This window comes from Pantoea sp. Ft-CA_14 (genome assembly GCF_024520875.1).
In the GTDB taxonomy this organism is placed as follows: Bacteria; Pseudomonadota; Gammaproteobacteria; order Enterobacterales; family Enterobacteriaceae; genus Pantoea; species Pantoea agglomerans.
Genome location: NZ_JALNPM010000002.1, coordinates 272,115 through 329,785 on the forward strand (window position 1 = coordinate 272,115; position 57,671 = coordinate 329,785).

Here is a 57,671-nt window from a genome sequence, read left to right on the forward strand (position 1 = left end):
GCCAGGCGATAAAAAGCGATTTATCAGGATATTGGCCGGGTTTTCGTTATCAATTCCGTTACGATTTTTGTGGCATAACGGGGTGGGTATACGTGCAATTTTTAATTTCGTTAAATTAAATAGCGAACAATTTAGTTAAACGTAACTCTCCAGAAGTTCTCTCTCCTGCCGATACCGGTTTACCCAATGAACTCTTTCGGAACGAGAGATGAAAATTTCAACGCGCCTTAGCGCAGGTTTTGGCTTGCTTATTCTTCTGTTTATTATCTGTACCGGCACCGCGATTCACGCGCTGGATAGCGCTCGCGATGGTATGGACGAGGTGGTTAATGTCCGTTTGAAAAAGTACCAGACGGTGCTGGATATGCGCGGTGGCGTGCGGGATATGGCAATCGCGGTGCGTAACCTTGCTCTGCTGACCGATCCTGTTGCTATGAAGCCAGAATGGGAACGTTTGCAAAAACAACGGGCGCTTTATATCAGCAACCGCGAAGCACTCTCAGGCATGATGCAGACCGACCCCGGACAGGCAGGACGGGAGGCAATGAGCAGAATCGAGTCCACTGAAGAGGCCGCCCTCTCCACGCTGATGACCGCCGGAAAACTGGGGATGGAAAATCGTCAGCAGGAGGTCACCGACTATCTGTTAAAGGTGGCGCGTCCGGCTCAGCAGAGCCTGCTGAAGGCGATAAACGATCTGACCGAGCTTGAGATGCGCAGCAGCCGGGATGCGGTAGTGGATAACGGCATCGCTATCGCCCGCACCACCTGGATACTGATCATCCTGGCGGTGCTCTCCGTGCTGGCTGCCGTCGTCACCTGCGCGTTTATTGTGCGGATACTGATGCGCCAGCTGGGCGGCGAACCGGTGCAGGCTCAGACGCTGGCTGCTGCGATTGCCGCCGGTGATCTCACCTCGCCGGTCACGCTGCGCCGTGGCGACAGCACCAGCCTGCTTGCCTCGCTCAGCGGCATGCAGACCAACCTGCGTGAACTGGTTACGCAGATCAAAGGGGCATCCGCCTCGGTGGCGCTGGCGGCCGATGAGATTTCGCAGGGCAATACCGAGCTTTCATCCCGTACCGAGCAGCAGGCTGCTGCGCTGCAGGAAACGGCCGCCAGCATGGAGCAACTCACCGCCACGGTAAAAAGCAACGCCGCGGGCGCGCAGCAGACTGCCGGTTCAGCACGCGAGGCCGCCACCCTGGCCCAGGCGGGCGAAGCAGATGTCCAGCGCCTGTCCGAAACCATGCATGACATTTCGCTGAGTGCCGTTCGGGTACGCGATATTACCTCGGTGATTGAAGGCATCGCTTTCCAGACCAATATTCTGGCGCTCAACGCCGCCGTCGAAGCCGCGCGCGCCGGTGAAGAGGGCCGCGGATTTGCCGTGGTCGCGGGTGAAGTCCGCTCACTGGCCCAGCGCAGCGCCACCGCAGCACGCGACATTAAGCAGCTGATTGAGCAGGCCGTGACGCAGGTCGAGGATGGCGTGACCGTAGCGGCCGGAACGGGTGAGCGCATCCTGAAGATTGTCAGCCGCGTCGGTGAACTGGCCGATGCTATGGACAACCTCTCCCTCTCCTCCGGTGAACAGATGCAGGGCATCTCCCAGGTCAGTATTGCGGTGAGTCAGATGGATGGCGTCACGCAGAATAACGCCGCGCTGGTGGAAGAGTCCTCTTCTGCATCGCAGTCACTGCTGGCCCAGGCGCGCGACCTGCGCGGTATGGTAGAGACCTTCACCGTATAAGCCGTATCGGCGGGCGGCTTCAGCCTGGGTTAAATGCTGAAATTGTCCTGCCGATCTTAGCTGCGTTGCACCCGGCGCACGTTGTGCGCAAGGGTTGCGACCGGTTATGTTGACTTCAATTTAATTTGACTCAATACTGTGCCGACTTTCAATCGGCGGCGCAGCTAAAGGCTTTTTCTCCCGCTGCGATAGCGCTTAAAAGTCTGGTGTCTTACACCAGAAAGAGATGCTGCCGAAATCAACATCTCCCCGAGATACTATTCGCGAGACTTCACGGCTGACCAACAGCCTGGGGTCTGGCTGTCCCACCCCGGACTCAGAATGAGTAAAGATATGAATGACGAACCCGCGGGGATTTCCGATACGCCTCCCGCCAGTGCAGCGCCTGAAACCATCGACCAGTTTCTCTGCTTTGCGCTCTATTCCGCCTCACTTGCCATGACAAAGCTCTATCAGTCGCGGTTAAAACCGCTGGGAGTGACCTATCCGCAATATCTGGTGCTGCTGGTGCTGTGGGAGAAAGATCGCCTGACCGTCTCTGATATTGGTGCACGCGTCCGGCTTGATTCCGGCACGCTCAGCCAGCTTCTGAAGCGGCTTGAAAGCGCGGGCATTATCTGCCGCCAGCGTGACACGGGAAATGATGAGCGCCGGGTGCTGATCTCCCTGACAGAACAGGGCCACCAGCTTAAAGTCGCGGCGGCTGGCGTCCCGGCTGATATGATCTCGGTGATGGATACCGCCTGTAGTGAACTCGGTGAGCTGACAACCCAGGTGGCAACGCTGCGTGAAAAGCTGCTTAAGGCCCTGCCATGATGCTGGCTTATAAAAAACCTGTGACCAGGCTGATAAAGCTGAATCGCCTGAGTGTTACCTCTTCAGGTGCTATTCAACAGAACGGTTGCGCTGGAGTTTCAATTGAGTACCGATAAACCGGCAGATATGGCTGACGTCCATGCCGTTGTAGGGCAGGCCGTGTCGAGCCTGCTGAAGTCAGGCAAGACGGCAGGCTTACAGGACATAATTGCATTCCTGCAGCATCAGCAGGCACGGTCGGTAAACGGTCAGCGAGAGGTCTACGCCAGAGCGGTGCGTATTGTGATGAGCATGGTTAACTGATAACCGGGCCGCTGTGCTAAACGGCGGCGCTGCCCGCGCCTTCTTAATATCAATACCCTGCCCGCTGCGCAGCGTCGTTCCTGCTTTCACCCAGTGGTTCCCGCTCTCATTTCAGGATCAATAGTGATGTCACTCTGCCGCGCCTTCGTCATCCCGACAACTTATCTCTGCCAGTAACCGCTGTCGGGCCTGCAGACGTTAACAACGCCGTCTGCACACCACCGCCGCTATTAACTCCCCCCTATCCTTTCTGTGCAGTAAAGCATTCCTGCTAAAGTGTGGTGCCACCGGGTGCCATCAAATCATAACGATCGTTCTGCGGGGCCTCGTCCATGGTCATCGGTGGCTGAATTTTCAGGGTGATCCAGTTAGAGGTCACACGCTGCTGCTTGCTATCCTCCAGCGTTACCGACAGGCGATATTCGTTGCTGGCGTCTGGCGACGGATCCCACTGCGGTAAGATCACACTCCAGCCCTGCGGATCGGCGTTATTGGCCGGAGGTGTCAGGCTCAGCGCCTGCGTATCACCCTGCCAACTTACCGCCTTGATAGCATTGCTGGCGCGCACCTGCAGCTTCAGCGGCAGACTCTCGCCACTGCTTAACTGCCAGGGCGGTGTGGCCAGAAACACGGACAGCGTTTTGCGCTGACGGAAGGCGAGCACCGGCGTATCGCTGCGGGTGACGGTATCGTAACGGCTGCCGCGCAGGGAGTGCGCCTCCGCGACGTTTCCGGCATCGAGCTGACGTCGCAGCGCCACGCCAAAGCGATAGTTGAGTTTCAGCCCCAGCTGATCCTGACTCTCACCGGCGCTGCTGGTTTTATGGGTGGCAGACAGCGTCACCAGCGGCACGGGAGTGTAAGAGAGGCCAAACGACATGGCGGAGGGATTGTGATAGCGGTTGCCGCTGTTAAACAGATCGACATTCTCACCCAGATATTGCTGATAGCTCACCGAAACGCCCAGCTGACGATAAAAGGGCAGATAGCTCTGGCTGGTAATATCGTAGCCGCGCGCCATGCGCTGCTGCTGCGAATCGTCAAGATTTTTCCAGCCGGAAAGCGGCTGATAGTAGTTGGCCGAGAAGCGCATTGAATCGCTCCACGCTTCCGTGCCCACAGAGGCGCGCTGCAGGCCGCTGCTGAACACGCGGTCAACAAAGCCGTTGTAACCCAGCAGCCAGTCACCGGCATCCCAGCGTTGCCCCAGTCCCGCATTGCCAACCAGGCCATCGCCGGTATCGTGCAGACCAAGCTGGCTGAAGGTGAGCCGGCTGTTTTCGTCGGCCAGTGCGCTGAAGAGATCGCCGCCGGTGCCGGTAAAGTTTCCGTTCATGTCGACTTTCAGATCCAGCTGCGCGGTGCCGTAAGGGGAAAGCAGTGACTGCCCTTCGCTCTCAACCCGATCGGCCACTTCATCGCGCAGATGATTGAACGCCCAGACGCCCGCCTGCTGACCAAACGTGACATTGCTGTCGCTGTTGTTACTCGCTTCACCGATACTTTTGGCCACGGCCGCCAGCTTTTTGCTCCACTCTTCATCCTGATCGCTGGCACCGCCGAGCGTCGGCAGCGACTGACTGTAGCGCGCAGGATTGTCGAATGGCGTCTCTGACACCGCTGTTTCAGTCTGGAAGGCGCGGGCGCTCTGCGTGGCAGTCAGCGACAGCGCAATCAAAGAGAGAACCCCTGTTTTCCGTATCATGTCACCCGGCACATTGATTAGTTCGTAGCTGCAATTAAACAAAAATCATCAGCTATTACCTTAACATATTGTGACGGCGATGCAGGACAGCAGCGGCGAATTGTGCATATAACAGAAAACTCCGGGTCAGAAAAAGGCCTGCGTTTACAGCAGGCCTGCGATCTCTCACCGCATCAGGAGAAGATCAACCCGCCATCCACATTGATGGTCTGCCCGGTGATGTAGCGCGCATCCTCTGATGCCAGAAAGGCCACCAGTCCGGCGACATCTTCCGGCTGACCGGCACGCTTCAGCGGAATGTTTTTCACCCACTCCGCCATCAGCTCCCCTTTACCGTAGGTTTTCTCCTCGCTGCTGAGGATCTCGCCCCAGACGCGATCGTTGTAATCCCACATCTCACTCTCAATGATGCCAGGGCAAAAAGCGTTGACCGTAATGTTCCACGGCGCCAGCTCCAGCGCCAGACTCTGGGTAATGCCTATCACCCCCATTTTGCTGGCGGCGTAGTGCGGCGTGTAAATAAAGCCCTGTCGTCCCTGCCCCGATGAGGTGTTGATCAGGCTGCCACTGCGCTGCTGCACCATATATTTCGCCGCTTCACGACAGCAAAGCCAGACGCCGGTGGTGTTAACCGCCAGAATCCGCTCAAAGTCGCTTTTCGGCATGGTGTCGAAGCGGTCGATGGTGATCACACCCGCATTCTGTATCGAGACGTCGATCTGACCAAAGCGTTCAAAGGCCTGCTGATAGAGCTGCTGAACCGCAGCTTCATCCGTGATATCGACCTGCAGCGCCAGAATCTCACTGCCATACTGCTGCTGAAGCTGGTCGGCTGTAGCGAACACCCGGTCAGCATTCGACACCATCACCAGCCTGGCCCCGTCGCGGGCGAAACGCGCCGCGATCCCGGCCCCGATGCCACGACAGGCACCGGTTATCACCACTGTTTTTCCACGTTGTTCGCGGCTCATAATCGCTCCTGTTAACTGTGACGAACATCAGTAAGGGGGGCTGCCTGCTGCTTTTTTTCATGGCGACGCAGCAGCACCACTTTGCTTTGCAGACGTTGCTGGAACTGGTCGATGATTACCGCAGTCACAATCACCAGACCTTTGATCACCATCTGCCAGAAATCGCTGACGCCCATCATCACCATGCCATCCGCCAGGAAGACGATAACGAAAGCGCCAATAATCGAGCCGGAAACCCGGCCACGTCCACCCGCCAGCGCCGTGCCGCCCAGCACGGTGGCACCAATGGCATCCATCTCAAACATGTTGCCGGTCATCGGGTGCGCGGTCTGCAACTGAGAGGCCACCACCAGCCCGACAAGCCCCGCGCAGAGGCCGGAAAAGGCGTAGACAAAGACTTTCACCTTGATAATCGGCACACCCGCCAGTCGCGCGGCGGACTCATTGCCGCCAATGGCGTAGATGTAACGACCCAGCGGGGTTTTGCGCGTCAGGTAGAGGCCGAGCAGTAAAAAGCCGAGCATCAGCCAGATTGGCAGATAAACGCCCAGTACGGTGCCGGAGCCGAGCAGCGAAAAGCCGGTGTTGCCCAGCGCGGGCACTCCCACCAGGTTGGCGTAGGTGCCGCCGTCGTTGAACAGCAACGCCGCACCGCGCGCCACATACATCATGCCCAGGGTGCAGATAAAGGGTGCGACGCCCAGTCGGGTGATCACCGTGCCGTTAATCAGTCCTACCAGCACGCCAAAGATGGCCACCACCAGAATCACTTCAGGCACGTTGAGAAACAGCGTATTGCCGCCCCACAACGGGATGCCATTGGTGAGCAGTGCGCCCGCCACCATGCCGCAGATCCCGGCGACCGCACCCACCGAGAGATCGATACCGCCGGTCAGGATCACCAGCGTCATACCAATGGCCAGCAGGCCGGTAATCGCCACGTGCTGCGTCATGATCAGCAGGTTAGAAGGGGTAAGAAAGTTCGGCACCATCACGCTGAAAAAGCCGACCACAATCAGCAACGCAATAAAGGTGCGGGCCTTGAGCAGGTACATATAGAGCAGATATTTTTGGTTCATGAAATTCTCCGGCCAGCTTAGAGCCTGGCCCGCCAGGCGTAATGGTTTCAGGCAGTCTGGACACGGACAGCGCGGAACAACCGGCACGTACACGCAGTACGTCAGGATTACTCGCTATGCTCGCCCCTTCAGGGCCGCCCTGACGGGCGTTCAGGTTGCTAAAGCAGCCTGTGTGACCACTGCCCAGGTTCAGACGGACAAATAAAATAGCCTGATGGGTCAGGCTCTTAATCCTGCGGGGTTGATGCCGCAATCAGATGTTCTCGCGTCGCCGCTGCGCGCGGCAGATCGGCAGTAATCCGGCCATCGGCCATCACTAAAATGCGGTCCGCCAGCGCCATCACCTCATCCAGTTCAGACGAGGAGAACATCACTGCCAGCCCCTGCTGTGCCAGATTGCCAATCAGGTGATAGACGTCGGTTTTGGCACCCACGTCGATACCGCGCGTTGGCTCATCCAGCAGCACCACCTGCGGCCCGGTCATCAGCGCTTTACCCAGCACCACCTTCTGCTGATTACCGCCGCTCAGCGCCGTAACCGGCAGGTCGGGATCGCTGACTTTAATCGCCAGATGGCCGATCATCTCACTGACCCGCTGCTGCTCCCTGGCAGGATTTAACAGCCCCAGCGCACGTCGAAAACCGCGCAGGCTGAAGTCAGAGAGCGTCATGTTGGCGGTGACCGACATCAGTTCAATCACCCCTTCGCCTTTGCGATCTTCGGGCACCAGCGCTATGCCACTTTTCAGCCGCTGCTGGAAGCTGCGTTTCGCCAGATCCCTGCCCGCTAAACGTACCCGGCCCGACTGACAGGGCATCAGGCCAATCAGCCCCTTAAACAGCTCGGTGCGTCCGGCCCCCAGCAGGCCATAAATGCCGATCACCTCGCCTTTGCGCAGCGTAAAACTGACGTCATTAAGCTTGTAACCGCCGTTCTGATGCAGCGCAGTCAGGCCCTCTACCTCCAGCACCGTTTCCCTCTGTGGCGCAGGCTGATAGTCGAACTGCTTTTTCTTGTCACCCACCATCTGGGCGATAATCCACGCCACGCTGGCGTCCCGTACCTCGCGCTCACTGATAAAACGGCCATCGCGGAAAATGGTGATGTGATCGCCAATCTCCATCAGCTCTTCCAGCCGGTGAGAAATGTAGATAATGGTGACCCCACGCCGCTTAAGCTGATCGATGACGTTAAACAGCACTTTCACTTCAGACTGGCTCAGGGCGCTGGTCGGTTCATCCATGATCAGCACCCGGGTATCCTTCGACAGCGCCCGGGCGATCTCCACCAGCTGCTGATGACCAATACCCAACTCACCCAGCGGCGCGTAAGGATCGACATCCAGCTGCAGCCGCTCCAGCAGCGACTTTGCCAGCGCGTACTGATACTTTTCATTGATCACCCCGCGCTGGAAATACTCATTGGCGATAAAGATGTTGTCCATCACGTTCATGTTGGGAAACAGATTCAGCTCCTGAAAAATGATGCTGATCCCCTGCTTCTCCGCCTGATGCGTGGAGTTCAGCGACACCACCTTGCCATCCAGCAGAATCTCGCCCGACGACGGCGTCTCTACACCCGCCAGCATCTTCATCATGGTGGACTTACCGGCGCCGTTCTCACCGATCAGCACGTTAACTTTATTGCGGTAGACCCGATAACTGACCTGATCGAGCGCGGTAACGCCGGGATAAAGACGCGACACGTTGCGCGTTTCGATAATCACGTCGCCGGACTGTTGCGGTTGAGGATTTTGCATCTGCCGCTCCTTATTGCCGGTTGATCGCAGCCGGAGTGATATCCGGCAGCTGCTGCGGAATGTCCCAGCTGCTGAACACGCCGGAAACCCTCACTTTATCGCCCACCTTCGGCGCAAACTGCTGCATCAGAGTGGAGGCGTGCTGGTTAATCGCCTTGCCGTAATCACCAAACAGCACCTGGTCATTGAAGTCCTGATAGCTCACGCCTTTGTAGACATCCCGCAAAGCGGTGCCACGAATGATTGGCCCTACCTGAATTGTGACACTGTCACCTGATTCATCTTTCACGGTCATTTTTCCACTGCGTGACGTGGTATTTACGGCGGTCACCTCGCCGCTAACCGAGACGCTGAAGACACAGGGATTCTCAGCCTGACTGCGATAGCCGTAGCTCTGACAGGCACTGTCGAAGTCTTTAGCAGACTGCAGCGACTTCATCAGCGTCGCCAGCGGTTTAGCCTCTGCCTGAACCTGTGGCACCAGTTTCTGCTGCCAGAGCTGGTCGATGTTCGCCATTTTCGGATTGGGGGGATTTTTCAGGGCAGCCAGCTCCTGCTGCGACACAATTTTGCAGCCGCTTAACAGCAAGACCACCAGCGTCAGCCAGACTCTTCGGGACATCATCTTCTCCCTGGCGCCCGCTTTCGCAGGCGCGACAGCGTTTAATTACGACTTGTAGTTAAAGTCCTGTACACCTTTAGCGTTTTCCGGGGTAATCAGAATGCCGCGGAACATCACCCGCTGTTTTTCCGGCTTCACGCCCTTCTGAATGAAGTTATCGAGATCGGTCACCCCTTCAGCGGCAATCGCCTGCGCCTGCAACATGACCGTGGCTTTCAGCGTGCCCGCTTTCACTGCATCGCGTTCGTCGTTGCTGCCATCAATCCCCACCACGATGACATCGTTGCGACCGGCCGCCTTCAGCGCGGCAATGGCGCCCAGCGCCACCGGGCCGTTACCGCAGATCACCCCTTTCACATCCGGATGCGCCTGCAGGATGCTGTCCATAATGCGCTTGCCGTCGATCAGCGTGCCTTTGGCATCCTGCCGTGCCACGCTCTGCATATCAGGATACTGATCCAGCACCTGATGGAACGATTTCGAGCGTGTCACGCAGTTGTTATCCGCCAGGTTACAGGCGAGTTCGGCGTATTTGCCCTTTTCGCCCATCTTTTCAACAAAGACGTTGGCAACGTCTGAACCCGCCTGGAAGTTGTTGTGGGTGATCTGTGCCAGCGCCACATCATCCACCGGGATTTCGCGGTTGATCAGCACCACCGGGATCCCGGCATCTTTGGCTTTTTTAATCGCCGCCACGCTGGCGGTGGAGTCGGCGTTATCCAGCACGATACCCTGCACTTTTTTACCGATAGCGGCGTCGATCAGTTCGCTCTGCTTTTTCACATCTTCACCGTGCGACAGCACCGTTGTTTTGTAACCCAGTTCCTGCGCTTTGAGATTGGCGCCTTTGGCTTCGGAGGCGTAGTAGGGATTATCGAGTGAGTTAACCAGAATCATAATGGTGCCCTTTTCGGCGGCAAACGCCGCCTGCGAAACCAGACAGGCAGCCACGGCAGTGCACAGCAAAGTACGGTTTTTCATGATGTTCTCTCTTATCGTTATGGCAGGGTATGAATTCCCGGGGGCTGGATTGGCCTTACCAGATGGTAAAGCCCCCATCGATCATCAAATCGGCGCCGGTGATCATGTCGCTGCCGTTGCTGGCGAAAAACAGCACCGCAGCGGCGATCTCATCGGTATAGGCAAAGCGTCCGAGCGGAATCAGTTTCTTCATCTGCTCGCCCTTCTCGCCGCGCCAGGCCTTTTCGCCCATCGGCGTCAGCACCACGGTGGGCGACAGGGTGTTAACGTTGATGCGATGCGGGGCAAACTCTTTGGCCATCACTTTGGTCATGCCCAGCAGGCCCGCTTTGGCTGAGGTGTAGGCGACATGGTTGTCGATAGCGATGGATGCCGCCTGGGAGGCGATATTAATAATTTTGCCGCCCGCACCGGCACGGATCATCAGCCGTGCGGCGGCCTGTGAGCAGAGAAAAGGCCCGGTGAGATTCACCGCAATCTGCTTCTGCCACTCGGCAAAATCGGTCTCGATCACCGGCTGCAGCATCACGTAGCCTGCGCAGTTCACCAGGATATCGATCCGGCCATAGTGGGAAACCACATCGTCAAAAGCCTGTTCAACCGACGCGGGATCGGTAACGTCACAGCAGACAAACTGCACCCGCTCGACGGGGAAATCTGCCCTCAGGCTGGCCACCTTCTCTGCTTCAAACGGCGGATAGAGTAGTGCCAGACTCGCGCCCTTCTCCAGCAACATGCCATTGGTCGCCATCGCGATACCGCCCAGCCCGCCGGTCACGACGGCCACTTTGCCGGCCAGATTCATTGCGGTATCCACGCCGTAGCGCAGGTTTACGTCATATTCACCACTCATCCCACTCTTCCCCTCAGATTTTTGCCGATGCCGTTGATTCACTCATTTTCGAACAAAAATATAAGCTATCGAAAAGAAATGTTGTGTGGAGCAGATCAAATTTCGACCATCTGCCCTGCAAAGCGGCTTATCTGATTGAAAAGACGTGATCTGGCTTCCAGTCCCGAAATAAAGGCAGCTGGTTGCAATCCGGAAAGCGTGAGAGATTCAATAGCCTGCACATTTTACATTTTCATTCGAAAACCAAAGACAGATCAGGCTATCTCGCATTCATAAAAATGGCGCGTTAAACTCAGCCACAAAGACCTTGTTCGCCCGACTTCTCAGGTTATTGGAAAAGGGAGCATTTCGATTGAAAAGCAAAAGTGAGCAGTTCGCTGACATGCAGCAACGCCGCGAGAAAATTCTGGAGATGATCCGTGAGGATGGCACGGTCACGGTTAAAGCTTTGACGGAGACCTTTGGACTGACCGAAGCCACCTTACGCAGCGACCTTCGCATGCTGCAAAAACAGGGCTTTGTACAGCGCTATCATGGTGGCGCGACGCTGATGACGGGCAAACAGAATACCGGGGCGATGTTGCTGGAGCGGCAGACGCATCTGGAAGAGAAAGAGGCGATTGGCCGGCTGGCGGCGCAGCATATCGAAAATGGCGACACGGTGATTTTCGATTCCGGCACCACGACCACCGCGATCACCGATGCCATCAGCCACATCCGCCGCCTGTCGGTCGTGACGACCGCGGTGAATATCGCCCTGAAACTGGGCGGCGAGCCGGGGATCAACATCCTGCTGACCGGCGGCACCTTTAAATTTCCGACGCTCTCTACCTCCGGTGAAAAGGCGGCCAGCTTCTTCGAAAACGTGCTGGCCGGTAAACTCTTCCTGGCGACCGCCTGCATCTCACCGCGTCTGGGTCTGAGCTTCCCCAGTGAAACCGACATCAAGGTAAAGCTGGCGATGATCAAATCCGCCAGCACGGTTTACGTGGTCGCTGACTCCAGCAAAATCGACAAGGTTTCGATGTTCGCGCTGCCCTGTGACTGGAGCAATATTCACTACCTGATCACCGACAGCGGCATCAGCACTGCGCAGGTCAAAGCGTTTGAAGCGCTAGGCGTGAAAGTGCTGGTGGCCCCGCTGCCGCTGAAGCGGGCGATGTAATGCTTGTTGAAACAACATCGATTCAGCCACTCGCTGTCATCAGACAGCCACAGGATTAAGTTACGCTCCAGAGCGAATGCTAAGCAGGGATGTAACGGATGATAAAACGATGAAAAACGAGATTTTCGAGCGCAGGAAAGCGCGGGCTTTAGCCCTGATGGCAGCGAAGAAAATATGGCCGAGTAACTCTGCTCCGCCATTACATCGTTTGTTATGGAAAATGAATATCCATCTTCCACCCCCGAGTTTCACTCCTTTCTGGCTCAATCTTGTGGTGTTTGCCAGCATGTACACGCTTATGATGCCACTGCTGCTCTTATTGCCTTCTCTTCCGGGCGTGTCTGACGACAACTATTCGCTGATACCCAATCTGATCGCAGGTCTGTTCTTCGGTACGACAATGGCACTGTTTCACGCATATCGAAAAAAGGTTCACAACCTGCCTGTGTGGGAGGAGCTTTAAAGCCAGCTAAAGCTCCATCGTCTTTTATACAGTGCACCTGCACGATGGTGCCTCCACTGTAAGCACGCACTATCGCTAATCGTGCAGGTAAGGCCTGCCTGAAGAGCAAAGTGTGCGAACCAGGGATGGCGAGCCCAGTCCGCAGGGATGCGGGATCCCTTTGCGATCAGGCAGGCCTTTCCTGCACGACGCACCGTCTTACCAACCCTCACCTGCCTTCCCACACTGGACTGCTCTTTTCGTCCTGCTCGGGCACTTCCACTCTCATCAACCGCACTCAATCCAGATCTGATCCCAAAAAAAACCGCACCGCCGCCAGCCGGGCAGGAAGGGCCTGCCTGAAGAGCAAAGTGTGCGAGCCAGGGATGGCGAGCCCAGTCTGCAGGGATGCGTGATCCCTTTGCGATCAGGCAGGCCTTTCCTGCACGCCGCACCGTCTTGCCGCACCGTTCCGGCCTTACCACCAAGACATACGCCCACTCAATCCAGACCTGATCCCGCAAAACCCCGCACCAATGCCAACAGTGCAGGTAAGCCCTGCCTGAAGAGCAAAGTGTGCGAGCCAGGGATGGCGAGCTCAGTCCGCAGGGATGCGGGATCCCTTTGCGATCAGGCAGGTCTTTCCTGCACGACGCACCGGCTCACCGTCTCCCCACCCCGCACCTGCAAATCCGCCCGATAAAACCGCACCACTTCACCCACCATCAGCAACGACGGAGACACCGGTTTATCCCGCGCCACCGTCTCCGCTAATCCCCCCAGCGTGGTAATCAACACCCGCTGATCGGGCCGGGTCCCATTCTCAATAATCGCCACCGGCGTCTCCGCATCACGTCCCTGCGCCTGCAACTGCGCACTGATCGACGCACTCCAGCTCAACCCCATATAAAACACCAGCGTCTGATTCACCGCCGTCAGCGCAGCCGCCTCCAGCTGCGGCTCGCCGTTCCGCCCATGCCCGGTAATCAACCGCAAAGACTGCGCGCAATCCCGATGCGTCAACGGAATTCCGCTGGCTGCCGCACAGCCCACAGCCGCCGTAATCCCTGGCACGACCTCACAGCGAATCCCGGCCTGCTGCACGCTCACCATCTCCTCGCCTCCGCGACCAAAAACAAACGGATCGCCCCCCTTCAGCCGGATTACATTGCGTCCACTGCGCGCCAGTTCCACCAGCAACTGATTAATCTGCGCCTGCTTCAGACCATGCTGCCCCGGCTGCTTACCCACATCAATACACAACGCCTGCTCCGGCACCTCCGCCATCACCGCGTCACTCACCAGCCGGTCATATACCACCACCTCAGCACGCTGCAGCAACCGCAACGCCTTAACGGTCAGCAGTTCCACATCGCCAGGGCCCGCACCCACCAGCCACACCGCGCCCTGTTGCGACACGGCATCCACCGGGGCCAGTAACTTATCCAGAGAATCAATTGCTCGTGTCATCATTCCTCCGACATCACTTCGGACAGCAACAACTGCTTCAGCTCCGGAATACAGGAGCCGCACTGCGTGCCGCACTTTAGCTTTTCGCCCAACGCCTGAGTTGTACGACACCCCTGCGCCACCGCCTGTAAAATCGTCTGCTCACCCACCGCCATACAACTGCAAATAATCCGTCCCGTGGCCGCGCCCTGCGCGGGCTGTCCTGCCAGTACACTGTGCCGCCCTGCCGCATCCTGCGGCGCATGACTAAAGGCCTCGGCGACCCACGCACTATCAATCGACGGCAACACGGAGCCGGCATAAAACGCCAGCTGCAACTCGCCGTCACGCCATGCCAGCAACCGGTAATCATTGCCGCTGCCGGTCGCAACCTGCCTGTGACAGCCTGAAAGAACAACCTGCCCGTCCAGCCAGACCTGCGGCGAGCCCTCGCCCGCCACCGCATAACGCTGCACCGCCGGATAGGGGGTACGCGCCCAGTAACGCAACCCTGTGGGCTGCGCTATCTCGCGCTGCCATAGCCAGCCCTGCCAGCTCACCCTCAACGGCAGAATCCGCACCGACGTCTGCTTCAGCGCGGGCTGCCCCGAAAACGGACAGGCGCGGGCGGCCACCAGTAAATCGACGTGACTCTGCTGACTGAACTGCCGGTTCCAGTGCATCGGCACAAACAGCTCGCCGCGCCGCATCCCGGCATCGACACGCACCCGCACGCTAATCCAGCCCTGAACAGACTGCACCCGCGCCAGTCCGCCCGCCGTCACGCCATACGTTGCCGCATCCGCCGGATGCAGCGCGACAAACGGTTCATCGCAATGCTGCATCAGACGCGGCACCAGCCCGGTACGCGTCATGGTGTGCCACTGATCGCGCACCCGTCCGGTATTCATCAACAACGGATACGCCGGTTCGCGCGGGGCGACAACCGGCGTGGCCGGCACCCGCAACCGGGCCTTACCATCCGGATGAAAAAACCGACGATTGCCAAACAGCCGGGCGCAGCCCTGCGGACAGGCCGCGTTAACCGGCCACTGCACCGGACGCAGCGCATCCCAGTCAGCATTACTCAATTGCGCCAGGCCGCTGATATCAAACGCCCTGGCGCCCCGGTTCTCGAAACCTGACAACGCCGCATGCTCACGGAAAATCTCTGCCGGATGCTGCCAGTTAAAGCCTTCATCAAACCCTAAACGCCTGGCCACCTGCGACAGCAACCACCAGTCAGGCCGGGCGTCACCGGGTGCGGCGGCAAAAGCGCGCTGACGTGAAATACGCCGCTCGGAATTGGTCACCGTGCCGTTCTTCTCGCCCCACCCCTGGGCGGGCAGCAGAATATTGGCAAAGGCGCTGGTATCGGTCTGCGCCATCACATCTGATACAATCACCAGCGGACAGGCCGCCAGCGCCTGCGCGACGCGGTTGCCCTCAGGCATCGACACCGCCGGATTGGTGCCCATAATCCACACTGCTTTCACCGTGCCATCCGCCAGTGCCCGGAAAAGATCCAGTGCAGCCAGTCCCGGTTCCCGGGCAATGGCCGGACTGCGCCAGAAACGCTGCACCCGTTCGCAATCCGCTTCAGTAAAATTCATATGCGCCGCCAGCTGATTCGCCAGGCCACCCACCTCCCGTCCGCCCATGGCATTTGGCTGTCCGGTCAGCGAAAAAGGACCACAGCCCGCGCGGCCTATTTTGCCCGTCAGCAGATGCAGATTAAGAATCGCCTGGTTATTGTCGCTGCCGGTGGCGGACTGATTAATCCCCATGCACCATAGCGTCAGCACCCGATCGTGCTGGCTGAAAAGCTGGAAAAAGTGCGCGACCTGCTGCACGGTTAAGTCACATGCCTCTGCCACTCGCGCCACACCCCACTGCGCTGCGGCGGTCAGCGTCTCGTCCACACCATTCAGGTGCGGCAACATGCTGGCATCAATGCCATCCTGCTGCGCCAGCCAGTGCAGCAGACCGGAAAACAACGCCGTATCGCTGCCGGGCCGCAACGGCAGGTGGAGATCGGCCTGATCGCAACTCGCCGTACGCCGCGGATCGATAACGACAATACACATCGCCGGACGTTGCAGCTTCGCCTGCATCAGCCGCTGCCACACCACCGGATGCGCCCAGGCAGCATTAGACCCCACCAGCAGCACCAGGTCGGCCTGCTCCAGATCCTCATAGCAGCAGGGCACCGCATCGGCCCCCAGCGCCCGCTTATAACCGACCACCGCCGACGCCATGCAGAGCCGCGAATTCGTATCGATGTTGGCTGCACCGATGTAGCCCTTCATCAGCTTATTGGCGACGTAGTAATCCTCGGTCAACAGCTGGCCGGAGCCGTAAAACGCCACCGCCTGCGGGCCATACTGATCGATAACCGCCCGCAATCCCGCCGCCGCCGAATCCAGCGCAGCGTCCAGGCTGACGCGCTGCCCGTTAACCTCGGCGTTCAGCAAACGCCCTTGCGGCGTCAGGGTCTGGCCCAGCGCTGCGCCTTTTACGCACAACCGACCTGCATTCGCGGGATGGTGCGGATCGCCGATCACGGTTGCCTGATGCGCCCCCTGCGGGGTGACGCAGACGCCACAGCCGACGCCGCAATAGGGACAGGTACTGTTCATGATGCCTGCGCCAGCTGATCCAGCGGACGATTTGCCAGCCAGATCTGACCCGCTTCCAACTTCACCGGCCAGCAGCGCAGCTGATGCTGCGGGTTATCCAGGCTCTGTCCGTCACGCAACCGTATCCGCTGCTTATAGAGCGGGGAGATCACCACCGGCTCGCCGCCCACATCGCCAAGGATCCCACGTGAGAGCACGCTGGCGTCGCTGCCGGGTTCGCGGTCTTCCAGCGCAAAAAGCGCATCGCCAAAGCGGAACAGCGCAACACGTTCGCTACCCAGTCGCGCCCCGATCCCCGCCTGCTGAGGAATCGCCTCCAGTGTACACACCGCGCTCCACGGCTCGGCTGGCGGCGGTAACAGCGGACGATCGGTAACGGCCTCCGGCTGACGCTGACCGCGCACCCGGCTGTAGTGCAGCGTCTCATCCGGGCGATCGCTGTTGACCGTAGGGGTAAACAGCGCAAGTCGTGAAGGATCCGCCAGCGTGGTCTGCCACTCGCACTGATACGCGTCCACCACCCGCTGCATCTCCTGCTCCAGCGTCTCGCCCAGACCGAGGCTATCCTCAATCACCACCTGACGCAGATAGTCCAGGCCGCCTTCCAGATTGTCCATCCAGACGCTGGTGCGCTGCAGCCTGTCTGCGGTGCGGATATAGAACATCAGCAGGCGGTCGACATAACGCAGCAGCGTGGCATCATCGAGATCGCTGGCGAACAGGTCGGCGTGGCGCGGCTTCATGCCGCCATTGCCACACACATAGAGATTCCAGCCCTTTTCCGTGGCGATCACCCCGATATCTTTGCTCTGCGCTTCCGCACATTCGCGGGTACAGCCCGATACCGCCATCTTGATCTTGTGTGGGGCGCGCAGCCCCTTGTAGCGGTTCTCCAGCGCAATGGCGAAAGCGGTTGAATCCTGCACGCCGTAGCGGCACCAGGTCGACCCCACACAGGACTTCACAGTGCGCAGCGACTTGCCGTAGGCGTGACCGGTTTCAAAACCCGCCGCCAGTAGCGTCTGCCAGATATCAGGCAGTTGATCGAGCCGCGCGCCAAACAGGTCGATACGCTGACCGCCGGTGATTTTGGTGTAAAGATCGTAACGCGCCGCCACCTCGCCAATCGCGATCAACCCCTGCGGCGTGATTTCGCCCGCCGGGACGCGCGGCACCACCGAATAGGTGCCATCTTTCTGGATATTGGCGAAATAGCGGTCGTTGGTGTCCTGCAACGGCAGATGCGCCGGTTTTAGCAGATAGTCGTTCCAGCATGAGGCGAGCAGTGACGCCACCAGCGGTTTGCACACTTCACAACCCTGCCCCCGACCATGTGACGTCAGCAGCGCATCAAAGGTTCTGAACTCACCGGCCCGCACCAGGTGATAAAGTTCCTGGCGCGAATAGCTGAAATGTTCACAGATATCTTTTTTTACCTCGACACCGAGGTTTTCCAGCTCAAACTCCATCACCTGTTTTACCAGTGCCGCACAGCCGCCGCAGCCCGTAGCCGCTTTGGTGCAGCTTTTGATGCTGCTCATCTCACCGCATCCGCCTTTCACCGCCGCGCAGATTTCGCCCTTGCTGACGTTGTGACAGGAGCAGACCTGGGCGCTGTCAGGCAACGCCGCGACGCCTGGCGCTTTCGGCGCCCCCGACAGCGCAGGCAGGATAAGGCTTTCTGGCGCGGCAGGCAGCGGTAACTCATTGAGCATCATCTGCAGCAGCGTGGCGTAGTCGCTGCTGTCACCGACCAGCACGCCGCCCAGCAGCCGGGTGCTGTCGGCAGAAACCACGATTTTCTTGTAGATGCCTTTTGGCCCGTCGGTCCAGTGATAGTGCTGACTGCCCGGCGTGCGGCCATGCGCGTCACCAAACGACGCCACCTCCACCCCCAGCAGTTTCAGTCTGGTACTCATGTCCGCGCCGCTGAAGGCGGTGGATTCAGCCGCCAGATGCCCGGCCAGCACGCGTGCCATCTGATAGCCTGGCGCGACCAGACCAAAGATCTGACCGTTCCACAGTGCGCATTCACCAATGGCAAACACCTCTTCATCGCTGGTCTGGCAGCGATCGTTGATCTCAATGCCGCCGCGCGGTCCCAGCGTCAGGCCCGCTTCACGTGCCAGCTCATCGCGCGGCCGGATACCGGCGGAGAACAGCACCAGATCGCCGGGTAAACTGCTGCCGTCAGCAAAGCGCAGCACCACGCTACCGTCGGTCTGACGCTCAATCAGTTCGGTCTGTTTTGAGGTGTGAACCGTGACGCCCAGCGCATCGATCTTCTGGCGCAGCATCAGCGCCCCGCCCTCATCGAGCTGCACTGCCATCAGGCGTGGCGCAAACTCCACCACATGCGTTTCCAGCCCGAGCTGCTGCAGCGCATTCGCCGCCTCCAGACCCAGCAGGCCGCCGCCAATCACGATGCCGCGCTGGCTATTGCGGGCGCAGGCAGCAATGGCATCAAGGTCATCCAGCGTGCGGTAGACAAAGCAGCGTTCGTCGTCGTGGCCCGGTACCGGCGGTACAAAAGCACGCGAGCCGGTAGCCAGCACCAGCTTATCCCACGCCAGCTCATTGCCCGCGCTGTCACGCAGACTGCGCTGCTGACGATTGATCGCCACGACTGCGCAGCCGCTGCGCAGTTCGATGCCGTGCAGGGTAAAAAAGTCCGCGCTGACCAGCGACAGATCGTCGGCCGTTTTGCCGTTGAAATAGTCCGACAGATGCACCCGATCGTAAGCCTGCTGACGCTCCTCGCCGTAAACCACGATGTGGTAGTGCTGATGCAGTTCGCGGGCAACCAGCTGTTCAAGAAAGTGGTGACTGACCATGCCGTGACCCACCACGGCTAATACCGGTTTACTCATCTCAGGACTCTCTGCAGCCTGCGGCTGCGGTTCAGGTTGACGGGAATCGAACAGGGCTTCGAGCGTGACAGCTTCGGTGTGCAGCAGACGCGCCAGCAGCGCGGGACCCTGCCGGGTGTCGCCAGAGAGCAATACGCCACAGAGGCGGCCCTGACGAAGAAACAGACGGCGGTAGTCGCCGGAGATCGGATCAAAACTGCTGATGGAGGGTGCCTCACTGACATCCCCGGCGCTGAACAGCGAAATGCCACTGACTTTGAGCCGCGTCGCCTGCGGCTGGCTGACAAAATCCGCCAGTGGCGACCCCGCCAGCTGTGCGGCCAGAATCTGCGCCTGCGTCAGGCAGGGTGCGACCAGGCCAAAGGTTTCGCCGCCAATTTCGCAGCACTCGCCTACGGCGTACACCGACGGGACCGCTGTGCGTAACTGCCCATCGACCAGAATGCCGCGCTGACACGGCAGACCCGCTGCCTGCGCCAGCGTTATCTCCGGCTGAACGCCGATGGCAATCACCACCTGCGTGGCGGCGCAGTGACGACCGCTGGTCAGCGTCACACCCGCCTCGTCAATCGCCGTGAGTCCGCTGTTCAGCATGCAGCGGATACCGCGCTGCTGGAGTGCCGTCAGCAACAGCTCGCCCACCTTTGCATCCAGCTGGCGATCCAGCAGCCAGGGTTTGTGATGAACCAGCGTAACCTCACGCCCACGGGCACAGAGTGCCGCCGCCGCTTCAATGCCGAGAAAACCACCGCCCAACACCACCACCGGTCCCTGGCACGCCAGGAGTTGCCGGACGTCGGCGATACTGCGAAAACCCAGTACGCAATCCGCGTTGATGCCGGGAATGGCGGGCAAACGGGGCTGTGAACCGGTGGCAAACACCAGCCGATCCCAGCCCAGCTGGCGATAATCGGTCTGCACTGTACGTGCCGACAGATCGACCTGCAGCACGGTTTCGCCGGATAGCAGCGTGACGCCGTGCCGCTCATACCAGTCGCGATCGTGGATCAGCGTTTCACTGAACGGCGTTTCACCCGCCAGCACCGGCGAGAGCAGCACACGGTTGTAATTGCCGTGCGGCTCGCGGCCAATGACCGTGATGGCGAAGCGCTGCGGTGCACGTTGCAGCAGGCTCTCCACCATCTGCATTCCCGCCATGCCATTACCTATCACCAGCAACCGTTGCTTCATGGTCTGTTCCTTACGCCGCAGTGGTCTGTTTTTCATAGAGGAAATGCAGCACTTTCTGTCGCAACTGGTGGTAGCGCGGCTCATCCGCCAGCGCCACCCGTGAACGCGGACGTGGCAGATCGACAGTGAGGATCTCGCCAACCTGCGCCGCCGGGCCGTTAGTCATCATCAGCACCCGGTCTGACAGCAGCACGGCTTCATCCACGTCATGGGTAATCAGCACGATGGTGGTGTTCAGCTCCTGCTGAATGCGCATCACGCTGTCCTGCAGATGAGCGCGGGTTAAGGCGTCCAGCGCGCCAAACGGCTCATCCAGCAGCAGCACGCGTGGCTTCATCGCCAGCGCCCGCGCAATACCCACGCGTTGCTTCATGCCGCCGGAGATTTCGCCGGGCCGCTTGTGCATGGCATGGCTCATCTGCACCCGATTAAGGTTGTGCTCGATCCAGTCACGCATCTCCGCTTTGCTGAAGCGTCCTTTAAACACCTGTTGCACCGCCAGTTCGACGTTCTGAAATGCCGTCAGCCACGGCAGCAGCGAATGGTTCTGAAACACCACCGCGCGCTCCGGGCCGGGGCCGGTGATTTCGCGGTTATCACACAGCAGCACGCCGCTGCTGGGCCGGGTTAAACCGGCAATCAGGTTCAGCAGCGTCGATTTGCCGCAGCCGGAGTGGCCGATCAGGCTCAGGGTTTCCCCTTCGTGAATATCAAAACTGACATTGTCCAGCGCCAGAAACTCGCCGCTGGCGGTGGCAAAACGCTGGCTGACCTGCTGGACGCGAATGATCTGTTGCATCGTGCTCTCCTTATTTATCCCAGCTAAAACGACGGACCAGCAGCATCAGCCCCTGTTCCAGCAGCAGCCCGATTACGCCGATGACCAGAATGGCGACCAGAATGTTTTCCACGTTGAGGTTGTTCCACTCATTCCAGATCCAGAAGCCGATGCCCAGTCCGCCGGTCAGCATTTCGGCGGCGACGATCACCAGCCAGGCGATGCCGATAGAGAGACGGACCCCGGTCAGCACCGCGGGCAGCACGGCGGGCAGCAGGATCCGGCGCATCACCGTCCACTCAGAGAGCTGTAACACCCGCGCCACGTTGAGGTAATCCTGCGGGATACGCTGTACCCCTTCGGCGGTGTTGATGATCATTGGCCAGATCGAACAGATAAAAATGGTCCAGCTGGCGGCAGGCTCGGCGCGCTGAAACAGCAGCAGGCCAATCGGCAGCCAGGCCAGCGGACTCACCGGCCGCAGCAGGGCGATGACGGGATTGAACATCTGCGCCATAAAGCTAAAGCGACCGATTAAAAAGCCCGCCGGAATGCCGACCAGCGCGGCCAGGCCGAATCCAATGCCGACGCGTTGCAGCGACGCCAGCACGTTCCAGCCGATGCCCTGATCGTTGGGGCCGTTGCTGTAGAACGGGTCAGCGAACAGGACCTGAGCGGCCTGCCAGGTGGCGTAAGGCGAAGGGAAACCCGGTTGCGACAGCGCCGCGATCTGCCACACCAGCAGCATTAATAACAGGCCACCGGTGGCGGGAATGGCGCGCTGCAACAGCGGACGCAGACGCGCCGGACGGGCTGCGGCTTTCGGGGTGACCTGTAACGGAATAACGGTGGCACTATTGTGACTCTGCACCGGCTGCGCCAGGGCGCGCGCGTCAGTTTTCATAGCAACCTCTCTTAACGTTTGATAGCGAAACTGGCGGCATAGGCGGCAGGATCGCTGCCATCCCAGACCTTGCCGTCGATGAAGGTACTGCTGCGCATTTCACTGGCGGGCAGTGCAACCTGTCCGACTGCGCTGGCAGCCTGTTTGTAGATGTCGATGCGGTTGATCTGGCGCGCCACCGCGAGGTAGTCGGGATCGCTGGCAAGCAGGCCCCAGCGTTTCATCTGGGTCAGGAACCACATGCCGTCTGAGAGCCAGGGAAAACTGACGTTGCCGTTGTCAAAGAAGCGCATCGGGTGAGCGTCCTGCCACGACTGCCCCAGGCCGTTCTGATACTGACCGAGCATCCGACCCTGTAACGTCTCCACTTTGGTATTGATCCAGGCGCGGCTGGCTAACACCTGCGCGGTTTCGCGGCGGTTGTCGTCCGAGGCATCAATCCAGCGCGCGGCCTCCAGCACAGCGGCGGTGAGTGCACGGGCCGTGTTGGGGTTCTCTTTCACCCACTCTGCGCGGGTGCCGAGCACTTTTTCCGGATGCTCCGGCCAGATCTGCTGGCTGGTGGCGGCGGTAAAACCGATGTTGTCGCTGATGGCGCGCTGGTTCCACGGCTCACCAACGCAGAAGCCGCTCATGTTGCCAATTTTCATGTTCATCACCATCTGCGGCGGCGGCACGACCACGGTGCGCACGTCATCAAACGGGTGGATGCCCGCATTGGCGAGCCAGTAATAGAGCCACATGGCATGGGTGCTGGTCGGAAAGGTATGGGCGAAGGTAAAGCTGCCTTTGGCGCTGCCATCAATGGCCTTTTTCAGGCTGGCCGCATCGGTGACCCCACTGGCTTTCAGCTGGTTCGACAGGGTGATCGCCTGGCCGTTATGGTTGAGCGTCATCAGGTTCGCCATGTCGTGCTGCGGACCCGCTACGCCCAGTTGCAGGGCGTAGATCATGCCGTAGAGCACATGCGCCGCATCCAGCTCACCGGAGGTCAGTTTGTCGCGCACCGCCGCCCAGCTCGCCTCTTTGCTGACCTGCAATGTGAGACCATACTTTTTGTCGAAGCCTTTCACAGAGGCCATCACCACCGGCGCGCAGTCAGTGAGCGGGATAAAGCCGACCCGCACCTGCGCTTTTTCTGGCGCATCTGATCCCGCTGCCCAGACCGCATTTCGTAATCCCGGAACGATCCAGGCCGCACCCAGCGCGGCGCCGGAGATCAGCGCCTGACGTCGTGTCAGTGAAAATGGCGTTTTGCTCATCTTGTTGCCCCTGAACAGAAATAAAAAAAGGCGTCCTCCGACAAGCCGAAGCCTGCGGATGGACGCCTTTATCCAAAGCACTGACCCCACCGCCATTGGCGGGAGCAATGCGTACTCTCTATAGGGATTAAGCAAAGGATGTGCCAGATCGCCGAAACAGCCTTAATGCCGATCTGCGGTGACGCACTGTTGAAAAATTAACCGTTTTTGCACGTTTCTGACGCAGATCACGCACAAAGGTTGTGCAGCTACCTCATCCGGGTTAGTTGCTCAGGGTCTTCGCTACCGCCAGTACCGCCTGCGCGATCTCCAGTACCCGCTTATTCTGATTCATCGCACTTTTGCGTAATGCCTGCCAGGCGGCCTCTTCTGTGAAACCCTGCTGCTGCATCAGCCAGTGTTTGGCCTGATCGATCACCCGCCGCTCGTCCAGTGAGGCGCGCATCGCCGCCAGTTCATCCGCCTGCTGCTGCAAACGCTGCGACTGTTCGCCAATCAGCGATAGCACCGAGCGCCCCAGCTGCGGGGCCAGACCGTCGCTGTCGAGCGCCGCCGCGCCAGGCAGCCAGTCCGCCCCGGAGACGTAAAGCGAAAAATTGCTGTCGCCCTGCACCACTGTTCCTGCCGCCTGCTGTTGTGCCTGATCAATGGCAGCCCGGCAGCGCTGCATCAATGTCGCCGTCAGGGCATCCTCCAGCATTTTCATCTGATCCAGCCGCTCAGAGAGCAGGGAAAACCAGTGCAGCGCGCCGGTCTCATCACAACGGCCGCCGGTGCAGGCGATGCGACGAAGGCGTTCGATGTCGCGGCTGGCCTGAGCCAGCGGCTGCCAGGATTCACACGCGGCGCTGTCAGCAAACTCCCGGAAGGTGATAAAGCTCTGCTCCTGTGCCGCAATCAGGGCGACCATCTGGCTGCGCTGGTCGGGGGTGAACTGACGCGCCGCAAAGCCGGCTGAGCCGATGGCCCGCTCCTGCCCGGCCAGTTCTTTGCCCTGCATAAAACTGAACAGGGCGATCAGTGCACGGGAGATGCCGGGATAGCTGGCGGTGTCGGCCGCCTCAAACACCAGATTGAGTAAAGTACGGATAACCTGGTTAAAGGCGGCCATCGCCGCGGCCTGATCAAGCTCACGCTGGCTGATTTGCTGGCGCAGCGCAGGCAGTCCGGCCAGCGCCTGCAGGGCAGCGGCAATCAGGTTGCAGAAGCGGCTGTAGCCGGGCTGCGCTATGGCGGCCGGCAGCGCCTGATAAAAATGCTCCAGGCCGGCGCTGACCTCCTGCTGGCGGGCATGACGTTCGGCGCTGAACAGCGCTCCGTCAGAGCAGATCCAGAGATTGTTTGCGCCACGTTCCCGCTGCAACCGATGGACCAGTTCACTGACGGCAGCCATCAGCTCGCCGGTTTCCAGAAGACGTTGCAGGCTGGCGATATCGCTCGCGCGTGATGCCTGCAGCCAGGTCAGGGCGTCCCTCATTGCTCACCTCAGTGCGGTTAAAACCTTTCAGAAGCAAAAGGCGTGCCGCTTTCCGGAAAAAAGAGGGTCTGAGCAGGGGCGTAAAATCTGATTTTGATAAGTTTCTTAACGCAAACTGATAAATTTTTTCGGCAACAAGTTATTAGTAAATCTTAATAGTTTCCAATCGGATTCATTGCATGTCAGAATGCGCGGCACTGTTCTCAACCGGTTTGTCTCTGCGATAATTCAGTTCGATTTAACTATCACATTACCTGGCGCTTTTCTTATACCGAAACCCGCTCGTAAAGCGCCTGCTATCACGCATCAGCAGCGGGTGCAATGGTTTGAATTCTCAAAAGTCTTAGGTAAACTGAATGCGTTACTATCCCGATGTAATCTGACCCTTTTTTTAAAAACAGAATTTCGGCACGATGCGGCGCGATAAAGATCGCCTCCTGGCATCGGGCCTGGCAATATGCAGATACTTTGATGAGATCACGAGGAACATGGTGAAAAAGAGTCTTGCGTTAACGCTGCTGGCGGTTCTTACCCTGGCAGGCTGTAAGGCCCCGCCGCCGCCCGTCACTGACGATACGCTGGTCACCAGCGAAATTAACGGCGTCAAACTGGTCCATCGACACGCTGTCGCGGCACCGACTGAATTTGAGCCGGTCAATCAGACCTGGCGGGCGCTTTATGGCGCATCCGTCATGACCTCGCCTGATTACGGCGGCAAAGTGGTTCGCTATCTCGAAACGGGTAAACCGTTCGAAGTATTAGGTAATGTGGAACACAGCTGGCTGGCGATTGCTGACCAGGCTGACGGCCCGCTGATCGGTTATGTGCCATTAAAAGCGGGTGTAGAGAGCAGCCGTTACGATGCCACCGTGCAGAGCGATCGTCCCCGTCCCCGCAAAACGAAACAGGTCTGTGTGGCCGTCGGCGGCGCCAGCAAAGCCTGCCGGACTAACGATACCGCGACCTGGATCTTAGACTGAATATGAAATCCGGCGCATATTGCCCGCAGAACCGTCCCGGGCTGCGGGTACAGGGATTTGCCATTGGCTGGAAGATCACGAATTAATGACTGTGGAATCCCCTGCGCGTGAGGCGACCCCCTCAGGCAATGAGAATCTCTTACTTCAGGCTGCGGCGCCACTGCTGAACGCGGTGGTGCAAATTCGTCAGGCAGCCACCCACGATGACCCTGCGGGTCTGCGCCAGTCTCTGATCGATGAAATCCGCCAGTTTGAACAACGCTGTAAACAGGCAGGGCTGCCGTTTGAGATGATTATCGGCGTGCGTTACTGCATCTGCAGCGCGCTCGATGAAGCGGCAGCGCAAACCCCCTGGGGCACGCGCGGCGTCTGGTCTGGCAACGGCATGCTGGTGACCTTCCATAATGAAAGCTGGGGCGGCGAGAAATTCTTTCAACTGCTGTCGCGCATTTCACAAAGCCCGCAACAACACCTCTGGCTGCTGGAAGTGGTGCAATACTGTCTGCTGCTGGGCTATGAAGGCCGCTATCGCGGCAGTGAAAATGGTCGCGCCCAGTGCGATGGTATCCGTAAACGCCTGAAAACCCTGATTGACGAAACGCGCGCCCAGCGCCAGACAGCGCAACCGCCACTGGTTGAAGTGCATCCGCTGGTGAGCACCCTCGCCCGCCCGATGGTGCCGCTCTGGGCCTGTGCCATGCTGGTCGCGCTGATCGGCTGCCTGATCTACAGCGGCCTGAACTGGCGTCTCGGCAATGCCGCCGAACCGTTGCTGCGTACTATCTATCAGACGCCGCTGCCGCAGATTACCGCGGGCCGTCGTCCCTCTTCCCCGCAGGCGCTACTCGATCTGCGTCAGCGCCTGAATGATGTGATTGCAGCCGGGCAGCTTGAGGTCAGCGATGGTGCCTTTGGCAGCAAAGTGATCATCCCCGCGGACAAACTGTTCGCCGAACAGGGCACGGTGATCAATCCGGTGGGGCGCGCCCTGCTGGCCCGCGTCTCAACCGCAATGAAAGATGTCAAAGGGACCATTCTGGTGTCGGTGTTTACCGATGATCATCCGGTGGATAACAGCCGCTTTGCCTCCAGCTATGAGTTCTCATTTGCCCGCGCCCGCGCCATTACCCAGTTGTTACAACTGCAACTGGCTGACGGCCATACGGTTCGCTCCGAAGGCCGCGGCGACAGCGACCCGCTGCTGCCCAACGACAGCAGCGAAAACCGGACCCGCAACCGCCGCGTTGAAATCACCCTGTTTGCCGCGCCTGAAACGCTCAGTAATCATCAAGGAGCACAATAATGCGCGCCTCCCTTCGCCTGCTGCTAACGCATCGCCTGCTGTGGAGCTTTATTGGCGTCACGGCGCTGAGCTGTCTGGTCTGGATGCTGGGGCCGTTCTGGTCATGGGGCGAATCGCGCCCACTGGAACCCGTGCTGCCTCGCCAGCTCACCGTGAGCGCCCTCTATTTTCTCTGGATCCTGTTCCAGCTGATCCCGTCGCTCTATCGTGCCTGGTTCAACAGCCGCTTACTGACCCAGCTTCAGCTGTCGGGCAACGACGACCCGGCGGAACGTCAGATGACCGAAGAGCGGCTCAACCAGCGCTTCAGCGAAGCTGCGATGCAGCTGAAACGCACCCAGTTTGGCCGTCGTCACAGCGGGAACCTGCTCTCACGCTTTAACGCTAATTATCTCTATCAGCTGCCCTGGTACCTGGTCATGGGTGCGCCCGGCGCCGGTAAAACCACCGCACTGTTTAATGCCGGCCTCGATTTCCCGCTGACCGATACGCTGGGCAAAAATGCGGTTCGCGGCGTCGGGGGCACCCGCAACTGTGACTGGTGGTTTACTGACAGCGCGGTGCTGATTGATACCGCCGGTCGTTATGCGTTGCAGGAGAGCCAGCGCGTGCGAGATGCCGCGGAATGGCACAGTTTTATCAATCTGCTGAAACGCTATCGCACCCGCCAGCCGATTAACGGTGTGATCATGACCATCAGCGTCGCCGATCTGCTGAGTGATTCAGCCGAAGCGCGTTTCGCCCAGGCCAGCGCGCTGCGAGAGCGCATGGCAGAACTGCATCAGCAGACCGGTATTCACTTCCCGGTTTATGTGATGGTCACCAAAACCGATCTGCTGAAAGGCTTTATGAGCTACTTCGGCTCGATTGATAAAGCGCGGCGAGATGCTATCTGGGGCTTCACGTTTAACTGGGAGCTGGGCAAGCCGCACAAAGATGACTGGCATCGCCATTTTGGCCAGCAGTTTCAGCGGCTGGAACAGCAGCTCCAGCAACAACTGGCGGAGCAGATGACCCATGAGCGCGACCTGAACGAGCGCGCTGAGTGCTTCCTCTTCCCGCAGGAGTTCGCCTCGCTGCGTCCACTGCTGAACGAATATCTGGATATCGTTTTTTCTGACCATCAGGATGCGGTCGCCTGGAGCCCGCGCGGCCTCTTCTTCACCAGCGGAACGCAGGAAGGCCTGCCGTTTGATCGGGTGATGGGTGAACTGAGCCGCAAACTGCAGTTGCGTCAGGCGGGCGATCACTCGATTGCGGCCTGGGACAGCGTTAATCGCAACAGTCCGATTCCCGGCAACAAAGGCCAGAGCTTCTTTATTCGTGACCTGCTCAGCGATCTGATATTCAAAGAGAGCGGCCTGGCCGGCAGTAATCGCCGCTGGGAGTACCGTAATCAGCTGTTCCACTGGATTGGCTACGGCGTGCTGGCAGGCGCCCTGCTGATCGCCTCCAGCCTGTGGGGCATCAGTTACTACCAGAATCAACAGTATCTGCAGCAGGTTGCCGCACGGGTACCACTTATCCGTGAGCAAAGTCAGCAGGTGATTCATCAGCCTGCTGATAATATTTTTGATCTGCTACCCTTTCTGAATAACCTGGTGAAGTTGCCGCTCTCGGCGCGCTTTTCCCTCGATAATCCGCCGCTTACTATGCGGGCGGGCTTATACCGGGGTAATCAGATCAGCGATGCCGCCTGGGTGCTTTATCAAAATGCGCTTAAGTCTTTGTTGCTGCCGCGTGTGGCGCAGCAGATCACGAATATCCTGCGCAACGACCCGGGTGATGATAACGCCTACAGCCGCAATGCGCTGCGCGCCTATCAGATGCTCTATCAACCGCGTAATTATGATGGCGAGTTTTTACGGGCCTGGCTGCTGCAAAATTTACAGCGCTCCCTGCCCGATACGGTAAGCGCCCGCGACCTGCAGCAGCTTGACTGGCACCTGAGCCAGCTGCTGGATCAGCAGATTCAGTCGTCGCCTTATGCACGTGATAATGCACTGATGATGCGCAAGCTTGCAGAGAATCTGAAAATTGCGGACCAGGCGGGCGGCATGCTGGCGGTAGCGCCGCGGCACCCGGCCCCGCAATCAAACTCGCATAGCGAGTAATGGTGAGGTGAACATGGCTGCTTACACGGCCCCCGGCTGGTATGGCAAGCTGCCGTCGACCGGTGACTTTCTGCACCATCGACTGAGCGAGCAACAGATTAGCCCGTGGAATCACTGGTTCCAGCAGGGATTAATGCACTGGCATCAGCAGGCGTATTCCTACAGCGCGGACTTTCTCCACGCGCCGGTGTGGAACTTTGTGCTGCCGGTTACCGCGACCCGACCGCAGATACAGATGGGTTGTCTGCTGCCCTCCTGTGACCGCGTCGGACGCGCCTGGCCGCTGCTGGCCCTGCACAGCTTCACGCTGGCTCAGTGGCATCCTGCTCAGCTGACCATTTCCGGCGACTGGTTTCAGGATCTGGGCGCGACACTGTTACGGGCGGTTCAGACACCGCTGAACGGCGAGCAGTTAGAGCAGCAGATACAGGCTTTGCCACCGCTGCTGGTGCCGGCCAGGAAGCCCTCTGAAATCATGGATGTGATCGGTTTTCAGGATCTGCCCTGCACGCTGAGCTGGCGTGAAGTGGCTGAACGTTTCGACCCTCAGCAGCATATGAGCTACTGGTGGAGTAACCGCAGTGATGGTTTTGCCCACGCGACCCACAAGCACAGCGGCAACCTCACCGCGCAACTGTTTTCGTTACTGTTTAACCCGGCGGCAGGTTCACAGCCGGGACGTAATGGCCTCTATCCTCCGATGTTCGAGTGAGGCCGGAAGCGTTTGCCGTTCAATCTGGGATAACTCATGCAATTTACCATTGTGCAATGCACTACGGATGTTCCGGTCAGAAGCGTCGCGTTTCAACCGCCTGGCGGTACCATTGGCCGCAGTCAGGACAACGATCTGGTGCTGCCAGATGAGACTCGGGCCATTTCGCGTCTGCAGGCGCTGGTTCACCTGTCGCATGACGGAGAGTGCCGTCTGACGAACCAGGGCAGCGTGACCCCGGTGGAGCATAACGGCATTACCCTGGGTCGCGGCATGCAGGTCGTGCTGAAGCATGGCGATGCGCTGCGCATCGGTGACTATGCGCTGGAAGTACGAGACCCCGCCTGCCACGACACGCAGAGCGATCCGCTGGCGCTGTTTGCTGGCGACAGCGCTCAGCCCGCGAATCCGCTGGGCATTCACGAACATCATGAGGTTGAGGACCGGCTGCTGGTCAGTGAGGTCACGCCCTCACGCCACGAGCGCCACAACGATGCGCGACTGGCTATCGACCCCCAGGCCAGCGAGCCGCGTCGGGCGCTGACGGCGCAGCCGGTGGATCAGGATCGGCTGATCGCCGCACTGCTGGAGGGGATGGGGCTGAGCAACGGTCACGCCACGCCGGTGGATGAAGAGCAGATGCGCATTACTGGCCGGATGCTGAGCCTCTTTTCCCAGGGCACTGTCGCGCTGCTCTCTTCGCGATCCATTCTCAAGCGTGGTGTCAAAGCGGACATGACGATGATCCTGAATGAGGCCAACAATCCGTTCAAGATCCTGCCCTCCGGCAAAACCGTGCTGATGCAGATGTACCAGAGCCAGATGCCCGGGTTTATGCCGCCGGAACAGGCGGTACGCGATGCCCTGGTCGATTTGCAGGCCCACCAGCTGGGGATGATTGCCGGTATCCGCGCCATTATTGCGGCGATGCTGCAATCCTTTAATCCGCAGCGGCTGGAGGAGCAGGCGCGTGCCGATGGCGTGGTGTCAAAAATGCCCTTTTCCGCCATGAAGAAGGCGGCGCTGTGGGACTACTTCACCCGTAATTATCAGCGTACGGCCGGAGAGATCGAAGATGATTTCCATACGCTGTTTGGCGAGGCCTTTCTCCATGCCTATGACATGGAGGTGAATCAGTATAAGGACTCTCAGACGCGGGTAGATGAACCATGAAAATCGTTTTTGCCAGCCGCTGCCAGCAGGGGCTACGCGATGAGAATCAGGATCGCACCGGCGCAGAGCTGGATGAGCGTAAAGCCTGCTTTGTGGTCTGCGATGGCGTGGCCGGTCTGCCCGGCGGCGAGATGGCGGCACAGCTGGTGCGTGACACCCTGCTGAGCCAGTTACAGGCGCACGCCGACCTGACGCCGGAGATAACCCATCAGGCGATTGAACAGTGCCGCTTAGCGCTGCATGAGGCACAGGGTAAAAATCCGAAATATTCACGCATGAGCACCACGCTGGCGGCCCTGTTTATTGACCGCGAAAAACAGCGCGCATGGTGGGCGCATGCCGGTGACAGCCGGGTTTACCACTTCCGCCGCGGCGTGCTTCATGAGGTCACTCGCGATCATAGTCTGGCCCAGCAGCTGAAAGAAGCGGGCTATGAAAATACCGGCATTAACAGTAATTTACTCTATAATGCGCTCGGCGCTGAACCGCCTCGCTTAGTAAGCTTTTCGCAGGAGATTGCGCTGGAGGATGGCGACGCGTTTCTGGTCTGCACCGATGGCTTCTGGCTGAATCTGGCCAGTCATGAAATGGAACAGGCGCTGCGCATGGTGAATGCCTGCGAGGAGTGGCTGGCTCTGATGGAACAGGCGGTAAGCCGCAACGTTAAGAAAGATAATCTCAGCGCACTGGCGGTCTGGATTGGTGAGCCGGAGGAGGCAACGCTGCTCTATTCACTGGCTGATTCGGCGCGCTTTCTGCCGCCTCGTTTTTGATTCCAAGGATCCTTATGAAACTGTGGTTGCCCGGCATCATCACCCTGCTGATTGCCTTTCACGCCCAGGCTGAAAATTATCGGGTTGTCTACTCCCCCAGCCTGGCGCTGGAGGTCTATATCGATAATGTGGTGAGTAAAGCGCCTGACGACTGGTGCAAAGAGACGCTGCCACTGCGCATCGTCTCCGGCAAAAGTAAGGATTCGGCGGTGCTGACCACCTTTTTACCGCGCGTCGGCACCCTGCTCGCTAATCAGTGCGGATTACTGGACGAGCTACCCTGGCAGATGACCAGTAAAGAGGGTGGCGTACTGGCCAGCGGCAGCGCCAGTAAGCTGCAGAACTGGCGTCCTATCGTGATGGCAGATGCCACCGCCAGCGCCAGTGAGAGTAATGCTGCACCGCTTGACCTGTCTCGGCCCGCCAACAGCACGCCGCTGCAACATTTTGATCTCCCCAGCGGCTGCCATTTTCGCACCGCCTGGGATGAAAATGCCCAGACCCTGTTTATCCCGGATGTCAGCAAGCAGCAGTGCTCACCGGATGGCTGGGCAGAAGGCAAAAGTGAGTTGATGCTGGCGACCCCTGACCACCCAACGCCGGTGGCAGTCATCTTTTATCAGGGCTATCCCATCGCCAATCTGACGATCCCGGACAGCAAGCTGGAGGTTATCGCCGCGAACAATCAGCGCATGATTGTGACACGCCCGGATGCGAATGATAGCTGGCTGGTGCTGCCCTTTGATGCCAAACAACATGTCTGGCGCTTCAATGGTGCCCTGTTGATAAAGATGGATAAGAATGCTGCGCAGCAGGATGCTGACGCTGTGAAATCGCGAGTTGATACGTTGCGCAGCCACTGGGCGCCCTATTTCATGCCACAGCAAAAAGTGAATGTGTTACTCATCGACACCCTGCACGCGGATCTGGTTGATCCTGCCATTGGTGCCTGGCGTAACATCAATTAATTACCGCGCAGCCTGGCGAGCAGGCCGTGTACAGAGAGTTCACTATGTCGGCAAATGATAATCCGAAAACCGTTCCGAATGCCCTGCCTGACGGATACCGTTTCAATGAGTTTGAGATCAAGGAAGTGATCGGAGGCGGCGGCTTCGGCATCGTCTATCGCGCGTGGGATCACCAGCTTGAACGCACTATTGCAATCAAAGAGTACATGCCGGTGTCGCTGGCAGTCCGTGCCGCCGATTTAACGCTGGAGCTGCGCGGTGAGCGTTTCCAGAAGCTGTTTAATGCCGGGCTCACCAGCTTTATTCAGGAAGCGCGTCTGCTGGCTCGCTTTAATCATCCGGGACTGCTGCACGTGCTGCGCTTCTGGGAGCAGAACGGCACAGCCTATATGGGCACGCTCTACTACAGCGGTATGACGCTGAAAGAGTGGCAGGTAACCAGCCCGGCGTCGATCACTGAAGCCTGGATCCGCCGCCTGCTGCCGCCGCTGTTGGGTGCCATCAGCACCATCCATCAGGCCGGCTATCTGCATCGCGATATCTCGCTCGACAATATTCAGATTCAGGAGAACCAGCTGCCGGTTCTGCTCGATTTTGGCTCGGCGCGTAAAGAGATTGGCAACCTCTCTGACGAAACGGAAATCATGCTTAAACCTGGCTTTGCGCCGATTGAGCAATACAGCGAAGAGGGTGAAGTTGAACAGGGGCCGTGGACCGATATCTACGCCCTGGGCGCGGTGCTGCATAACCTGATTACCGGTAATCCGCCGCCGGTCAGCGTGGTGCGCTGCATTGAAGATAATTATCAGCCGCTGGTGGAACGCCAGCCCGAAGGCTACTCACTGCCGCTGCTGCATGCCATTGACTGCGCGCTGGCAATGAAGCCAGGCGATCGCCCACAAACGATTGATGCCTTTGCCGCGTTGATTGATCTGCCGGTCAGTGATGTGGAAGCGGTGGTAAACAGCTTCCCGGTGCCGGGCGAGCCGCCTGGTCTGCCGGTCGAGGAGCCGGTTGAGGCTGCTGCGCCGGTGGTAATGGCGATGAATCATGCCGCCGCGTCCGCCGAGCCGGTGACGCCGCGCACGGTGCGTAAACTGTCGCCTGGATTGCTGGGCCTGGCTGCCGTGGCCATTCTGGCCGTGGTTGTCGCCATCTGGCTGGCGAATCGCCACAGTGCCACACCAGAGGTGGTTAACAACAGCTCAGCCATGACGCAGGCGCCCGCATCAATTCCGTCAGCCGCTGCCGTTCCGGCCGCGCTGGCGACCGTCTATCTTAAGCTGGAGAGCGGTGAAAGCGTGGTGCTTAACGGACAGCCGGTTGAGGTAAAACCGGGCAGCAGCGGATTTGCCGCGCTGAATCTGGCGGCGGGACAGTACAAAATTGACGTTAAGAATGGCAGTGAGACGCACACTCAATCCCTGACCATCGATAAGCCCGGCACCTGGCTGATTAATCCGGGTAACTAAGCCCGGTAATCCGCAGCCGGATCGTAAAAGGGCGCGACAGTGTCGCGCCCTTTTACTCTGGTTAAGCCCCGGTTCAGGCCTGCTTCAGGCAGGCTTGCTGCAATGTCCGCACCTGATGGGCCAGCCGGCTCAGACTTTCCTCCTCCATGCCGCGCCGGGTCAGCTCCTCTTCCAGAGCAAACAGATATTGCGCATTCGAGCCCAGCGGGCCACTGGCCGCAGCAATTAATGGCGCAATCGCCTCCGGGCAGGTGTCCGATTCATACAGCGGATGACGCGGATCCATAATAAAGGTCAGCGCAGTGACGCTGCGACCATCCTCCAGCTGTAATTCACACCAGGTTGGAAGATAGCAGCCAGTGATCATCTCACGCTTCCACAGCAGCGCCAGCTCTTCATGCAGCCGTTCTTCCGGCAGACGAAACGCCAGACCCGTGGTTCTGCCACCCTGCTTCAGCGCCAGCATGCGGCCGGGATGCGTGGCGGTGCCACGTCCGGCAATCAGCCGCAGGCAGAAAGCACGGTGCCAGCCCTCCAGCGAACCGGACGCCACTTCATCCGCCTCAAAAATCGGGTTCCACATCAGCGAGCCGTAACCAAAGATCCATACCGGGCTGTGATCGGGACGACAGGCCAGGGTGGCTGCCAGCGAGGCCGCGCGCTGCTCGCAACTCCAGAGCAACGCCTCTTCGATATCCCCGAACGACGTTTTACAATCCGCTTTTAATAGAAATTCCCGGGTAAGCAATGCGACCTCCTCAACATCAACGGCGTCCTGCAGAATGGCTCCTGTAACATGATCTCCAAAACGGCGCTGCGTTTCGTTCATCAAATTGACATTAATCTATTTCCGCGCGGGGTTACAAGCGTGATTCCGGTCGCAGGTTAAAAAAAACCAGATAAACCTTATAGCGAAGATGAAAAAAAGGGCCAGATAATCCTGGCACTTTGGCGTGAACAGGCTAGCGACGGCATTAACGTTTAGGATGCCACTTATCGTCATCACCTTTCTCATACTCTTTCTTTACGGCTGCCCAGGCGACTTTGTGCGCCACCTCTTCCCGCGAATCATCGCCCCGTCGATCCTTAGCCTCTTTATATTCTTCCCACGCGCTGTTAAATGCCTGCTGATAGATATCCTGCGCATGCGCGGGAAGCACGTGTTTTACGTTGTCAGGTAAGTCGGTTCGTTTAGAGTAAGGCATAACGGCTCCTCAGTTTATGGATTCCTGTTAAGCCTGGCGCAACAGGACAAAAATACAAACAGCCACTTATCTGCACTTCAAATTAAAAACCAGAAACAGGCCACACAAGTTACAATGATAAACAGATATTCCGGCATTTGACGGTCAGATAGGTGGGTAAAGAGAAGTTGTTGTGGCCTGATTAATATTGCAATATTTGAGATAACTTCAGGTTAATACCGCTTCGACCATTTATTGCATTTAAGTAAAAAGCAGTAAATTTTTCCCGTTCGGACCGGTGAAAAGATAAACTGCGCCCTGCCCTAAAACTGATTATATTTCTAACAGCAGCACTCGCTGTGTCCGGATAATCATTAACCAGAGAGGATGGTGAATGCCTTCACATGAAAAAACACGTCACAAGGAATTCTCGCTGATACTTCCCCTTATCACGCTGGGTATACTCTATTTTTTTGGTGCAACCACATCATTTCCGATTGTAGTCGGTATCAACTTAGTGGCGCTGGTTGCCATTCTGAGCAGCGCCTTTAGCGTTGTACGACATGCCGACGTGCTGGCGCACCGGCTGGGCGAGCCCTATGGCTCTCTGATCCTGAGTCTGTCCGTGGTGATTCTGGAAGTGAGCCTGATCTCGGCGCTGATGGCGACCGGCGATGCCGCACCCGGGCTGATGCGCGATACGCTCTATTCGATCGTGATGATTGTAACCGGTGGACTGGTTGGCTTTGCGCTGCTGCTGGGCGGTAATAAGTTTGCGACGCAATACGTGAATCTGGCGGGCGTGAAGCAATATCTGATCGCTATCTTTCCCCTGGCGATTCTGGTGCTGGTGTTTCCCAACGCACTGCCGGGCGGTAATTTCTCTGTCACTCAGGCACTGCTGATCGCGGCGATTTCAGCGGCGATGTATGGCGTGTTCCTGCTGATTCAGACCAAAACCCACCAGAGCCTGTTTGTCTATGAGCATGAAGATGAGAGCGATGATGGCGACCCGCATCATGGCAAACCGTCTGCCCACAGCAGCTTCTGGCATACCAGCTGGCTGATCGTGCATCTGATTGCGGTCATTGCCGTGACCAAGATGAATGCTAATACGCTGGAAAGCCTGCTGACGGATCTGAATGCACCGGCACAGTTTACCGGTTTCCTGGTGGCCCTGCTGATCCTCTCACCGGAAGGCCTGGGGGCGATCAGGGCCGTGCTGATGAATCAGGTGCAGCGCGCCATGAACCTCTTCTTTGGTTCAGTGCTGGCGACCATCTCACTCACGGTACCGGCGGTAACCATTATCGCCACCCTGACCGGACAGGAGCTGATATTTGGTCTGGAGCCGCCACAGATGGTGATTATGATGGCGTCGCTGATTCTCTGTCAGCTCTCCTTCTCGACCGGACGCACAAATGTACTGAATGGAGCCGCGCATCTGGCGTTGTTTATCGGTTATCTGATGACCATCATGCTGTAACGTCACCCGTCTTCAGGCGAAAAAAAAGAGCGAATCATCGCTCTTTTTTTTGCAGCAAACTTATTTGCTGGTATCGAGTTCCGGGAAGCTTTTCACCAGATCGTCAATCGCTTTCATCTGCACCAGGAATGGCTCCAGCTTATCCAGCGGCAACGCGGATGGGCCGTCACACAGGGCGTGTTCAGGATCCGGGTGCGCTTCGATAAACAGACCGGCAATGCCGACCGCCATACCGGCACGCGCCAGCTCAGCCACCTGAGCACGACGACCACCTGATGCTGCGCCAAACGGATCGCGTGTCTGCAGCGCATGGGTGACATCGAAAATCACCGGGCTGTTTTTGGTGACTTTCTTCATCACGTTAAAGCCGAGCATATCGACAACCAGATTGTCGTAGCCGAAATTGCTGCCGCGATCGCACAGGATGACCTGCTCGTTGCCACCTTCAGCGAACTTATCAACGATGTTGCCCATCTGACCCGGGCTGACGAACTGGGGCTTCTTGACGTTGATCACCGCGCCGGTTTTCGCCATCGCTTCCACCAGGTCAGTCTGACGCGCCAGAAACGCGGGCAGCTGGATCACATCAACCACTTCAGAGACCGGCTGCGCCTGGGACGCTTCATGCACATCAGTGATAATTTTGACGCCGAAAGCCTGCTTCAGCTCCTGGAAAATCTTCATCCCCTCTTCCAGGCCAGGGCCACGATAGGAGTGAATAGAGGAGCGGTTCGCTTTATCAAATGACGCTTTGAATACGTAAGGAATACCAAGCTTACTGGTGACGGTAACGTAGTGTTCGCAGATGCGCATCGCCAGGTCGCGCGACTCCAGTACGTTCATCCCGCCAAACAGCACAAATGGCAGATCGTTTGCGACTTTGATATCGCCAATACTCACGACTTTCTGTGTCATGCCCTTTCCTTTTCAGTGGGTCCGCTTAGTGCAGCGTGACCTGTTTTTGTTCGATTGCGTGAATCTGAACTTTGATCATTTCGCTGACCGGGTCTTCAGGACACTGCTCAACGAAGTACGTTAAATCATTCAGGGCGATATGTTCGCACTCCAGCTGCGCGTAGATCAAACCGCGATCGCGGATTTCGTAGGGATCGTCAGGATCGATACGCAACAGCACCTGACTGACGTTCAGCGCCAGCTCCATCTTCTTCTCTTCCATTAATGCCGCTTTCAGCGTGTCGAGCATCTTGCGCATCACGGTGACGGTTTTGGCTTCGTCGAGATCGTCGTCATACAGACGCGCTGTCGGGCTGATATTGCCTTTGAGCCACACTTCCAGCGTGTGCCGGTCAAGCGTTTCGCCATTAAACGGGTTGATCATCCACTTATCACCATCAATCCAGTCGGCGCGCAGAATCAGCTGCGTCGGGAAGATCACCGGCATCAACGGCAGTTCCAGCTCGGCGGCGATGTGCAGCAGGATAACGCCCAGTGACACCGCCGTGCCCCGACGGGTCTTGAGCACATTGTCGATCCAGAGGGCATCAGAAAGATTGTAGACGCCACTGGCCCCGCAAAATCCCCACTGGCGATAGAACAGTTCCAGCAGCTTTTCGAGCTGCATGTCAGCATCTTCGGTATGGCTGACATAGTCACGTGCTTCGGCGACTAACGCCGCAAGTTGTGCTTCCACCGACAACGCCGGGAAATCGGCGCGGATGGCAAGCGTGGCACCAATCACCGCTTCACACAGCGGTGTCTGGCTGAAATCTAATTGTTCGGTCGAGGTCATGCTATCCCCATAACGGCATTTTGGTCAGCGCCAGCTTAATGATGGCCACCAGGGCGATTAACGCTACCAGAAAAGCGATCCAGCGGGTGCGATCAGTGCGTGGACGGCGACTCAATGCCACAAATCCTAAGGCGATGTAGATGATAACCGCTAAAAGCTTCTCCGTCAGCCAGCTTCCTTGCGGTGTAAAGGGATAGAAGTGGGTAATCATCACCAGCGAGACGCCGGTCACCAGTAACAGGGTGTCGTTAGCGTGCGGCAGGATGCGCACCCAGCGTTTCGTCATCATTGCCGATCCACGGCGCAGCCAGTAAAACCGCAGCAGGAACAGCGTCACGGTAAGCACCACCGTTAAGATGTGCAGATTTTTAATCAGGGGATAAAAGGCGAACATCATGAATCCTTTTCAAAGCGCTTTTATGAAGGGAACTGGCCTAAGGTCACACGCGGATTGCCACCGTAATCATCGACGGTTTCCACGGCGTGATAGCCTTTTTGCCGCATCAGCGTGGCGACCGCCTCGCCCTGCTGCCAGCCATGTTCCAGCAGCAGCCAGCCCCCCGGCAACAGCCACGCAGGTGCCTGCTCGATCAGCGTGCGCAGATCCGCCAGTCCCGCTTCATCCGCCACCAGCGCGCTGCGCGGTTCAAAGCGCACGTCACCCTGCTCCAGATGAGCATCGCTGGCATCTATGTAGGGTGGGTTGCTGACAATGAGGGTAAAGCGCTGTGGCGTCAGCGCCTGGAACCAGTGACTGAGCAGAAAGGTGGTGTTGGTGAGGCTGAGCTGCTGCGCATTACTGTTTGCCAGCTCAACGGCGGCTTCAATGCGATCCACGCCGGTGACCTGACAATCGGGACGCTCGCTGGCCAGCGCCAGCGCAATCGCTCCGGTGCCGGTGCCCATGTCCAGAATGGTTGCCGGTGTCGCGGGCAGATGTGCCAGCGCCTGTTCAACCAGCAGTTCGGTATCCGGGCGCGGGATCAGCGTGGCGTCATTGACGCGCAATGGCAGCGACCAGAACTCGCGTTCGCCCACCAGATGCGCCACCGGCTCACCGCGGGCGCGACGCGCCAGCAGGCTATCCAGCTGCGTCAGCTGCTCATCGCTGAGCACCGTTTCATCAAAGGCGATTAACCAGCTGCGTGATTTGCCGGTCACAAAACCTAACAGGATCTCTGCGTCACGCTTCGGACTGTCACCACCGCACAGCATGGCGACCGCCTGTTTCAGCCAGTGACGAATATCCATTAATCCTGACCAGCCAGCGCCGCCAGCTGATCGGCCTGGTACTCCTGAACAATCGGCTCAATCAGGCTGTCGAGTTTCCCTTCCATCACTTCATCCAGACGGTAGATGGTCAGGTTGATACGGTGATCGGTCACGCGGCCCTGCGGGAAGTTGTAGGTGCGGTTACGGTCAGAACGATCGCCGCTGCCCAGCAGGTTGCGTCGGGTACTGGCTTCGGCGGCGTGACGGCGGGCCATCTCTGCAGCGTGAATACGCGAGCCCAGCACCGCCAGCGCTTTGGCTTTGTTTTTATGCTGTGAACGTTCGTCCTGACACTCCACCACGATACCGGTTGGCAGGTGGGTAATACGAATAGCGGAGTCGGTGGTGTTAACGTGCTGACCGCCTGCGCCGGATGAGCGGAAAGTATCGATCTTCAGATCGCCCGCATTGATTTCCGGCAGTTCCGCTTCCGGGATTTCCGGCATCACGGCAACGGTACAGGCTGAGGTGTGAATGCGGCCCTGGGATTCGGTCTCCGGCACGCGCTGCACGCGATGGCCGCCTGACTCAAACTTCAGGCGTCCATAGGCACCTTCGCCGGTGACGCGGGCAATCACTTCTTTGTAACCGCCATGCTCGCCTTCGTTGGCGCTGATGATCTCCACGCGCCAGCGACGCGCTTCGGCATAGCGGCTGTACATGCGGAAGAGATCGCCGGCGAAAATCGCCGCTTCATCGCCGCCGGTTCCGGCGCGCACTTCGATAAAACAGGCGCGCTCATCGTCGGGATCTTTCGGCAGCAACAGAACCTGCAACTGCTGCTCCAGCACGTCACTCTTCTCACGCGCTTCCTGCAACTCTTCCTGAGCCATGTCACGCATTTCAGGATCGTCGAGCATCTGCTGCGCGGTTTGGATATCTTCCTGCACCTGCTGCCAGTCGCGGAAGCAACGGGTCACATCGGTCAGCTGAGCATATTCGCGTGACAGCGCACGGAAACGCTCCTGATCGGCGATCACGCCTGCATCGCCCAGCATCGCTTCCACTTCTTCGTGGCGCTCCTGCAGGGCTTCCAGTTTGGCAACTATAGAGGTTTTCATTTAAATGTGGGATTCCCGTAACAGGTGGCGACAGCGGTGTGCCTAATCGAGACCCAGGCTGTCGCGTAAAATCTGCAGGCGTTCATTATCGCCGTCGCGGGCGGCCTGCTGAAGTGATTTGGTTGGAGCGTGTATTAAACGGTTGGTCAGCTTGTGCGCCAGTTCCTGCATGACTTTCTGCGGATCGGCACCCTGCTGCAGCGCCTGCAGCGCACGGCCTTCCAGCTCAGCGCGGATCTCTTCCGCCTGAGAACGATATTCACGGATCGTATTCACCGCGCCCTGTGAGCGCAGCCACGCCATGAATTCGCTGCTTTCCTGAACCACGATGCTTTCGGCCTGAACCGCGGCCGCTTTGCGCTGCGCCAGGTTCTGCTCGATGATCGCCTGCAGGTCATCCACGCTGTAGAGATAGGCGTTAGGCAGGTCGCCCACTTCCGGCTCTACGTCGCGCGGAACCGCAATATCGACCAGCAGCATTGGCTTGTTACGTCGCGCTTTCAGCGCGCGCTCCATCATCCCCTTACCGATAATCGGTAGCGGACTGGAGGTTGACGAGATAATAATGTCGGCTTCTGCCAGACGGGCGTCGATCTCCGCCAGGGTGATCACCTCTGCACCCACTTCCGACGCCAGCGTTTCGGCGCGTTCGCGGGTACGGTTGGCGATGATCAGATTTTTGACCTGATGTTCACGCAGATGACGCGCCACCAGCTCAATGGTCTCACCTGCGCCAACCAGCAAGACATTGACGGAGGAGAGCGATTCGAAGATCTGACGGGCCAGCGTACAGGCGGCAAACGCCACCGACACCGCGTTGGCACCGATATCGGTTTCCGTACGCACGCGTTTGGCAACCGAGAAGGTTTTCTGGAACATGCGTTCCAGTTCACTGCTCAGCGCCTGACCGCGTGAGGAGTCGGCAAAGGCTTTTTTCACCTGACCGAGGATCTGCGGTTCGCCCAGCACCAGTGAGTCGAGTCCGCTGGCGACGCGCATCAGGTGGCTGACCGCCTCGTTATCCTGATGCCAGTAGAGGCTGTTTCGCACATCCTCCTCATCCAGCTGATGATAATTGCATAACCAGCTCACCAGACGCGCTTGTAAGTCGGCCTGCTGCTCTACACTCAGGTAGAGTTCAGTCCGGTTACAGGTGGACAACACCACGCCGCTCTGCACCATTGGCTGTGATAACAGGCTGTTTAACGCCTGCTCAAGCGTCTCCGGCCCGAACGAGACGCGTTCGCGCAGAGCAATGGGGGCTGTCTTGTGATTGATTCCGAGAGCGAGCAGCGTCATAGCGGTTTTGGTTGGGATGTCCCAATAATGTCAGGGTTTTGTGAGGCGCATTCTACAAGATGCGGCAGATCAAGAAAAGCCATACAAAGGCTATGACTGTAATAAGATTAACCCGATCGTGCTCAATTTGCTGCATAACAGCATTGACGGTTAAAACCGGGACGGTTAGCGTTATCCGTTACGAATAATAAATGTGTCCGAGGAGATGACCACTTGATGCTTAATTCACCACGCAATCTGTTGCGCCTTTTGCCCCTTGCCAGCGTGCTGCTGGCAGCCTGTAGCGTCAACAAACCGCAAGGCCCGGGCCCCAGCGTTACCGCGCCACAGTGGCAACAGCATCAGCAGGCGGTCTCAAAGGTCACGCACTATCAGACCCGCGGCGCCTTTGCCTATCTTTCTGACAAGCAGAAAGTCTATGCCCGCTTTAACTGGCAGCAGACCGCGCCCGATCGCTATCGCCTGCTGCTGACCAATCCGCTGGGCAGCACCGAACTGCAGCTGGATGCGCAGGGCTCGGTGGTACAGATCGTCGATAACAAAGGCAAGCGTTACGTCAGCAACGATGCGCAGAAAATGATTTCGCAGCTGACCGGCATGAACATTCCGCTGGCGAATCTGCGCCAGTGGATGATGGGTCTGCCAGGCGATGCCACCGACTATCAGCTCAACGAGAGCTATCAGCTGAGCAGCCTGAACTACAGCCGCGACGGTCAGAACTGGCAGGTCTCTATTGCGGGCTACGACAGCAAAGTCACCCCGCCGCTGCCTTCGAGCCTGGAGCTGAAAGAGGGTGACCAGCGGATTAAACTGCGTATGGACGGCTGGACCGTTCAATGATCACCCACTGGCCTGCCCCGGCAAAACTGAATCTTTTTCTCTACATCACCGGCCGTCGTCCCGACGGCTATCACAACCTGCAGACGCTGTTTCAGTTTCTTGATTACGGTGACCAGCTGCAGATTACTGTCGATCAAAGCGGCTCGATTACACTGTTAACGCCCGTGGCAGGCGTTGCGGATGCGGATAACCTGATTGTCCGCGCCGCAAACATGCTGAAACAGGCGGCGCAGGATAACAATCGCCTGTCCGCTCACGCGGGCGCGCAGATTGCCGTTGAGAAAAACCTGCCCATGGGTGGCGGTCTCGGTGGCGGCTCCTCTGATGCGGCAACCGTACTGGTGGCGCTGAATCATCTGTGGCAAACCGGCTTCACGCCGGATGAGCTGGCGTCGATGGGTGTGAAGCTGGGCGCGGATGTGCCGGTGTTTGTCCAGGGCTTCGCGGCCTTCGCCCAGGGGGTGGGTGAACAACTTCATCCCGCAGAGCCGGAAGAAAAGTGGTATCTTGTCGCCCATCCCGGCGTGAATATCAGCACCCCAGTAGTATTCAACGACCCCGAACTGACGCGAGATACTCCATCGCGCAGTTTATCGACGCTTTTAGCATCACCCTTCACCAATGATTGTGAAGCAGTGGTAAGAAAACGTTTTCGTGAGGTTGATGAGCTTGTTTCCTGGCTGCTAGAATACGCGCCGTCACGCCTGACTGGCACGGGCGCTTGTGTGTTTGCTGAGTTCGACACCGAGTCTGCTGCCCGCCAGGTGCTGGAGCTTGCCCCGAATGGGGTACGCGCATTTGTAGCCCGGGGCGTAAATGTTTCGCCGCTACAGCGTACCCTGCGAGGCGATTAGCGAATGCGTGACAGTGTCACCACGTTCCGGACACTGCACGTTTCGCATCAACACACCCGTGTGAACGCACATGACCGTACGCGCCGGTTACAGTCATGCCGTTCATTCTCTGGACGCAAAGCCTGAGGTTCTTCTCGTGCCTGATATGAAGCTATTTGCTGGTAACGCCACCCCGGAACTAGCACAACGTATTGCCAACCGCCTTTACACCAGCCTGGGAGACGCCGCTGTAGGACGTTTCAGTGATGGTGAAGTGAGCGTACAGATCAACGAAAATGTACGCGGTGGTGATATTTTCATCATCCAGTCCACCTGTGCCCCCACCAACGATAATCTGATGGAACTGGTTGTGATGGTCGACGCGCTGCGTCGTGCTTCTGCTGGTCGTATTACCGCAGTCATCCCCTACTTTGGTTATGCCCGTCAGGATCGCCGCGTGCGTTCCGCGCGTGTACCTATCACCGCTAAAGTAGTGGCAGACTTCCTTTCCAGCGTCGGTGTTGACCGTGTTCTGACGGTTGACCTGCACGCCGAGCAGATCCAGGGCTTCTTCGACGTCCCGGTTGATAACGTATTTGGCAGTCCGATCCTGCTGGAAGATATGATGCAGATCGGTCTGGAAAACCCGATTGTTGTTTCTCCCGATATTGGTGGCGTAGTACGTGCCCGTGCTATCGCTAAACTGCTGAACGACACCGATATGGCCATCATTGATAAACGCCGCCCTCGCGCGAACGTTTCTCAGGTGATGCACATCATTGGTGACGTTGCTGGCCGCGACTGCGTGCTGGTCGACGACATGATCGACACCGGCGGCACGCTGTGCAAAGCGGCTGAAGCGCTGAAAGAGCGTGGTGCTAAACGCGTATTTGCTTACGCGACCCACCCGATCTTCTCCGGCAATGCGGTTGAAAACCTGCGTAAATCTGTGCTCGACCAGGTAATCGTCTGCGATACCATCCCACTCTCTCAGGAGATTAAGTCACTGCCGAATGTGCGCACGCTGACCTTATCTGGCATGCTGGCCGAAGCCATTCGCCGCATCAGTAACGAAGAGTCAATCTCGGCAATGTTCGAGCATTAATCTTTGCGGAACCGGGCCCTGTGCCCGGTTTTTTTATGCCTGCCGGGCGCCCGATTAACGCGCTTCTTTTTCTGATATTTTCGCGATAAATTTCCCCAAAATCGCCTATTTTCAACGCCACCCACTCTTTTGATAAAACGCCGCGTTCCCCGCTTCTGCCCTGTGCCGTTAAGTGGTAATTTGCAGCGCACTTTTCATAAGAACCCTGACCGCCATGAGCCTCGATATCTATACGTTATTTGTCTGCGAGCTTTATGTGCTGGGTTTTCTGAGCATCATCATGTTTTTTGCCTGGATCGGATCGCAATATGATCGCGTTCTCGGCTTCACCTGCCTGTCGCTGGTTTTTACCCTGATTGCCGTATTCTTAAGTAGCCTGCGCAGCAGTGGCCTGCATTTCCTGCCCGTTGCAGTGGGTAACGTTTTAGTGATGCTGGCTTACGGCGGATTGTTAAATGCGTTCCGGCGCTTCTGCGGCAAGCCCATCGGCACTCACTGGCTACTGGGCGCCCTGCTCTGGGCACTCCTCTGCTGTTTCCCGGCGTTCTATTACAGCTTACCCAAACGGGTGCTGGTGCTCTGCATCGCCTGCATCGTCTATACCGCGGCACTGATCCAGCTGGTCTGGCTAGCGCGTGCCACGTTAAAGGTGACCTTCTGGCCTGCACAGCTGCTGCTGTGGATCCATCTGCTGTTTCACCTGGCTCGCCTGTTTCTGGACAGCGCGATTCCCAGCACGCTGCCTGGCGCCATTGGCGGATCAAACTTCTCGATTTACGTCATCCTGGAATCGATTCTGTTTGTCATCGGTCTGACATTTACTATCCTGGCCATGGTGAATGAACGGATGCAGTCAGTCTTAAAACATGCCTCAATGCACGATCCTCTGACCAGCGTCTGGAATCGTCGGGCTTTATTTAATGAAGCAGAGAAGATTTTGGCGCAATGCCGCCGTCAGAACCGACCTTTTAGCGCGATTCTGTTCGATCTGGATCATTTTAAGAGCATTAACGATCGGTATGGCCATCAACAGGGCGACCAGATATTGATTCACTTTTGCGACATTGTCAGAGGATTGATACCGGCTGAGGGGCGTTTTGCGCGACTGGGCGGAGAGGAGTTTGCGGCAATAATTCCGGCGGCGGCAAAAGATGCAGAAGTCTGGTGCGAGACGATTCGGCGGGAGGTCTGTGCGTCACAACCCAATTCAATTGCCTATTCGGTCAGCATTGGGTTTGCCACGGTCACACATCAGCAGCAGGGTTTTGACGATTTACTCGCACTGGCGGATAAAGCGCTCTATCACGCCAAGGCCAGCGGCCGGAACCGCATAGCGCAGCATCCGGTCACTGCTGGCATCAGTTAATGGTGAGAATTGTGCGACCGGCGACAACGTTTGTCATAGTGACGATGCCAGTAATAACGATCTTCAACCTTTTCACGACCACTCAGACCCGCCCCGACCAGCCACATCATTGCACCAACAAAGATGCCTAAGATTGCGCCCTGCGCCAGTGCATCTGGCAGATCAAGCGAGGGAAGCTGGTTCATAATTGAGAAACCCACGCCCAGCACCATTGTGACTAATCCCAGTACCATCAAGCTGTTACCCGCTACGCGACAGTGTTGATGTTTCATGCTGCACCTCCATCCATATGAGTCAATAACCGCACACAATGTTAAGTGCCATAAGCTTAGGCAATGGGTGAAGATAACGTTGCGGAGTGGATCACACATCAGCCATAAATAATTAACTGGCCCTGATTGCAGCCTGTTGATTTCGATGGAAAATGATTAATCACCGTCATGAACCATTTCGCTGCTTGTACTTTGTCATCTCGCCCGTGGCGAAGTAAACTAACGCCCTTTCGCGATAACAGCAGGATAATCATTGTGAGCAGCATTAAACTGATTGTGGGCCTTGCCAATCCAGGCGCTGAATATGCCGCCACGCGCCACAATGCGGGTGCCTGGTATCTGGATTTACTGGCTGAGCGCCACAATCAGTCACTGAAAGAGGAAGGCAAATTCTATGGCTATACCGCGCGCCTGGCGATAGCCGGAGAGGATGTGCGCCTGCTGGTGCCGACCACCTTTATGAACCTGAGCGGGAAAGCCGTGGCGGCGATGGCGACCTTTTATCGCATCGCGCCAGAAGAGATCCTGGTGGCGCATGATGAACTCGATTTGCCACCCGGCGTGGCGAAGTTCAAGCAGGGCGGCGGGCATGGCGGCCATAACGGTCTGAAAGATATCATCAGCAAACTGGGCAACAACAACAATTTCCATCGGCTGCGCATCGGTATCGGGCATCCCGGCGATCGCAACAAGGTGACCGGATTTGTGCTGGGCAAGCCGCCCGCCAGTGAGCAGAAGCTGATTGATGATGCCATTGATGAGGCGGCGCGCTGCACCGAACTGTGGCTGAAAGAGGATCGTATCAAGGCGATGAACCGGCTGCACGCCTTCAAGCCTGCTTAAACGCCCGAATCGTCGTGATTCCGTGTATAATGCGCGAAATTTTTCAATTCGTCTCCGACAGTCCGCCTTCTGGCGAACTGTCCATCCAGTTATAAAGGGTATCAAACCATGGGATTCAAATGCGGTATCGTGGGCCTGCCGAACGTCGGTAAATCCACTCTGTTTAACGCGCTGACTAAAGCGGGCATCGAAGCGGCTAACTTCCCCTTCTGCACCATTGAGCCAAACACGGGCGTGGTGCCGATGCCTGACCTGCGTCTCGACCAGCTTTCTGAGATTGTTAAGCCGCAGCGCGTGGTGCCGACTACCATGGAATTCGTCGATATCGCCGGTCTGGTAAAAGGCGCGTCAAAAGGTGAAGGCCTGGGCAACCAGTTCCTGACCAACATCCGTGAAACCGAAGCGATCGGCCACGTGGTGCGCTGCTTTGAAAACGACAACATCATCCACGTGGCGGGTAAAGTGAACCCGGCTGAAGATATTGATGTGATCAACACCGAGCTGGCGCTGTCCGATCTTGAAACCTGTGAACGTGCGATTCAGCGCGTGCAGAAGAAAGCCAAAGGCGGCGACAAAGATGCTAAGGCTGAGCTGGCTGCGCTGGAGAAGTGTCTGCCGCATCTTTCTGAAGCGGGCATGCTGCGTTCACTGAATCTGGATGAGGACGACAAAGCGGCAATCCGCTATCTGAGCTTCCTGACTCTGAAACCTACCATGTACATAGCTAACGTCAATGAGGATGGTTTCGAGAACAACCCGTACCTGGATCAGGTGCGCGCTATCGCCGAAGCGGAAGGTTCAGTCGTGGTGCCAGTGTGCGCCGCCGTTGAGTCGGACATTGCTGAGCTGGAAGATGAAGACCGTGACGAGTTCATGGCAGAGCTGGGACTGGAAGAGCCAGGCCTGAACCGCGTTATCCGCGCCGGTTACTCCCTGCTGAACCTGCAGACCTACTTCACCGCTGGCGTAAAAGAAGTGCGTGCATGGACTATCCCGGTTGGCGCGACGGCTCCGCAGGCAGCCGGTAAAATCCACACTGACTTCGAGAAAGGCTTTATCCGCGCCCAGACCATCGCGTTTGAAGATTTCATCGCTTATAAAGGCGAGCAAGGTGCTAAAGAAGCCGGCAAGATGCGTTCAGAAGGTAAAGAGTACATCGTGAAAGATGGCGATGTGATGAACTTCCTGTTTAACGTCTAAATAAAATGTGTTGTCTCATGAGGTTTCATTGAGACTCATGAAAATTGACAAACCTATCAAAATCCACGCCATTGCGTGGATTTTTCATTTCATAGCGTCTCAAATGATTTCGTAGAAGCGCAGTCAAAAATGAGTACGCAGGTGAGTACATCAAACTTCCATCTTTATTTTTAGTGAGTACAATAACGGTATAATAAATATACAAGGAATCGTTATGCTCACTGATACTCAATGCCGCACAGCAAAAGCGAAAGAAAAGCTCTATCGTCTCAACGATTTCAATGGCTTATACCTTGAAGTTAAACCTAATGGCAAAAAGGCGTGGCGCTATCGGTTTAAACTTAACGGTAAATCCAGCATGTTTGCGCTGGGTGAGTACCCGACGGTTAAACTTGCCGAAGCTCGCGAGAAATGCGAGCAAGCGCGTAAACAAGTCGCGAATGGAGTTAGCCCTACTCAGGCTCGCCAGTTAGATAAGATCCGCAAGGTCAATGACGCATCCAACACCTTTGAGCTAGTCGCTAAAGAGTGGTTGCAGATGAAAGACTGGGCCGAAATCACCAAAACGCGGCGATTAGATATGCTTAAGCGTGTGGTTTTCCCCGCAATAGGTAAGCTCCCTGTCAGGGAAATAACCCCGCACCACATTCTAAAAATTCTTCAGGAAACGGCTAAGCGCGGCGCTCCGTCCGTTGCCGCTGAAGCCCGCCGGACTATTTCATCGATTTTCGAGCTCGCGGTAGCGACACTCAGAGCAGATAGCGATCCTGTATGGCCTGTGCGCAAGGCCCTCCCCGCCAATAAGACACAGCATAAACAGGCATTGAGTCCACAGCAAATCGGGAAGCTATTAAGCTGTTTTGATAACGGTCGCGGCTCATATCAGGTTAACTATTGTATGTGGCTTATGTGGTGGACATTGGCGCGTCCTGCAGAAGCCACCGAAGCGGAATGGACAGAATTCGATCTTGATAACGCCCTATGGACCATTCCGGCGACACGCATGAAAGCTCGTAGGGAGCATGTTATCCCCCTCCCCTCCCAAGCCGTCAACATGCTCAAAACACTACACGGACTAACGGGATATCGGCAGCATCTTTTTCCAGGCAGGGATAATCCGCTAGGTCCAATGACATCGCACTCTCTGCGACAGTTACTGAAAAGCCTCGGTTGGAGTGGTATTTATAGCCCCCATGCTACCAGAACTACAGGAAGTACGCGTTTAAACGAAATGGGCTATCGACCTGATGCTATTGAAGCTCAACTTGCCCATGCTGATACTAACAATGTTCGCCGCACATATAACCATGCGACCTATCTTGATGAACGTAGGGTGATGATGCAGGAATGGGCAGATAAGCTTGATGTATGGGTAAGCAGTACTGATGTTTCGTAAACGCTGATGCGTTGGTGTTTCACCGTTGATTAATATATTAAATTTGTGATTATTTAAAATAACCTACAATTCAACCTATATTATGTATAAAGCATGAATAACGGATATTGATTAACCTCATTATCAAGCAACCGAAATTTTCACATGCCCTGGCTTGATTTAGCTGATAGGAGGTACCCTGGCGCTACGCGGCCATCTGCGTTGTCAGGTGCCGGTCGACAACACCCTGAATGATTTTAAGTCGGTTGACGTCATCCAAAGTAAAAAACTCCGCTGCATGGGCCGTTATCAGAATCGCTTGATGGTAAATCTCGTTACGGACGTCTTAAACCTAGCCCAGAACGGACATTACAACTTTGCTGTTACATATATTATTAAGGCTCGATAGGAATGTCTAACAGCTGGCTCATTAGCAATGTCCATATGTTGCAAAAAACTTTGAGACACTCAGAACGAATGACCGCTGTTTACTGCTGCTTAAATGGTTCTAAATGGGGTCCACTTGGAAAACGGAAAACATCATACATTAAGCCTATTTTTTGTACAGACTGCTATCTACTGAGCATAACGAACAGTATTTTCCCTATCCCAACTTGAGGTTTGTTCGCCAGACGCAATCTCCACTCAGGTTGATGTGTTCCCATCCCAGCGGAGATAGATGTGTAAACCTCGCCGTTAAATAACGCCGTTAAAACGCATCACTTCGATAACGACCAGTCCGGCGGCAAGAGCGCTAGTCGCAAACAGCAAGTAATCGCGCAGTCCTGCACGTTTTAATCGAGACGTCTTCTCTAATTCGCTGACCCGCGCTGCCATGCCTGTTGCGACGTTTTCCTGCAAGGTCAGCTTGTCCATCAGTAAGGCCAACTGTTGCTGGTACTGATCCGCCTGCTCTTCAAGGGCCAGAGCCAGCTTCCCTGACTGTTGCCATTGCTCCTGCTGCTGTCGCTCGAATTTTGGGACAACCTGCTTCAGGAGGGCAAGCTGTGTTGCGTGCTCATCCTGACTTGCCTGCAAACGTTGAAGTATCTCCTCCTGCTGCCAGCTCAATGACTGTAACCGGTTAATCTCCTCTTCATGTTCCTCGACACGCTGTGCCTGCTCCAGTTTGTCTTCCACCTGGGATTTCAGATGTTCAAGAATAGCCAGTGAGTTTTCGCGGCTGCTGAGATCCAGCATCGTGTCGTTGTGTTTCAAGTCTCGAATCGTATTCATTAACGCCAGATGAAACTCTTTCAGCACGACATTTTTTTCTGACTGGATTTGTAATAAACACTCGATCACTTCCTGGGTGATATTCAGACTGCCGCCCAGGTTTGCAATCATCGTCGCTAAGTCAGTGTCATTACTCGAGGTGAGACTGCCAGCCCAACGCCCCAAAAAACCACGATTATTGAAGTCATCTGCCGCTTTTTGTATCCCTTTACTTCTCTCTTGTTCCTCTTTCAGCTTTTTGCCTATTTCGTGGAGATTTTTTTTGAAACTGGCGATGCTGGGATCTTTGTTCTTCTCAACAATCGTGACAACCGTCATATCAGTGCGCTCCCAGCTTTTTAATCTCTTCGGCAAGAGAGAAACGAGTCAGTCTGATTACATCATTGTTCAGTTCTGCAGTATGCTCCCGGGTTTCACTCATCAGATTCACCGTGCTACCTGCATATTTTTGCAGTTCAGCCACCATACCCACACTGCTTTCATGGTTAGTAATCAACTGCTGGAAAGCCTCCCGTCCTTTTGCGGTATAGGCAGGTTCCGTTGAGAGTATCAGGCTGACGGCTTTAGGGACGATATCGGCCAAAAGGTAACTGCTCAGCCCAAATCCCATCGCGCACAGGGAGGCAGAAATATAAGGGGCAAAGGGAGCCAGTGGAGCAAAAAGAGCCACCATACCGGATTCAATCACCGGTTCAACCGCGTCCCAGAACACCAGAGTCCCGCTGGTGATAATGACCTCAGAGACTTTATAGATGGTTTCTTCCTTGGTCATGGTTTTGCTACCCTTCATCAGCGAGAGTGCCGCCATGCCCAGATCATAGATATTTTTTGCTAACTGATAAATTTTGCCGATGGCCTGAGACAGCGCATTTAACACGAACTCGAATAAACCTCTAAGCAGATTTAACGGGGCTTTTATCAGGTTAACGATAACCTGCCATATTTTATCAAAAAAGCGTTTCAGACGGATTTTCACCTGCGCTTTCTGGGTGATAAACAGGTCAACAACTTCATCCTTCAATGCTTTAATCATCGTGGTACTGAGCGTTTCAAACACATCCCACCCGACATTTTTTAATGCCTCTTTCCCTGCGCCAAAGGCCAGACCTCCCGCCTCGTTTGCCGCATCTTTCATTTTTTTTGCTTCGATATTAGAACGCGTACCCTGTTCTTTGCACAGCTCTTCTTTCTTATTTACCGGGGGTTTCTCATTTTTTAAAATGTTAGCCTCGACCGCTGCAGCCGTCTCTGCTGAATCCATCACCATAAATTTGACGGTGCAGCCCTCTTCAAACTCCGCCTCCATTTTGTATTCGGTGCCATTCTTTTTGGCGTTTTTATTTTCATTAAGATGCCCGGCATGCCACCGTTTCTGTAAATCCTTAGCATCGCCGATATACCGTACCTCACCGGCGCTGTCATAAACCACATAGACACCCGGGGAATTAGGAACATCTTTCAGGCCTTCCGGCACACCATTCTTGATCGTGAACTGGCCATCAAACTTCATGGTGGAAATAGATGAAATGCCATGAGTGAAACTTTTGCTTATCATTTCCTTCCACTGAACACCCCGATTCGCTACGGCAAGCACACTCGCAGACGACGTGGCGTTAAGCGTATCATCCACCGTTGTACTGAAATTGGGGGCCTTGGCATTTGGTTGAGAATTTCGTTTATTACGAAAACCGCCAATCAGTTTTCGTGCAACATTATCAACGGTTTTATCAACAATACTGTTCAGCAGGGGGTTAAGAGTATTGAGTTCCGGGTATTCCTGAACCATGGTAGGTGATGACATAATGGTGTGTCTCTCTAGCTGTGGATGAAAGGCCTATAAAATAACGAAAGCACTCGAATGGCAGGCTCCGAGTGAAGGTGTTCAGGTCCGTTACGGGTAATCAATCTGTTGATTTTATCAAGTTTGAGTTGATTCTACGTTGGAATCGTCAGCCATGCATCTATAGAAAGAGCCATTGAGTCATTGAAACGAAAAGGCATCCCGATTAATGAGCAACTGGTATCTCATCTTTCTCCCCTGGGTTGGGAACATATCAATCTAAGTGGAGATTACGTCTGGCGTAATAATCTTAAGCTGGGATCCGGGAAATATCAGCCATTACGCACAGTCGATGCCAAATTGTACAAAAAGCAGTCTTAACGTGGGATAATTTCCGTTTTCCAAGCGGCCCCCTAAATAACCGTGTGTAATATCGTTACACTTTTACCAGACCATGTTCCTTTATGGGGAAGGGGCTTACGGTTTCCATAACAGGCTACATCTGCTAATCGCTCAAAGCAGCCCAACTCCCCGGACAGTAAATGACATAACCTTCCCTAATGTTTTTTCTCAATCAACAGGTATGGATGTGACCAGTCCGTTACCTCCTCATATGAAACAAACCCATCATGCTCCAGTGCGCAAACACCCTTATGGCTGGCAACATAATCGTATACAGCCTGACTTTCCAGCCCCTGTAACATGTGCGACAGCAGCTTCCGGCGCATCACATCTGACTTCCAGCGTTTACGCGCTGCCACATCTTTCCAGGTAATGTTGAAAGATTGCTCTACCGCGTTGGTAACGCATTTACCGTAACGATTGGTTTTAGCTGTGCCCTCATAGTGATCAAGCAGCAACCCCAAATCATCTCGTAAAGGTTTCAGAAGGCGTTTCCAACGTTTCAGTACTCGTTCAGCCTCGAGCTTGCCTAACTCACGATTCAACAGACGTCGGGTGCTGGATTTAAGCGATAATGAGACGAACCCGGCGTTGAATACGCTGGAAAACCTGAATTGCTTCACCAGTTCCTCCGCAACACGCAATACCCGGCAGATATATTGAGTTTCCAGAACTTCCAGCGATTCGGCCGAAATGCCAATACTCAACAGCTCATGTCGTAGTATCTCGAGCTGGCATCCCTTAATGTCATAATTAACACCGCGTGCCAGACACGCCCACTTTATGCCAGAAGGCAGACTTTGAAAGCCAGTGCCAATCTCAAAGGATCGCCCGCCAATGTACGCAGTCTTATAAGATTGCCTGTAAGAGACCGTCAACGGTGACTCCTTCACCAGATCCACACCTGTTTCAACCAGTCGCGACAGGAAGTTGAAAATGAATATTTTGTTCTTCTCAGTGGAATGTTTGCGCTGATAAGCAAGTAGTGCATCCAGATTGATTTCAAGCGGCTCAAGGTTGTCCCATACACTCACAACCAGTTCCCTGAAGGCAGAGTTAGGGATATCGCGTTTAGACTGCTTATGTTTAGCATTCTGCCCACGGTCGATCGCAACTCCAATCAGCTCGTCAAAAGAGTAACTTTTACGCTTGGTGAAAATGTCAGTCAGATGATGGTAACGATCCTTGCGGCTAAGGTATGCCTCTCTGTCGGTGCCAAACAACTTACGCAGAAAACGTTGAGAAACGGCATATTCCCGGCATGAGTGCCGGACATTGGAATACCCGGTTAGTTTGATGATTCCCGCGCTTGCCAATGCCTCGATTGCACGCTCATTGATCGGCCCGCTTTTCTTAAATACTCCGGGAAGTTTTTCCCGGCCTAATTCAAATGGAACAGGCACAGAATAAGACCATTTTTTATTCGCCTTAATCTTTGCTTTTTTCTTGTTTTTACGACTACAGGTCGACACACAAATAACATGCTGAAGGAATACTGCTATATTACGATAAAATGGACGTCGCAGACTTGGCACACCATTATAAGGAATACTGAAAACGACCGTCTTAAAATAGTCCAGCGTTGAATCTGTCACAAGCATATTGTTATGCGTAATGTATGGTTTCATAATCCACCTGTATATTGAGGTCAAAGCACCATGCCCTGACCCCGTTTATTTACAACTGAATTACTCAAATCATATGTGAACCCAACAAGGTTCAGATGCTGGATAATGATCATAATATTGGAGGCTGGAGCCTCATGATAGCTGATACTGGATAATGGCTATAGTATGTAATGACATATATACAGTAATATAGAGATAGAGTGTATACAGAGCATAATAGATACGTCTATATAACTTGTAGACGCAAATAGCGAATAAATATCAGCTTGGCCAGAATGGGATTAGCGGATACGTAAAACGTTACCGGTTATTAAGCGGTGCAACTTCCTCCCGGTGATATTCAATAGCGGTTATAGGCGCATGTACACATTCTGGAATTTGATCTTTTGATACCTCCTTTTGCTCAAAACCGCCGATCCTTGCAATTGTCATAGTCAGGGAAAACCATAGGCGGTTTTCCCCTACCATTGTACGAGGTGCGAATCTGACATTAAACAGCAGCGGTAGTTAGCCGGTCTACCACACCAAAATCCGTCAACAATGGGCGGTCTGGAAGAGTGTTTTTTTGCAGATCACTCATTTCGGTTCTGCCTGTTAGCCAATCAATCAGCGAAGTAACTGGCCTGTGAATCTGCCGGACTGGTCGCCATACAACAGACTGATGACGAAGCGGAATACAGCTCCCCTTGCTTATGGCCGAATTGCTGGTAAAGAACCGCAGCCCAGCTCAGCGTGAATGCAGAATTGCACAGTCAGAGACCGGCTCGCCTACGAAGCCGCAATCACTCAATCACTCAATCACTTTTCCATAGCGCCAAATGTTTTCATCATGGTTAGCATGCCAGTGCTGAGTAGTGTTGATCATCCATTTTCAGCAACTATGCGAGTTAACGCATCTACATACCTTCCCGATATCCCCGTTGAACGATTTCAGCGAAAAGCTCATCAACAAACCTTGTTGCGATTATGGGTATTCAGCGACAGAATGGTCATCACAATCGATCCGCATTTCAACAGATTGCGATCACTTACTACGTAAGGTTAAGAGGCCTATGAATACCAATTTGATGCCCAATTTCTGGAAGCTGTCACATGGCTGGAAGGAGTTTTCATTCCTGGATATGGTCGAATGTATTGATGAAAAACTCGTCTACATTCACCGCACGACCGCTGGTAAAGGGCAGTCTTCTGTTAGCCAGGCAGAGGAGTTTGTAAACGCTCCGATTGGTGACTACTTCTATCTGACTCACGGTAATCAGGGTGTATACCTGCTTGGTCAGTTCACTGGTCCGGTTAACTACTTCACAAAACACAGTGATGGTTGGATGGACAGACCATTCCGGCTGATCCACAAAGCTAATGCCAGAGAGGCGTATTATGGCGTCGAGAAATGGTGGACACCTAATCATAACTCTACCTTTGTTAAGGTTCCGCACCACGAATATGATTTATTTGAAGAGCTGATATTGGCGCCCTATTTCGATATCAACCTGAAAGATTTTTAGATAAATCTCAAGGATGATTCTCCAAGGAGAAAATCACTAAGCAATCAATGTAAAATAATAAGGGATAATGATGATTTATCAATGCTATTCATGTTCTAGAACAACCTTCGAAACAAGCTGTCCGTGGTGCTCTCCAGATGTATCTGGAGCATTTCGGCAAATGACGCCATTAGATCCATCCTATTACCCTGATTTCCAGTACCAGTCTAAAGGCATCATAAAAGATTTATTTGGTAAGAAGAAAGAGCAGTTTCAACTCAACCAACTTCTTGAAAACGTCCTTTTGAAATATGCCACACTGAAAGATCCTTATTTTACCAACTTTATTCACACATCAAGATTTTCGTATAACAATCAGGATGGCATCAGTAACATAAATAGTGAACGCAATAGTGATTATTCAGAGATCAAATTATTCCAGGAAGTACTGATTAGAAAAGGGTTCAACGAACTGGAGCAGTTACCATCATTGTTAGATAAGCTATTGCTGACAACTTCATTCAACTCTATTTATTCAGGGTTTGCCCGTGAGGTTAAACGACATATCAAGCCAACCCTTACCGAGACATTAAAATCATGGATAGAAGAGGCTGGTACAACTTATCGTGCAGATCTTTCGTTATTCCTGTATTACCTTTGGAGTAATAAGATTCAGTACCCTGCTATAGCATATAACGAGCAGGCAGAAAGTACACCAGGCACACCATTATTATCATTTG

At 56.0% G+C, this 57,671-nt stretch carries 49 protein-coding genes and 1 pseudogene (1 of these 50 only partly in view); 24 read left to right on the forward strand and 26 right to left on the reverse strand.

The genetic code is table 11. From position 1 onward, the window contains the following. Positions 1 to 208: 208 nt before the first annotated feature. From NR195_RS04520 to NR195_RS04530, 3 genes are all read left to right on the forward strand, one after another. Positions 209 to 1,753, forward strand: a complete 1,545-nt coding sequence (locus tag NR195_RS04520; RefSeq protein ID WP_010245756.1) for a methyl-accepting chemotaxis protein — start codon at positions 209 to 211, stop codon at positions 1,751 to 1,753. Positions 1,754 to 2,074: 321 nt separating this feature from the next. Beyond that, positions 2,075 to 2,569, forward strand: a complete 495-nt coding sequence (locus NR195_RS04525) for a MarR family winged helix-turn-helix transcriptional regulator (protein ID WP_082203996.1) — start codon at positions 2,075 to 2,077, stop codon at positions 2,567 to 2,569. Between the two features lie 102 nt (positions 2,570 to 2,671). Next, positions 2,672 to 2,872, forward strand: coding sequence for a hypothetical protein (locus NR195_RS04530; protein WP_194709459.1), 201 nt, complete (start codon positions 2,672 to 2,674; stop codon positions 2,870 to 2,872). A 271-nt stretch (positions 2,873 to 3,143) separates the two neighbouring features. Here the strand turns inward: NR195_RS04530 and NR195_RS04535 are convergent, their stop codons facing one another. The 7 genes from NR195_RS04535 to NR195_RS04565 form a co-directional block, all read right to left on the reverse strand. After that, positions 3,144 to 4,577 (reverse strand): YchO/YchP family invasin, encoded by a 1,434-nt coding sequence (locus tag NR195_RS04535; RefSeq protein ID WP_256844165.1) that lies wholly within the window; start codon positions 4,575 to 4,577, stop codon positions 3,144 to 3,146. A 173-nt stretch (positions 4,578 to 4,750) separates the two neighbouring features. Then, positions 4,751 to 5,548: an SDR family oxidoreductase gene (locus tag NR195_RS04540; RefSeq protein WP_010245769.1), complete on the reverse strand. Its 798-nt coding sequence runs from the start codon at positions 5,546 to 5,548 to the stop codon at positions 4,751 to 4,753. An 11-nt stretch (positions 5,549 to 5,559) separates the two neighbouring features. Continuing rightward, a complete protein-coding gene (locus NR195_RS04545) occupies positions 5,560 to 6,627 on the reverse strand; it encodes an ABC transporter permease (RefSeq protein WP_256844166.1) in 1,068 nt (355 codons plus the stop codon). A 227-nt stretch (positions 6,628 to 6,854) separates the two neighbouring features. Beyond that, positions 6,855 to 8,387 carry a sugar ABC transporter ATP-binding protein gene (locus NR195_RS04550; protein WP_256844167.1) on the reverse strand — a complete coding sequence of 511 codons (1,533 nt, stop codon included), beginning with the start codon at positions 8,385 to 8,387 and terminating at the stop codon, positions 6,855 to 6,857. Positions 8,388 to 8,397: 10 nt separating this feature from the next. After that, the gene (locus tag NR195_RS04555; RefSeq protein ID WP_010670005.1) at positions 8,398 to 9,009 is read right to left on the reverse strand and encodes a DUF2291 family protein; all 612 of its coding nucleotides are present in this window, start codon (positions 9,007 to 9,009) and stop codon (positions 8,398 to 8,400) included. Positions 9,010 to 9,054: 45 nt separating this feature from the next. Continuing rightward, positions 9,055 to 9,990 (reverse strand): D-ribose ABC transporter substrate-binding protein, encoded by a 936-nt coding sequence (locus tag NR195_RS04560; protein ID WP_010670004.1) that lies wholly within the window; start codon positions 9,988 to 9,990, stop codon positions 9,055 to 9,057. 55 nt (positions 9,991 to 10,045) lie between these two features. Next, positions 10,046 to 10,843, reverse strand: coding sequence for a GolD/DthD family dehydrogenase (locus NR195_RS04565; RefSeq protein WP_010245786.1), 798 nt, complete (start codon positions 10,841 to 10,843; stop codon positions 10,046 to 10,048). A gap of 352 nt (positions 10,844 to 11,195) precedes the next feature. Here NR195_RS04565 and NR195_RS04570 point away from each other — a divergent pair, with 352 nt between their 5' ends. Both NR195_RS04570 and NR195_RS04575 read left to right on the forward strand, forming a co-directional pair. Then, positions 11,196 to 12,008, forward strand: a complete 813-nt coding sequence (locus NR195_RS04570) for a DeoR/GlpR family DNA-binding transcription regulator (RefSeq protein ID WP_010245789.1) — start codon at positions 11,196 to 11,198, stop codon at positions 12,006 to 12,008. A gap of 109 nt (positions 12,009 to 12,117) precedes the next feature. Next, positions 12,118 to 12,471, forward strand: a complete 354-nt coding sequence (locus NR195_RS04575; RefSeq protein WP_031292988.1) for a DUF6404 family protein — start codon at positions 12,118 to 12,120, stop codon at positions 12,469 to 12,471. 609 nt (positions 12,472 to 13,080) lie between these two features. Here NR195_RS04575 and cobA read toward each other — a convergent pair. The 7 genes from cobA to NR195_RS04610 form a co-directional block, all read right to left on the reverse strand. After that, entirely contained in the window at positions 13,081 to 13,920 is an 840-nt protein-coding gene (cobA, locus tag NR195_RS04580) for a uroporphyrinogen-III C-methyltransferase (protein WP_010670001.1), read from the reverse strand. After that, a complete protein-coding gene (locus NR195_RS04585) occupies positions 13,920 to 16,538 on the reverse strand; it encodes a nitrate reductase (RefSeq protein ID WP_256844168.1) in 2,619 nt (872 codons plus the stop codon). Before NR195_RS04585 ends, cobA begins: the two co-directional genes overlap by 1 nt. Then, positions 16,535 to 20,599: a nitrite reductase large subunit NirB gene (gene nirB / locus NR195_RS04590; RefSeq protein ID WP_256844169.1), complete on the reverse strand. Its 4,065-nt coding sequence runs from the start codon at positions 20,597 to 20,599 to the stop codon at positions 16,535 to 16,537. The genes NR195_RS04585 and nirB overlap by 4 nt, the downstream gene beginning before the upstream one ends. A 10-nt stretch (positions 20,600 to 20,609) precedes the next feature. Next, positions 20,610 to 21,398, reverse strand: a complete 789-nt coding sequence (locus NR195_RS04595; RefSeq protein ID WP_010245808.1) for an ABC transporter ATP-binding protein — start codon at positions 21,396 to 21,398, stop codon at positions 20,610 to 20,612. A 10-nt stretch (positions 21,399 to 21,408) separates the two neighbouring features. Next, entirely contained in the window at positions 21,409 to 22,281 is an 873-nt protein-coding gene (gene ntrB, locus NR195_RS04600; RefSeq protein WP_010245811.1) for a nitrate ABC transporter permease, read from the reverse strand. An 11-nt stretch (positions 22,282 to 22,292) separates the two neighbouring features. Continuing rightward, complete coding sequence (locus tag NR195_RS04605) at positions 22,293 to 23,543, reverse strand: CmpA/NrtA family ABC transporter substrate-binding protein (protein WP_256844170.1); 1,251 nt, start codon at positions 23,541 to 23,543, stop codon at positions 22,293 to 22,295. 262 nt (positions 23,544 to 23,805) lie between these two features. Beyond that, entirely contained in the window at positions 23,806 to 25,020 is a 1,215-nt protein-coding gene (locus tag NR195_RS04610) for a nitrate regulatory protein (protein WP_010245817.1), read from the reverse strand. Positions 25,021 to 25,508: 488 nt separating this feature from the next. On the opposite strand from NR195_RS04610, the gene NR195_RS04615 reads away from it, so the two are divergent. From NR195_RS04615 to NR195_RS04650, 8 genes are all read left to right on the forward strand, one after another. Then, positions 25,509 to 26,000, forward strand: coding sequence for a hypothetical protein (locus tag NR195_RS04615; RefSeq protein WP_010245819.1), 492 nt, complete (start codon positions 25,509 to 25,511; stop codon positions 25,998 to 26,000). Between the two features lie 85 nt (positions 26,001 to 26,085). Next, positions 26,086 to 27,303: a type IVB secretion system protein IcmH/DotU gene (gene icmH / locus NR195_RS04620; RefSeq protein WP_256844171.1), complete on the forward strand. Its 1,218-nt coding sequence runs from the start codon at positions 26,086 to 26,088 to the stop codon at positions 27,301 to 27,303. Beyond that, positions 27,303 to 29,417, forward strand: a complete 2,115-nt coding sequence (gene tssM, locus NR195_RS04625; RefSeq protein WP_033771588.1) for a type VI secretion system membrane subunit TssM — start codon at positions 27,303 to 27,305, stop codon at positions 29,415 to 29,417. Before icmH ends, tssM begins: the two co-directional genes overlap by 1 nt. Before the next feature lie 13 nt (positions 29,418 to 29,430). Next, the gene (tagF, locus tag NR195_RS04630; protein WP_010245828.1) at positions 29,431 to 30,129 is read left to right on the forward strand and encodes a type VI secretion system-associated protein TagF; all 699 of its coding nucleotides are present in this window, start codon (positions 29,431 to 29,433) and stop codon (positions 30,127 to 30,129) included. A 36-nt stretch (positions 30,130 to 30,165) separates the two neighbouring features. Next, a complete protein-coding gene (tagH, locus tag NR195_RS04635) occupies positions 30,166 to 31,302 on the forward strand; it encodes a type VI secretion system-associated FHA domain protein TagH (RefSeq protein WP_010245831.1) in 1,137 nt (378 codons plus the stop codon). Next, a complete protein-coding gene (locus tag NR195_RS04640) occupies positions 31,299 to 32,075 on the forward strand; it encodes a PP2C family serine/threonine-protein phosphatase (RefSeq protein WP_010669994.1) in 777 nt (258 codons plus the stop codon). Before tagH ends, NR195_RS04640 begins: the two co-directional genes overlap by 4 nt. Before the next feature lie 14 nt (positions 32,076 to 32,089). Further along, positions 32,090 to 33,043 (forward strand): hypothetical protein, encoded by a 954-nt coding sequence (locus tag NR195_RS04645; protein WP_256844172.1) that lies wholly within the window; start codon positions 32,090 to 32,092, stop codon positions 33,041 to 33,043. A gap of 44 nt (positions 33,044 to 33,087) precedes the next feature. After that, complete coding sequence (locus tag NR195_RS04650; RefSeq protein WP_256844173.1) at positions 33,088 to 34,515, forward strand: serine/threonine-protein kinase; 1,428 nt, start codon at positions 33,088 to 33,090, stop codon at positions 34,513 to 34,515. Positions 34,516 to 34,588: 73 nt separating this feature from the next. On the opposite strand, the gene NR195_RS04655 is transcribed toward NR195_RS04650, so the two are convergent. Further along, positions 34,589 to 35,263, reverse strand: coding sequence for a gamma-glutamylcyclotransferase (locus NR195_RS04655; protein WP_256844174.1), 675 nt, complete (start codon positions 35,261 to 35,263; stop codon positions 34,589 to 34,591). A gap of 226 nt (positions 35,264 to 35,489) precedes the next feature. Continuing rightward, the gene (gene chaB / locus NR195_RS04660; RefSeq protein WP_010245846.1) at positions 35,490 to 35,720 is read right to left on the reverse strand and encodes a putative cation transport regulator ChaB; all 231 of its coding nucleotides are present in this window, start codon (positions 35,718 to 35,720) and stop codon (positions 35,490 to 35,492) included. A 373-nt stretch (positions 35,721 to 36,093) separates the two neighbouring features. Here chaB and chaA point away from each other — a divergent pair, with 373 nt between their 5' ends. Continuing rightward, a complete protein-coding gene (gene chaA, locus NR195_RS04665; RefSeq protein ID WP_010669990.1) occupies positions 36,094 to 37,185 on the forward strand; it encodes a sodium-potassium/proton antiporter ChaA in 1,092 nt (363 codons plus the stop codon). Positions 37,186 to 37,245: 60 nt separating this feature from the next. On the opposite strand, the gene kdsA is transcribed toward chaA, so the two are convergent. Genes kdsA through hemA form a run of 6 tightly spaced genes read right to left on the reverse strand, consistent with a single transcriptional unit; the run spans position 37,246 to position 42,567 of the window. Continuing rightward, positions 37,246 to 38,100 carry a 3-deoxy-8-phosphooctulonate synthase gene (gene kdsA, locus NR195_RS04670; RefSeq protein ID WP_010669989.1) on the reverse strand — a complete coding sequence of 285 codons (855 nt, stop codon included), beginning with the start codon at positions 38,098 to 38,100 and terminating at the stop codon, positions 37,246 to 37,248. A 25-nt stretch (positions 38,101 to 38,125) separates the two neighbouring features. Continuing rightward, positions 38,126 to 38,935 carry an invasion regulator SirB1 gene (gene sirB1 / locus NR195_RS04675; RefSeq protein ID WP_010669988.1) on the reverse strand — a complete coding sequence of 270 codons (810 nt, stop codon included), beginning with the start codon at positions 38,933 to 38,935 and terminating at the stop codon, positions 38,126 to 38,128. 1 nt (position 38,936) lies between these two features. Then, on the reverse strand, positions 38,937 to 39,329 hold the full coding sequence (locus tag NR195_RS04680) for a SirB2 family protein (protein WP_022625782.1): 393 nt from the start codon (positions 39,327 to 39,329) through the stop codon (positions 38,937 to 38,939). Positions 39,330 to 39,352: 23 nt separating this feature from the next. After that, complete coding sequence (gene prmC, locus NR195_RS04685; RefSeq protein ID WP_256844175.1) at positions 39,353 to 40,186, reverse strand: peptide chain release factor N(5)-glutamine methyltransferase; 834 nt, start codon at positions 40,184 to 40,186, stop codon at positions 39,353 to 39,355. Beyond that, positions 40,186 to 41,268, reverse strand: coding sequence for a peptide chain release factor 1 (gene prfA / locus NR195_RS04690; RefSeq protein WP_033786145.1), 1,083 nt, complete (start codon positions 41,266 to 41,268; stop codon positions 40,186 to 40,188). The genes prmC and prfA overlap by 1 nt, the downstream gene beginning before the upstream one ends. A 42-nt stretch (positions 41,269 to 41,310) precedes the next feature. After that, positions 41,311 to 42,567 (reverse strand): glutamyl-tRNA reductase, encoded by a 1,257-nt coding sequence (gene hemA / locus NR195_RS04695; RefSeq protein WP_010669985.1) that lies wholly within the window; start codon positions 42,565 to 42,567, stop codon positions 41,311 to 41,313. 216 nt (positions 42,568 to 42,783) lie between these two features. Here hemA and lolB point away from each other — a divergent pair, with 216 nt between their 5' ends. The 4 genes from lolB (at position 42,784) to NR195_RS04715 (ending at position 46,711) form a co-directional block, all read left to right on the forward strand. Then, entirely contained in the window at positions 42,784 to 43,407 is a 624-nt protein-coding gene (gene lolB / locus NR195_RS04700) for a lipoprotein insertase outer membrane protein LolB (RefSeq protein ID WP_010669984.1), read from the forward strand. Next, positions 43,404 to 44,261, forward strand: a complete 858-nt coding sequence (ispE, locus tag NR195_RS04705) for a 4-(cytidine 5'-diphospho)-2-C-methyl-D-erythritol kinase (protein ID WP_033771575.1) — start codon at positions 43,404 to 43,406, stop codon at positions 44,259 to 44,261. The genes lolB and ispE overlap by 4 nt, the downstream gene beginning before the upstream one ends. A 136-nt stretch (positions 44,262 to 44,397) precedes the next feature. Further along, on the forward strand, positions 44,398 to 45,345 hold the full coding sequence (prs, locus tag NR195_RS04710; protein WP_010245874.1) for a ribose-phosphate diphosphokinase: 948 nt from the start codon (positions 44,398 to 44,400) through the stop codon (positions 45,343 to 45,345). Positions 45,346 to 45,559: 214 nt separating this feature from the next. Further along, positions 45,560 to 46,711, forward strand: a complete 1,152-nt coding sequence (locus NR195_RS04715; RefSeq protein WP_256844176.1) for a GGDEF domain-containing protein — start codon at positions 45,560 to 45,562, stop codon at positions 46,709 to 46,711. Here NR195_RS04715 and ychH read toward each other — a convergent pair. Further along, entirely contained in the window at positions 46,708 to 46,983 is a 276-nt protein-coding gene (gene ychH / locus NR195_RS04720; protein ID WP_010245880.1) for a stress-induced protein YchH, read from the reverse strand. The two genes, NR195_RS04715 and ychH, sit on opposite strands and share 4 nt — an antisense overlap. Positions 46,984 to 47,238: 255 nt before the next feature. On the opposite strand from ychH, the gene pth reads away from it, so the two are divergent. The 3 genes from pth to NR195_RS04735 all read left to right on the forward strand — a co-directional run bounded on the left by pth (position 47,239) and on the right by NR195_RS04735 (position 50,422). Continuing rightward, positions 47,239 to 47,826, forward strand: coding sequence for an aminoacyl-tRNA hydrolase (gene pth / locus NR195_RS04725; RefSeq protein ID WP_010245882.1), 588 nt, complete (start codon positions 47,239 to 47,241; stop codon positions 47,824 to 47,826). A 108-nt stretch (positions 47,827 to 47,934) separates the two neighbouring features. Then, complete coding sequence (ychF, locus tag NR195_RS04730; RefSeq protein WP_010245885.1) at positions 47,935 to 49,026, forward strand: redox-regulated ATPase YchF; 1,092 nt, start codon at positions 47,935 to 47,937, stop codon at positions 49,024 to 49,026. A gap of 214 nt (positions 49,027 to 49,240) precedes the next feature. Further along, the gene (locus tag NR195_RS04735) at positions 49,241 to 50,422 is read left to right on the forward strand and encodes an integrase arm-type DNA-binding domain-containing protein (protein ID WP_256844177.1); all 1,182 of its coding nucleotides are present in this window, start codon (positions 49,241 to 49,243) and stop codon (positions 50,420 to 50,422) included. Positions 50,423 to 51,097: 675 nt separating this feature from the next. Here NR195_RS04735 and NR195_RS04740 read toward each other — a convergent pair. Next, on the reverse strand, positions 51,098 to 51,955 hold the full coding sequence (locus NR195_RS04740) for a hypothetical protein (protein WP_024472165.1): 858 nt from the start codon (positions 51,953 to 51,955) through the stop codon (positions 51,098 to 51,100). A 1-nt stretch (position 51,956) separates the two neighbouring features. Further along, positions 51,957 to 53,438 (reverse strand): GIY-YIG nuclease family protein, encoded by a 1,482-nt coding sequence (locus NR195_RS04745; protein ID WP_372340746.1) that lies wholly within the window; start codon positions 53,436 to 53,438, stop codon positions 51,957 to 51,959. 162 nt (positions 53,439 to 53,600) lie between these two features. Between NR195_RS04745 and NR195_RS04750 the strand changes: the two are divergent. Then, positions 53,601 to 53,798, forward strand: a pseudogene (locus tag NR195_RS04750) (Tn3 family transposase); the annotation flags it as partial. A 176-nt stretch (positions 53,799 to 53,974) separates the two neighbouring features. On the opposite strand, the gene NR195_RS04755 reads toward NR195_RS04750, so the two are convergent. Continuing rightward, a complete protein-coding gene (locus NR195_RS04755) occupies positions 53,975 to 55,447 on the reverse strand; it encodes a hypothetical protein (RefSeq protein WP_256844178.1) in 1,473 nt (490 codons plus the stop codon). 1,052 nt (positions 55,448 to 56,499) lie between these two features. On the opposite strand from NR195_RS04755, the gene NR195_RS04760 reads away from it, so the two are divergent. Both NR195_RS04760 and NR195_RS04765 read left to right on the forward strand, forming a co-directional pair. Then, complete coding sequence (locus NR195_RS04760) at positions 56,500 to 56,952, forward strand: hypothetical protein (RefSeq protein ID WP_256844179.1); 453 nt, start codon at positions 56,500 to 56,502, stop codon at positions 56,950 to 56,952. A 70-nt stretch (positions 56,953 to 57,022) separates the two neighbouring features. Next, positions 57,023 to 57,671 carry the 5' portion of a restriction endonuclease gene (locus NR195_RS04765; protein WP_256844278.1) on the forward strand. 494 nt of this gene lie beyond the right edge of the window, so only the first 649 of its 1,143 coding nucleotides appear in the window; it begins with the start codon at positions 57,023 to 57,025; its stop codon lies off the right edge, out of view.

Excerpts from the sequence above, each read along its gene's own strand:
- NR195_RS04520 (WP_010245756.1), top strand. The coding sequence starts at position 209 with ATGAAAATTTCAACGCGCCTTAGCGCAGGTTTTGGCTTGCTTATTCTT.
- NR195_RS04525 (WP_082203996.1), top strand. The coding sequence starts at position 2,075 with ATGAGTAAAGATATGAATGACGAACCCGCGGGGATTTCCGATACGCCT.
- NR195_RS04535 (WP_256844165.1), bottom strand. The coding sequence starts at position 4,577 with ATGATACGGAAAACAGGGGTTCTCTCTTTGATTGCGCTGTCGCTGACT.
- NR195_RS04540 (WP_010245769.1), bottom strand. The coding sequence starts at position 5,548 with ATGAGCCGCGAACAACGTGGAAAAACAGTGGTGATAACCGGTGCCTGT.
- NR195_RS04545 (WP_256844166.1), bottom strand. The coding sequence starts at position 6,627 with ATGAACCAAAAATATCTGCTCTATATGTACCTGCTCAAGGCCCGCACC.
- NR195_RS04550 (WP_256844167.1), bottom strand. The coding sequence starts at position 8,387 with ATGCAAAATCCTCAACCGCAACAGTCCGGCGACGTGATTATCGAAACG.
- NR195_RS04555 (WP_010670005.1), bottom strand. The coding sequence starts at position 9,009 with ATGTCCCGAAGAGTCTGGCTGACGCTGGTGGTCTTGCTGTTAAGCGGC.
- NR195_RS04560 (WP_010670004.1), bottom strand. The coding sequence starts at position 9,990 with ATGAAAAACCGTACTTTGCTGTGCACTGCCGTGGCTGCCTGTCTGGTT.
- NR195_RS04565 (WP_010245786.1), bottom strand. The coding sequence starts at position 10,843 with ATGAGTGGTGAATATGACGTAAACCTGCGCTACGGCGTGGATACCGCA.
- NR195_RS04575 (WP_031292988.1), top strand. The coding sequence starts at position 12,118 with ATGAAAAACGAGATTTTCGAGCGCAGGAAAGCGCGGGCTTTAGCCCTG.
- cobA (WP_010670001.1), bottom strand. The coding sequence starts at position 13,920 with ATGACACGAGCAATTGATTCTCTGGATAAGTTACTGGCCCCGGTGGAT.
- NR195_RS04585 (WP_256844168.1), bottom strand. The coding sequence starts at position 16,538 with ATGAACAGTACCTGTCCCTATTGCGGCGTCGGCTGTGGCGTCTGCGTC.
- nirB (WP_256844169.1), bottom strand. The coding sequence starts at position 20,599 with ATGAAGCAACGGTTGCTGGTGATAGGTAATGGCATGGCGGGAATGCAG.
- NR195_RS04595 (WP_010245808.1), bottom strand. The coding sequence starts at position 21,398 with ATGCAACAGATCATTCGCGTCCAGCAGGTCAGCCAGCGTTTTGCCACC.
- ntrB (WP_010245811.1), bottom strand. The coding sequence starts at position 22,281 with ATGAAAACTGACGCGCGCGCCCTGGCGCAGCCGGTGCAGAGTCACAAT.
- NR195_RS04605 (WP_256844170.1), bottom strand. The coding sequence starts at position 23,543 with ATGAGCAAAACGCCATTTTCACTGACACGACGTCAGGCGCTGATCTCC.
- NR195_RS04610 (WP_010245817.1), bottom strand. The coding sequence starts at position 25,020 with ATGAGGGACGCCCTGACCTGGCTGCAGGCATCACGCGCGAGCGATATC.
- NR195_RS04615 (WP_010245819.1), top strand. The coding sequence starts at position 25,509 with ATGGTGAAAAAGAGTCTTGCGTTAACGCTGCTGGCGGTTCTTACCCTG.
- icmH (WP_256844171.1), top strand. The coding sequence starts at position 26,086 with ATGACTGTGGAATCCCCTGCGCGTGAGGCGACCCCCTCAGGCAATGAG.
- tssM (WP_033771588.1), top strand. The coding sequence starts at position 27,303 with ATGCGCGCCTCCCTTCGCCTGCTGCTAACGCATCGCCTGCTGTGGAGC.
- tagF (WP_010245828.1), top strand. The coding sequence starts at position 29,431 with ATGGCTGCTTACACGGCCCCCGGCTGGTATGGCAAGCTGCCGTCGACC.
- tagH (WP_010245831.1), top strand. The coding sequence starts at position 30,166 with ATGCAATTTACCATTGTGCAATGCACTACGGATGTTCCGGTCAGAAGC.
- NR195_RS04640 (WP_010669994.1), top strand. The coding sequence starts at position 31,299 with ATGAAAATCGTTTTTGCCAGCCGCTGCCAGCAGGGGCTACGCGATGAG.
- NR195_RS04645 (WP_256844172.1), top strand. The coding sequence starts at position 32,090 with ATGAAACTGTGGTTGCCCGGCATCATCACCCTGCTGATTGCCTTTCAC.
- NR195_RS04650 (WP_256844173.1), top strand. The coding sequence starts at position 33,088 with ATGTCGGCAAATGATAATCCGAAAACCGTTCCGAATGCCCTGCCTGAC.
- chaB (WP_010245846.1), bottom strand. The coding sequence starts at position 35,720 with ATGCCTTACTCTAAACGAACCGACTTACCTGACAACGTAAAACACGTG.
- chaA (WP_010669990.1), top strand. The coding sequence starts at position 36,094 with ATGCCTTCACATGAAAAAACACGTCACAAGGAATTCTCGCTGATACTT.
- kdsA (WP_010669989.1), bottom strand. The coding sequence starts at position 38,100 with ATGACACAGAAAGTCGTGAGTATTGGCGATATCAAAGTCGCAAACGAT.
- sirB1 (WP_010669988.1), bottom strand. The coding sequence starts at position 38,935 with ATGACCTCGACCGAACAATTAGATTTCAGCCAGACACCGCTGTGTGAA.
- NR195_RS04680 (WP_022625782.1), bottom strand. The coding sequence starts at position 39,329 with ATGTTCGCCTTTTATCCCCTGATTAAAAATCTGCACATCTTAACGGTG.
- prmC (WP_256844175.1), bottom strand. The coding sequence starts at position 40,186 with ATGGATATTCGTCACTGGCTGAAACAGGCGGTCGCCATGCTGTGCGGT.
- prfA (WP_033786145.1), bottom strand. The coding sequence starts at position 41,268 with ATGAAAACCTCTATAGTTGCCAAACTGGAAGCCCTGCAGGAGCGCCAC.
- hemA (WP_010669985.1), bottom strand. The coding sequence starts at position 42,567 with ATGACGCTGCTCGCTCTCGGAATCAATCACAAGACAGCCCCCATTGCT.
- lolB (WP_010669984.1), top strand. The coding sequence starts at position 42,784 with ATGCTTAATTCACCACGCAATCTGTTGCGCCTTTTGCCCCTTGCCAGC.
- ispE (WP_033771575.1), top strand. The coding sequence starts at position 43,404 with ATGATCACCCACTGGCCTGCCCCGGCAAAACTGAATCTTTTTCTCTAC.
- NR195_RS04715 (WP_256844176.1), top strand. The coding sequence starts at position 45,560 with ATGAGCCTCGATATCTATACGTTATTTGTCTGCGAGCTTTATGTGCTG.
- ychH (WP_010245880.1), bottom strand. The coding sequence starts at position 46,983 with ATGAAACATCAACACTGTCGCGTAGCGGGTAACAGCTTGATGGTACTG.
- ychF (WP_010245885.1), top strand. The coding sequence starts at position 47,935 with ATGGGATTCAAATGCGGTATCGTGGGCCTGCCGAACGTCGGTAAATCC.
- NR195_RS04735 (WP_256844177.1), top strand. The coding sequence starts at position 49,241 with ATGCTCACTGATACTCAATGCCGCACAGCAAAAGCGAAAGAAAAGCTC.
- NR195_RS04740 (WP_024472165.1), bottom strand. The coding sequence starts at position 51,955 with ATGACGGTTGTCACGATTGTTGAGAAGAACAAAGATCCCAGCATCGCC.
- NR195_RS04745 (WP_372340746.1), bottom strand. The coding sequence starts at position 53,438 with ATGTCATCACCTACCATGGTTCAGGAATACCCGGAACTCAATACTCTT.
- NR195_RS04755 (WP_256844178.1), bottom strand. The coding sequence starts at position 55,447 with ATGAAACCATACATTACGCATAACAATATGCTTGTGACAGATTCAACG.
- NR195_RS04760 (WP_256844179.1), top strand. The coding sequence starts at position 56,500 with ATGAATACCAATTTGATGCCCAATTTCTGGAAGCTGTCACATGGCTGG.